Annotated in this window: 37 protein-coding genes (1 of these 37 only partly in view); 13 read left to right on the top strand and 24 right to left on the bottom strand. The window is 62.0% G+C overall.

Translation table 11 applies throughout. The features are described 5' to 3' along the window. The 3 genes from PAF17_RS13285 to PAF17_RS13275 all read right to left on the bottom strand — a co-directional run. Positions 1–180, bottom strand: a 180-nt coding sequence (locus PAF17_RS13285) for a transposase (protein WP_271889593.1), incomplete at its 3' end; no start/stop codon positions are given. Positions 181–365: 185 nt separating this feature from the next. Next, positions 366–1,268, bottom strand: a complete 903-nt coding sequence (locus tag PAF17_RS13280) for a GntR family transcriptional regulator (RefSeq protein ID WP_271889592.1) — start codon at positions 1,266–1,268, stop codon at positions 366–368. A 138-nt stretch (positions 1,269–1,406) separates the two neighbouring features. Further along, the gene (locus PAF17_RS13275) at positions 1,407–2,066 is read right to left on the bottom strand and encodes a GntR family transcriptional regulator (RefSeq protein ID WP_271889591.1); all 660 of its coding nucleotides are present in this window, start codon (positions 2,064–2,066) and stop codon (positions 1,407–1,409) included. A gap of 329 nt (positions 2,067–2,395) precedes the next feature. Between PAF17_RS13275 and PAF17_RS13270 the strand changes: the two genes are divergently transcribed. The 4 genes from PAF17_RS13270 to PAF17_RS13255 all read left to right on the top strand — a co-directional run bounded on the left by PAF17_RS13270 (position 2,396) and on the right by PAF17_RS13255 (position 7,642). Further along, positions 2,396–3,334 carry a malonyl-CoA decarboxylase domain-containing protein gene (locus PAF17_RS13270; RefSeq protein WP_271889590.1) on the top strand — a complete coding sequence of 313 codons (939 nt, stop codon included), beginning with the start codon at positions 2,396–2,398 and terminating at the stop codon, positions 3,332–3,334. 4 nt (positions 3,335–3,338) lie between these two features. Beyond that, positions 3,339–4,850, top strand: a complete 1,512-nt coding sequence (locus tag PAF17_RS13265; protein WP_271889589.1) for a malonate--CoA ligase — start codon at positions 3,339–3,341, stop codon at positions 4,848–4,850. A 61-nt stretch (positions 4,851–4,911) separates the two neighbouring features. Beyond that, positions 4,912–6,102 carry a TIGR00366 family protein gene (locus PAF17_RS13260; protein WP_271889588.1) on the top strand — a complete coding sequence of 397 codons (1,191 nt, stop codon included), beginning with the start codon at positions 4,912–4,914 and terminating at the stop codon, positions 6,100–6,102. Between the two features lie 58 nt (positions 6,103–6,160). Then, positions 6,161–7,642, top strand: coding sequence for an amidase (locus PAF17_RS13255; protein WP_271889587.1), 1,482 nt, complete (start codon positions 6,161–6,163; stop codon positions 7,640–7,642). Positions 7,643–7,748: 106 nt separating this feature from the next. On the opposite strand, the gene PAF17_RS13250 is transcribed toward PAF17_RS13255, so the two are convergent. Next, on the bottom strand, positions 7,749–8,498 hold the full coding sequence (locus PAF17_RS13250; RefSeq protein ID WP_271889586.1) for an SDR family NAD(P)-dependent oxidoreductase: 750 nt from the start codon (positions 8,496–8,498) through the stop codon (positions 7,749–7,751). Positions 8,499–8,683: 185 nt separating this feature from the next. On the opposite strand from PAF17_RS13250, the gene PAF17_RS13245 reads away from it, so the two are divergent. The 3 genes from PAF17_RS13245 to ltnD are packed head-to-tail and all read left to right on the top strand — an operon-like array spanning position 8,684 to position 12,222. Next, a complete protein-coding gene (locus PAF17_RS13245) occupies positions 8,684–9,499 on the top strand; it encodes a sugar phosphate isomerase/epimerase family protein (protein WP_271889585.1) in 816 nt (271 codons plus the stop codon). Between the two features lie 25 nt (positions 9,500–9,524). Further along, on the top strand, positions 9,525–11,288 hold the full coding sequence (gene dhaL / locus PAF17_RS13240; RefSeq protein WP_271889584.1) for a dihydroxyacetone kinase subunit DhaL: 1,764 nt from the start codon (positions 9,525–9,527) through the stop codon (positions 11,286–11,288). Positions 11,289–11,292: 4 nt separating this feature from the next. After that, on the top strand, positions 11,293–12,222 hold the full coding sequence (gene ltnD / locus PAF17_RS13235; protein WP_271889583.1) for an L-threonate dehydrogenase: 930 nt from the start codon (positions 11,293–11,295) through the stop codon (positions 12,220–12,222). A gap of 2 nt (positions 12,223–12,224) precedes the next feature. Here ltnD and PAF17_RS13230 read toward each other — a convergent pair whose 3' ends face one another. After that, positions 12,225–13,199: a LysR substrate-binding domain-containing protein gene (locus PAF17_RS13230; protein ID WP_271889582.1), complete on the bottom strand. Its 975-nt coding sequence runs from the start codon at positions 13,197–13,199 to the stop codon at positions 12,225–12,227. 136 nt (positions 13,200–13,335) lie between these two features. Between PAF17_RS13230 and PAF17_RS13225 the strand changes: the two genes are divergently transcribed. The 3 genes from PAF17_RS13225 to PAF17_RS13215 are packed head-to-tail and all read left to right on the top strand — an operon-like array spanning position 13,336 to position 16,348. Then, on the top strand, positions 13,336–14,313 hold the full coding sequence (locus PAF17_RS13225) for a TRAP transporter substrate-binding protein (RefSeq protein WP_271889581.1): 978 nt from the start codon (positions 13,336–13,338) through the stop codon (positions 14,311–14,313). 15 nt (positions 14,314–14,328) lie between these two features. Beyond that, the gene (locus PAF17_RS13220; protein ID WP_271889580.1) at positions 14,329–14,883 is read left to right on the top strand and encodes a TRAP transporter small permease; all 555 of its coding nucleotides are present in this window, start codon (positions 14,329–14,331) and stop codon (positions 14,881–14,883) included. A gap of 22 nt (positions 14,884–14,905) precedes the next feature. Continuing rightward, positions 14,906–16,348: a TRAP transporter large permease gene (locus PAF17_RS13215; protein WP_271889579.1), complete on the top strand. Its 1,443-nt coding sequence runs from the start codon at positions 14,906–14,908 to the stop codon at positions 16,346–16,348. 93 nt (positions 16,349–16,441) lie between these two features. On the opposite strand, the gene PAF17_RS13210 is transcribed toward PAF17_RS13215, so the two are convergent. Beyond that, the gene (locus PAF17_RS13210) at positions 16,442–17,359 is read right to left on the bottom strand and encodes a LysR family transcriptional regulator (protein ID WP_271889578.1); all 918 of its coding nucleotides are present in this window, start codon (positions 17,357–17,359) and stop codon (positions 16,442–16,444) included. A gap of 122 nt (positions 17,360–17,481) precedes the next feature. On the opposite strand from PAF17_RS13210, the gene PAF17_RS13205 reads away from it, so the two are divergent. Beyond that, positions 17,482–18,204 carry an SDR family oxidoreductase gene (locus tag PAF17_RS13205; protein WP_271889577.1) on the top strand — a complete coding sequence of 241 codons (723 nt, stop codon included), beginning with the start codon at positions 17,482–17,484 and terminating at the stop codon, positions 18,202–18,204. 88 nt (positions 18,205–18,292) lie between these two features. Here PAF17_RS13205 and PAF17_RS13200 read toward each other — a convergent pair whose 3' ends face one another. Genes PAF17_RS13200 through PAF17_RS13160 form a run of 9 tightly spaced genes read right to left on the bottom strand, consistent with a single transcriptional unit; the run spans position 18,293 to position 27,425 of the window. Beyond that, a complete protein-coding gene (locus PAF17_RS13200) occupies positions 18,293–19,264 on the bottom strand; it encodes an ABC transporter ATP-binding protein (RefSeq protein ID WP_271889576.1) in 972 nt (323 codons plus the stop codon). Next, the gene (locus tag PAF17_RS13195) at positions 19,261–20,217 is read right to left on the bottom strand and encodes an ABC transporter ATP-binding protein (RefSeq protein WP_271889575.1); all 957 of its coding nucleotides are present in this window, start codon (positions 20,215–20,217) and stop codon (positions 19,261–19,263) included. Before PAF17_RS13195 ends, PAF17_RS13200 begins: the two co-directional genes overlap by 4 nt. Beyond that, a complete protein-coding gene (locus PAF17_RS13190; RefSeq protein ID WP_271889574.1) occupies positions 20,214–21,782 on the bottom strand; it encodes a gamma-glutamyltransferase family protein in 1,569 nt (522 codons plus the stop codon). The genes PAF17_RS13195 and PAF17_RS13190 overlap by 4 nt, the downstream gene beginning before the upstream one ends. Beyond that, positions 21,779–22,648: a polysaccharide deacetylase family protein gene (locus PAF17_RS13185; protein ID WP_271889573.1), complete on the bottom strand. Its 870-nt coding sequence runs from the start codon at positions 22,646–22,648 to the stop codon at positions 21,779–21,781. The genes PAF17_RS13190 and PAF17_RS13185 overlap by 4 nt, the downstream gene beginning before the upstream one ends. Beyond that, complete coding sequence (locus tag PAF17_RS13180) at positions 22,645–23,403, bottom strand: SDR family NAD(P)-dependent oxidoreductase (protein WP_271889572.1); 759 nt, start codon at positions 23,401–23,403, stop codon at positions 22,645–22,647. Before PAF17_RS13180 ends, PAF17_RS13185 begins: the two co-directional genes overlap by 4 nt. Positions 23,404–23,405: 2 nt before the next feature. After that, a complete protein-coding gene (locus PAF17_RS13175) occupies positions 23,406–24,245 on the bottom strand; it encodes an ABC transporter permease (protein WP_022708312.1) in 840 nt (279 codons plus the stop codon). Beyond that, the gene (locus tag PAF17_RS13170; RefSeq protein ID WP_022708311.1) at positions 24,245–25,168 is read right to left on the bottom strand and encodes an ABC transporter permease; all 924 of its coding nucleotides are present in this window, start codon (positions 25,166–25,168) and stop codon (positions 24,245–24,247) included. Before PAF17_RS13170 ends, PAF17_RS13175 begins: the two co-directional genes overlap by 1 nt. Beyond that, positions 25,168–26,658, bottom strand: coding sequence for an ABC transporter substrate-binding protein (locus PAF17_RS13165; RefSeq protein ID WP_271889571.1), 1,491 nt, complete (start codon positions 26,656–26,658; stop codon positions 25,168–25,170). Before PAF17_RS13165 ends, PAF17_RS13170 begins: the two co-directional genes overlap by 1 nt. Continuing rightward, positions 26,655–27,425 (bottom strand): GntR family transcriptional regulator, encoded by a 771-nt coding sequence (locus tag PAF17_RS13160; RefSeq protein WP_271889569.1) that lies wholly within the window; start codon positions 27,423–27,425, stop codon positions 26,655–26,657. The genes PAF17_RS13165 and PAF17_RS13160 overlap by 4 nt, the downstream gene beginning before the upstream one ends. An 87-nt stretch (positions 27,426–27,512) precedes the next feature. On the opposite strand from PAF17_RS13160, the gene PAF17_RS13155 reads away from it, so the two are divergent. Then, positions 27,513–28,436 (top strand): hypothetical protein, encoded by a 924-nt coding sequence (locus tag PAF17_RS13155; protein WP_271889568.1) that lies wholly within the window; start codon positions 27,513–27,515, stop codon positions 28,434–28,436. A 62-nt stretch (positions 28,437–28,498) separates the two neighbouring features. On the opposite strand, the gene PAF17_RS13150 is transcribed toward PAF17_RS13155, so the two are convergent. Genes PAF17_RS13150 through hglS form a run of 4 tightly spaced genes read right to left on the bottom strand, consistent with a single transcriptional unit; the run spans position 28,499 to position 35,581 of the window. Further along, complete coding sequence (locus tag PAF17_RS13150) at positions 28,499–31,402, bottom strand: FAD-binding and (Fe-S)-binding domain-containing protein (RefSeq protein WP_271889567.1); 2,904 nt, start codon at positions 31,400–31,402, stop codon at positions 28,499–28,501. Further along, positions 31,395–32,630, bottom strand: a complete 1,236-nt coding sequence (locus PAF17_RS13145; RefSeq protein WP_271889566.1) for a pyridoxal phosphate-dependent aminotransferase — start codon at positions 32,628–32,630, stop codon at positions 31,395–31,397. Before PAF17_RS13145 ends, PAF17_RS13150 begins: the two co-directional genes overlap by 8 nt. A gap of 7 nt (positions 32,631–32,637) precedes the next feature. Then, on the bottom strand, positions 32,638–34,167 hold the full coding sequence (amaB, locus tag PAF17_RS13140; protein ID WP_271889565.1) for an L-piperidine-6-carboxylate dehydrogenase: 1,530 nt from the start codon (positions 34,165–34,167) through the stop codon (positions 32,638–32,640). 25 nt (positions 34,168–34,192) lie between these two features. After that, positions 34,193–35,581, bottom strand: a complete 1,389-nt coding sequence (hglS, locus tag PAF17_RS13135; protein ID WP_271889564.1) for a 2-oxoadipate dioxygenase/decarboxylase HglS — start codon at positions 35,579–35,581, stop codon at positions 34,193–34,195. Between the two features lie 106 nt (positions 35,582–35,687). Here hglS and PAF17_RS13130 point away from each other — a divergent pair, with 106 nt between their 5' ends. Beyond that, entirely contained in the window at positions 35,688–36,566 is an 879-nt protein-coding gene (locus tag PAF17_RS13130) for a LysR family transcriptional regulator (RefSeq protein WP_271889563.1), read from the top strand. A 58-nt stretch (positions 36,567–36,624) separates the two neighbouring features. On the opposite strand, the gene PAF17_RS13125 is transcribed toward PAF17_RS13130, so the two are convergent. From PAF17_RS13125 to PAF17_RS13105, 5 genes are all read right to left on the bottom strand, one after another. Further along, positions 36,625–38,376 (bottom strand): thiamine pyrophosphate-binding protein, encoded by a 1,752-nt coding sequence (locus tag PAF17_RS13125; protein WP_271889562.1) that lies wholly within the window; start codon positions 38,374–38,376, stop codon positions 36,625–36,627. Next, the gene (locus PAF17_RS13120) at positions 38,373–39,740 is read right to left on the bottom strand and encodes an NAD(P)/FAD-dependent oxidoreductase (protein ID WP_271889561.1); all 1,368 of its coding nucleotides are present in this window, start codon (positions 39,738–39,740) and stop codon (positions 38,373–38,375) included. Before PAF17_RS13120 ends, PAF17_RS13125 begins: the two co-directional genes overlap by 4 nt. Positions 39,741–39,809: 69 nt before the next feature. Continuing rightward, positions 39,810–40,949: an enolase C-terminal domain-like protein gene (locus tag PAF17_RS13115; protein WP_271889560.1), complete on the bottom strand. Its 1,140-nt coding sequence runs from the start codon at positions 40,947–40,949 to the stop codon at positions 39,810–39,812. Positions 40,950–40,958: 9 nt separating this feature from the next. After that, a complete protein-coding gene (locus PAF17_RS13110) occupies positions 40,959–41,726 on the bottom strand; it encodes an amino acid ABC transporter ATP-binding protein (RefSeq protein ID WP_271889559.1) in 768 nt (255 codons plus the stop codon). Beyond that, positions 41,723–41,777, bottom strand: the 3' portion of a protein-coding gene (locus PAF17_RS13105) for an amino acid ABC transporter permease (protein ID WP_271889558.1). It continues 608 nt past the right edge of the window; only the last 55 of its 663 coding nucleotides appear in the window; its start codon lies off the right edge, out of view; its stop codon occupies positions 41,723–41,725. Before PAF17_RS13105 ends, PAF17_RS13110 begins: the two co-directional genes overlap by 4 nt.

The raw sequence follows: 41,777 nt of genomic DNA, 5'->3' as shown, positions 1-41,777 counted from the left end.
TTCGCGCGCCGGCGTCAGCCGGCGCATCTCGTCGGGCAATGGCCCAGCATACTGCTTCCAGTTGAAACAGGTCGCCTGACTGAGCCCAGCCTTTCGGCAGATCTCGACAACCGGCATTCCGTCTTCGCCTTGTGGCAAGAGGAACGATTTCTGCGTGTCCGTGAACCTCGATGCGTTCATGCGTTTGCGCCCCTTTCCCAGCCAGGAGAATCTACCTGAAAACTCCAGCTCCAAATGAGCCAGTTCTCAGGTGGAAAGGCATTTACACAATCAAAAACCGATCTACGCCGCCTGAAAGACCCGCGCGGGGCTGTGTTCCAGCTCAACGCGGCATTTCCGCCCCGATGCAGTCAAACCCTGCCAAGCTAGCGCGCGTCCGCCGCCCATGACCATGCCAATGGTGATTTGCGCTTTAACGCGCCGCTGAGATGCCTGCGCATCCTGTGCGAGGCATCCAGATTGTCCCCTGCCTCAAGCATGTCCAGAATTTCAAGATGCTCGGTACATTGCTCGACAAGACGCTCGTGGTTCACATCGGCCCGATACTCCATCAGGCGGCGCATCTGGTTGACCCGCTGCAATGCCATCAGAAAAAACGGGTTGCCTGACAGCTTGATCAGTTCTTCATGGAACAGAGACCCGTTCCGCAACAGCGTTTCCGCCGGCATCGTGCTGAAATCCATCTCCAGCATGCTTTCCTGAATCCGGCGCTGTTCGGCAAGCACAGCCCGATTCAATTCAAAGGACGGCTCCAACATTGCGGCCGGTTCGATGGCCATCCGGAAGCGGTAAATTTCATCGAAGGCTTCCGGCGTGTTGGCAACGGGCAGAAATCGCCAGCCATATCCTTCCTTGCGGATCACCCACCCTTCCCGCGCGGCACGGATCAGGATGTCGCCGGTATGTGCCTTGGACCAGCCATAGCGCTGGCGCAGCAGCTGTTCGGTGACCTCTTCGGGCAGGCGCCCTGTCAGCCAGTCATCCGCCAACCGGTGGTAATCATCGCTGGCCGAAGCCGGTTTTTCACCCAGCGTTTCGGCCAGCGACGCGGGATCGATGTCGGCAACGAAGAAGCCCCGATTCTCCTTGCGGATCAGAAAGCCATCATCGGCAAGCAGGTTCAGCGCCTCGCGGATCGGTGTGCGCGACACGCCGTACCGGTCGGCAAGGTTCTGGGCACCCAGATGTTGCCCCGGTTGTAACCCGCCGGTGGCACAGTCTTGCAGGATTCGGCGCGATATGCGTTGAGGAAGGTCACTTGTCCGCATCATCAGGCCCCTGTGGAATATCAGCTTGGGTCGGGTCACTATCCTGCAACATCAAAGCAATATCAATGCAGAATAGTGCATTTTACTGCATGTATATCCGATACGAGGCCTGCACGCACGCGCCCGAGATTCGCCTGCTCAGCCCTTCGCGACCGTCAGCGCGGCAATCATGTCCCGAAACCCCTCGCCCTGAACAAGCACGTGATCCTGCATGATCCGCGCAGCGTCGGCGCTGTTGCCTGCTGCAATGGCTTGGAGGATCAGCCGATGCTCCCCCAGGGAATCCCGAACGCGGCCCTGCGCGCGCAGCTGGCGGCGACGATAGGGCTGCAACACGGTCTGCAAGCACAGGGTCTCTGCTTCGAGGAATTCGTTATGGGCCGCGCGATATATGGCCTGATGAAACAATGTGTTCTCGGCGTAATACCGATCGCTTTGCCTGGCTTGGGCCGCATCGTAACATGCCTGAAACGATGCGGTCAGCGCACCGATATCATCCTGGGTCGCACGGCGACATGCCAGCCGCGCGCAAAGCGATTCCAGTTCTGCCATGACTTCGAACCGTTCCATCAACTCGGTCACACTCAGCTGGGTGACGAAGGTGCCCTTCTTTGGCTGAACCCGGACAAGCCCGGATGCCTCCAACGCTTGCAGCGCCTCGCGGACAGGCGTGCGGGAACATTCATAATCCGCTGCAATCCGGATCGGGTTCAACTTGTCACCGGGCGCATAAACCCCGTCGACAATGGCATTTTCCAGAGACAGCCGAATACGTTGGGCGGTTGGTGTCGTTCTCATTTTCGGGCCTTGATCAGCTCATCGCATCATGATCATCAAAGCTTGAAATGTCCATATTCGCCATTGTTATATACAACATATCAGATGACATGTATAACATGTCGCCGGGAGGTGGGCCATGGTCAAACAACGATTCGCGCTTTTGTCGGATTTCGTCGACGCGATCACACGCCGCGATGGGCGGCGCGGTGAAAACCCCACACAAGACGCTTTCTCACGACCCGCCCCCAAACGCCTTGAGGCCGCATGCAACGTCCTGATGACCCGCATCGGTGACGCGGCGCAGATCGCGGTCGCGCAACAGGCACTCGGCGCCTATGCCGTGCTGAATGATACCGGAAAATCCGCGTTCTTTCACCTGTTGCTGGATAAGTTCCGGGGCCGACCCGGAGGAAATCCGCAGCGCCTATCGGCAATGGGATACCCGGCCAGACGGGCCTGGCGCCGCCAGACTGTTCCAGGTGGTCGAATCCAAGCGCCAAACCTTGTTGCGACGCCTGAACCTTGCACCCGGCGCGACGCTTTCGCTGGTTGCAATGCGTGCTGACCTGTTGCGCCTGTTGCCGGCGCATCCGGATCTGGCCGCCGTCGATCAGGATTTCTCGCATCTACTTTCATCCTGGTTCAATCGGGGCTTTTTGCAAATGCGCAGGATCGACTGGAACACGCCGGCGGCAATCCTGACCGCGCCAAAGCCCACAACTCCTGTCGCGTCGGATACGGCCGCTTTCTATTCGATCAACAACAGTCTGCCCGGATTGAAAGAGGTCTCGCTCGGTAACTTTCTGATCAAGCAGGTTGCACATGACCTGTCTGCTGAATTTCCCGATCGGCACCGATTTGTAACCTTGTCACCGGCTCCGGGGTTTGCCCGTTGGCTGAGCACCGAGAAATCCGATCGGGCCCGACAGCTTGATGCCGCCCTGACGGGTCGCGAATGGGTCACGGACTCGAATATCGCAACGCGGCTGGCACCCGAGGTCGAAGCATTTGCCGCACGCTATTTCCTGACCGCGCGCCATCGCAACGGCACGCCCTACGATCCTGTCGCGCGCTTTCACCTGGGCAATGGCGCATCTGCCTGGCGCGTCAATTGGCCTGCCGACACATCCGACCATGCCTTGAAGGCCGCACACGGCCTGATGATCAACTATCTGTACGAGCTTGGCGCGATCGAAGACCAGAACGAAAAATTCATGCGTGACGGAACCGTTGCTCACGGCCAGCAACTTGCCCAAGCGATGCAGCACCTGAACGAGGAGTACTGAGCAGATGCAAAACATTTACGAACAATTCCTGTCATCCGCCCAGGCCCTGCAGGGCAAGACCCTCTTCGAACGCCCCGGTCGGCCCGATCTCAGCTATGCCCAGATCCGCAATCTGGTCGAAAGACTGGCTGCCGTTCTGACTGATCTTGGCGTTACCCCCGGGGACCGTGTGGCGGCGCAGGTTCCCAAAAGCCCCGAGGCCATCGCCCTGTATCTGGCCACACTGCATCGTGGGGCTATCTTCCTGCCCTTGAACACGGCCTATACCAGCGCCGAGATCGATTATTTCATCGACGATGCCGCCCCCCGACTGTTCATCTGTGCCCCCGACATGCTGTCACAGCATGAAAGCAGGCGCTGCAGGGAACTGGCCATCGAAACGCTTGGCGCGGATGGCGATGGTTCGATCATGGCACGCAGCGCGAATGTCATTCCCTGCGAAGCGCCCCACCCTTGTCAGCCACAGGATCGGGCCGCAATCCTTTATACCTCGGGCACGACGGGGCGGTCCAAGGGCGCAGTGCTGACACATCGCAATCTGGCCTCGAATTGCGAAGCGCTTATCGATTGCTGGCGCTTCACCGCGGATGACCGGCTGATCCATGCGCTGCCGATCTTTCACACGCACGGGCTGTTCGTCGCCGCGAACATGGCGATCTGTTCCGGTGCGACGATGGTCTTTCTGACAGGTTTCGATGCGGATGATGTGATCGATCTCATGGCGCGGGGAACCGTTCTGATGGGTGTGCCCACCTTCTACACGAGACTGCTGAAATCGCCGCGACTCGATTGTGAAAACACGGCGGCGATGCGGTTGTTCGTATCAGGATCGGCCCCGTTGCTGGCCGAGGATCACCGCGCCTTCACCAACAGAACCGGTCATGCGATCCTGGAACGATATGGCCTGACCGAAACCTGCATGATCGCATCCAATCCCTATGACGGCGAGCGTATCGCGGGGGCGGTCGGCATGCCTTTGCCCGGCATTGACCTGCGCATCGCTGATCCGGATACCGGCGACCTGCTTGCACAAGGCGATATAGGACTGATCGAGGTCGCGGGCCCGAATGTCTTTGAGGGCTATTGGAACATGCCCGAGAAAACTGCCGCCGAGTTTCGCCCGGACGGTTATTTCATCACCGGAGATCTGGGGCTGATCGACGAGGCCGGCTATCTGCAAATTGTCGGGCGCAGCAAGGATCTGGTGCTTTCAGGGGGGTACAATGTCTATCCCAAGGAAATCGAAACACTGATCGACGATGTGCCCGGCGTTCAGGAAAGTGCGGTCATCGGTGTGCCCCATGCAGATTTCGGCGAAGCGGTCGTTGCCGTAATTGTTCCGCAACAGGGTGCCGGGCTGACAGAAGCCGGGGTTCTGTCGGCGATCGCGCCGAAACTGGCGCGCTACAAGCAACCCAAACACATCATCCTGATCGATGAACTGCCGCGCAACGTAATGGGCAAGGTGCAAAAGGCCGAACTTCGATCCCGCTACGGCGATCTTGCAAAGGACTGACGAACAGGCCCCGGCGCTGCGTTGGGGAAAGACAAGAAAAATCCAGGGGAGGAAACATGCAATGCCGGTCCAGCGCCACGATCATGGCGCATCCCCACGCCAGAGCAAGGGCGTCCAACAAGCCATGCAAAAGGTCGAAGAGTGCGTCGCCACGTTCAGCACCCGCTGGATCCCCGACGCATTCCCGATCGCGGCCGGCCTGACATTCATCGTCTTCGTGGCGGCGCTGGCACTGACCGACAGCACAGCGGTTCAGTTGATCGACGCGCGGTATGATGGTTTCTGGAACCTGCTGTCATTTGCGATGCAGATGGTCTTGATCGTGATCACCGGCTATGGTCTGGCGACGGCGACGGCGACGGTGGTCCAGCGTGGCCTGCGCTGGCTGGCCGACCGCCCACAAACCGCGTCCGGCGCGATCATCACGTGTTTTCTGACCACGGGTATGCTGGCATTTCTGCATTGGGGGGTGGCACTGGTTATTGGCGCCTTTCTGGCCGGTGCCGTGGCCTATTCCTCGCGCCGACGAAAACTGGGTGCGCATTTCCCGCTGATCGTTGCGGCGGCATATGGCGGTTTGGCGATTTCTCAGACCGGGTTGTCCAGCTCTGCCGCACTCCTGGTCAATACTCCGGGCCATTTTCTTGAGGACAGCATCGGGCTGTTGCCCCTCTCACAGACAATCTTCCAGCCATATGCCCTGATCTTTGTCGTCCTCGTCCTGATCACGGGACCGCTTCTGATGGCCTCGTTGCATCCGCCGAAAGATCAGATCATCGAAATCTCGGGCGATGACATGGCCAAGCCCTCCGAACCGTCGGTCACGACCCCGGCCGAGGGTTTCGCCAACAGCCGGATTCTGGCGGGCCTCATTGTCGCAGGCGGCCTTTTCTATGTCGCGCGTTATGTGTCCGCCAGCGGCTTCACCGCAATATCGACTCCGATGACATTTCCCGTCTGGTCGATGATCAGCGCCGCGATTGTCCATATGGCGGTGCCTTCGGCCGGCGGGCAATGGGCCGTGCAAGGCCCCATCGCAACCGAGGCCGTGCAGCAGCTTGGCCTGCGCGATCATATCGCGGGAATGACCGCTATGATGGGTGATCAGTTGACCAATCTGATCCAGCCCTTCTGGCTGCTTCCGCTTCTGGGGATCACGGGACTAAAGGTCGGACAGGTGTTGGGCTATACGGCGATCCTGATGGTTCTGGCATTCACGCTTTGCGCGGGATGCCTGCTGGTTCTGATCTGATCCGTTTCCGGCCCGCCGGTTCCACGCAATCGCGCAGCAGGCGCAAAAAGGAGAATTTATGTCTGACAACCAGCGCGCCGAAATCGCTAGCGGCCATCAGCCATCCGAAATCGTGATCTGGAACGCGTTGGAGCTGTCGCGTCACATCCATGACCGCGCTGTGTCCTGCCACGAGGTAATGGCCGCCTATCTGGATCATATCGAAGCCTGCAACCCTTCGGTCAATGCGATCATCTCGCTTCGCGATCGCGCGGCCCTGTTCGGGGACGCGGATCGATGCGATGACGAGCTTGGTCGCGGGATGTCGCGCGGCTGGCTGCACGGGGTGCCGCAGGCGATCAAGGACCTGTCGGCCACGGCCGGATTGAAGACAACCCTGGGTTCCCCGATTTTCGCAGAGCAGGTTCCCGAACACGACAGCATCGTGGCATCGCGCATGAAGCGCGACGGCGCCATTGTGATCGGCAAGACGAACGTGCCTGAATTCGGCCTTGGCTCTCATACCTACAACCCGGTTTTCGGGATCACCCGGAATCCTTACGACACCCGCCTCAGTGCCGGCGGTTCCAGCGGCGGGGCCGCGGCTGCCTTGGCGATGCGGATGTTGCCGGTCGCGGATGGCAGCGACATGATGGGGTCGTTGCGCAATCCCGCGGCATGGAACAATGTCTATGGCCTGCGGCCGTCCTTTGGCCGGGTGCCGTTTGGCGTCGCCCCCGAAGTCTTTGGCCATCAGCTGGCAACCGAAGGGCCGATGGCGCGCACGGTCGGGGATCTGGCCAGATTGCTGGCGACACAGGCCGGTCCGGACCCGCGCGTTCCCCTGTCCAACAATCAGGATCCGGCGATATTCGCATCTGGTCTGGAACGCGACATGAAGGGTATTCGCATTGCCTGGATGGGTGACTGGCACGGATATCTACCAATGGAAAACAGTGTTTTGTCGCTATGCGAACAAGCCCTGGAAAGTTTTCGGACCATCGGTTGCGACGTGGAGGAAGCCCTTCCCGCCTTTGACCCGTCAGAGCTGTGGCAATGCTGGCTGGATTTGCGGCATTGGGGTGTGGCCGGCCTGTTGGCGCCTCTCTATGAAGATCCCGAAAAGCGAAAACTGCTCAAGCCCGAAGCCCGCTGGGAAATCGAGGGTGGGCTGAGGCTGAGCGCGTTGGACATCCATCGGGCAAACACGACCCGCAGCGCATGGTATGCGGCTTTGGGAACGCTGCTGCAAGAATATGACGCCGTGGCCTTGCCATCGGCACAACTCTTCCCGTTTGCGGCCGAGGAATGCTGGCCCCGCGAGATCGCCGGACGCCGCATGGACAGCTATCACCGCTGGATGGAGGTGGTGATCCCCGGTTCGCTTTCCGGTAATCCCGTCATCAGCCTTCCCGCCGGTTTCAACCATACCGGACTGCCCATGGGCATTCAACTGATCGGCAGGCACCAGGCTGATCTGGAAATCCTGCAGATTGCGCATGCCTATGAACAGGCGGCGCCTGAAAGCACCAGACGCACCCCCCGTTTCAGCGGAAACTAGGCGCTGCAAAAGCTGGGATTTCCGCTTTTCATCCCATCCCACGTTCGCGGCATTCATCATGACAACGGCGGGGGCATCGCTGCCCCCGCCGCCCTCCAAACCACGATCAGTGGATCAGGGAACCGCCATTCACATCGATTTCGGTTCCCGTGCAATAAGCCGACAGATCCGATCCAAGGAACACGGCGCAGCCGGCAACATCCACTGCCGTGCCGGCCCGACCCATCGGAATACCCCTGAGTATGTCTGCCTTCATCTCATCGGTCAGCTTGCCAGCGGTGATATCGGTCGCAATAAAGCCGGGGCAGATCGCATTGATGCGGATACCCTGGGGCGCGAATTCGCGGGCCATGGCCTTTGTCAAACCAAGGATCCCGGCCTTGGCGGCCGAATAATGCGGCCCACCGAAGATGCCGCCACCGCGCTGCGCCGAAACCGATGACATGTTCACGATCGCCCCGCCTTGCGTCATGTGCGGAACGGCGGCCTGCGACATATACAGCGTTCCACGCAGGTTCACATCGAGGACCGCATCATAGTGATCTGGCGCGATATCAAGCGACTTCAGGGGTTGGGTAATGCCGGCATTGTTCACCAATATATCCAGCCAGCCCCAGGCCGCGATCACCTGCGACACCGCCTCTTCGCATGCATTCCGATCCGTCACATCACAGGCAATGCCCGTATGCTGCGCCCCGATCTCAGTGGCAGTCCGGCTGGCAGTTTCAGCGTCCAGATCCAGAATGGCAACGCGCGCACCCTGATCCGCATAGCTTTGCGCGATGGCGCGACCGATCCCGCGCGGCGAGGCGCCCCCGGTGATGATCGCAGTTTTCCCGTCCAGCAACAGTGCCATTGTCTTCCTCGTTCCTTGGCCAGAATTATTCCGGCTTTCCAATAGCAAGGTCATTTTTATGCGCAGGAAGGGCAATCAAGCATTGGTTAATCCATGTTTAGAAATTCCAGAATGCCAGATGTCGAGGACCGGTCTAACCCTATGGTCAGGAAATCTCTGGCAACGGGTGGGAAAGGCGGTCGTCGGTGAAACTGGGATTAGGCAGCTATGCGTTTCGCTGGAACATCGGAATCGGTGGGTTTCGGCCTTCGGTGCCGATGACGCCGATGGACGTGCTGGACAAGGCGCAGGCGCTTGGACTGGGGTTGGTGCAATATGCGGACAACATCCCCCTGCATCTTCGTGACAAGGCCGAGATCGCAGAACTGGCCAGCGAGGCCCGGCAGCGCGGAATCACGCTCGAGCTGGGCATGCAGAGCTTTGACGCCGAGGGCATCCGCCAGTATCTGGACCTGTGCGAAATTCTGGATGCGCGTCTTCTGCGTATTGCATTTGATGCCGCCGACGCGGGCTTGCCGATTGAACAGCTTGCCACACAGTTCGGACCCATTCTCGACGCCGCCGAGGCTCGGGATGTGCGGCTGGCGATTGAAAACCACTTCAACTACCCCTCGCCCCGGCTTGTCCGGTTGCTGGATGCAGTTGACCGGCCTTCGCTTGGAATATGCCTGGATGTCGCGAACTCGATCTGCGCGCGCGAATGGCCCGAGCACACGATCGCGATGCTGGCGCCCTACGCAATCAATCTGCATCTCAAGGATTACGTCATCCGACCCGACGAAAACGGCGTGGGTTTTCATATCGAGGGCGTGCAGCTGGGCCGCGGCTTGACGGATATCGACTGGGTGCTTGGGCAACTGGATCATATGCCGCAGGACGCAGGTGTCATTCTGGAACATTGGCTGCCCATGCAGGACAGCGTCAATGCCACCCTGCAGGCCGAACATGACTGGCTGGACGAAACGGTTGGCACGGCACGAAAATACTTGCCCGCTGCATGAGGGCACATGACCATAAGGGGGGAGCATGACCGACAAGATAGCCAAATACCTGATCAACGACCCGGCTGCGATTATTGACGAAGCGATCGCGGGGATGGTGTCCGCCCATCCCGGCATGCTGGAGGTCATTGGCGCCACAGGACGCGCCGTCGTCGCCAAGGACGGCCCGCGCGAGGGCAAGGTCGGAATCGTGATTGGCGGCGGCTCGGGGCATGAACCGGCCTTTGCGGGATATGTCGGACGAGGATTGGCGGATGCCGCAGCGGTCGGCAATGTCTTTGCCTCACCCTCGCCCGAACAGATCGCGGATGCGGCGCGCGCCGTGGATGGAGGGGCCGGGGTGCTGTTCCTTTACGGCAATTATACCGGTGACGTCCTCAATTTCGACATGGCGGCAGAGCTGGTTGCAAAGCAGGGCATCGAAACCCGTTCTTTCGCCGTTGCCGATGACGTGGCCTCGGCACCGAAGGGCCGCGAAAACGAACGCCGGGGGGTGGCGGGGGACTTTTTCGTCTTCAAGATTGCCGGGGCGGCCGCCGAGCGCGGTGATGATCTGGACGCGTGCCACCGCCTGGCCTGTAAGGCAAATGACCTGACCCGATCCATGGGTGTCGCGCTCAGCGCCTGCGCCCTGCCCCAAACCGGCAAACCCAACTTTGCCATCGGCGATCGGGACATGGAAATCGGCATGGGGCTGCATGGCGAACCCGGAATCCGCCGCGAAGAATTGGCAAATGCCGATAGCGTGACGGATATTCTGATGCAGGGCTGCGTCGAGGAACTGGGTCTGACCGCAGGCGACCGGGTTGCGGTTCTAGTCAATGGGCTTGGAGCCACGGGACTACTTGAACTTTACGTGCTGCACCGGCGTCTGGCCGAAAACCTGGCAGCCATGAGTGTCGGGATTCACCATTCCTGGGTTGGTGAATACGCAACATCGCTGGACATGTCGGGTGCCTCGATCACGCTCATGAAGCTGGATGAAGAGATGACAACGCTTCTGGACGCGCCCTGCCGCACACCGGCGCTGACGGTGGCCGGAGATCTGGCACCCGCAGCAAATGCTGCGCGCGTAAGGCGCGATCACGCGGCGATCTCTCAGGCCCGACGGCAGAACCGCACGACACTTGCCCGTGGGGGTGCCGTAGATCCGGGCCTGTTTCGCAAGATGATGCTGGCCTGCGCAGACTCGATTGCCGCGCATGAAGGCTATCTGTCCAAGCTGGATGGTGTCATTGGTGACGGCGATCACGGCGTGACGATGAATATCGGCTGGACGGCCATCCGGGAGTTTCTTGCCGACACCGCGTCCGACCTGACCATCTCTGAACTTTGTGACGGCATGGCGGATGCGTTCCTCAACGCGGTTGGGGCATCTTCGGGGCCGCTTTATGCCAGCGCGTTCCGGGCGGCAGCTGATCGCGTGCGCGACCGGCTGAATCTGGACGCGGCGGCGATGGCGCGACTGATCGACGGGATGCGTGCCGGAATCGCTGAACGCGGGGGGGCGAAACAAGGCGACAAGACCATGATGGATGCCTGGATCCCCGCGGCCAAAGCGGCAGGCGATGCCCACGCCGCCGGCGCAAGCGAACTGAGCATCCTGCGCGCGGCAACGGACGGTGCCGCACGGGGACGCGATGCGACGGCTGACATGGAAAGCCGACGTGGCCGTTCAGCCAAGCTGGGCACGCGTTCATTGGGACATATCGATCCCGGCGCGGCCTCAACCCACCTGATACTCGACGCAATGGCCGAGGCATTGTCCGAAGTCGTGACAGGAGAATGACGACATGAGCAATCCTGACAACGAAGGTGACGGCAACCGGCCCCGTATCGGCATCATCGGTCTGGGGTCGATGGGGATGGGCATGGCGCGCAACCTGCTGAAAGCGGGTTTCAAGGTGACGGGCTTCGACCTGTCTGATGGCGCCTGCCGGCAATTGGCCGAGGATGGCGGTCTCATTGCTGCCAGCGCGTCCGAAACCGCAGGTGCGGCGGACATCCTGTTCGTCATGGTGGTGAATGCCACACAGCTGCGCGCCATCCTCACCGATCGCGCAGTGCTGGACAAGCTGACCAAGGATGCCGTCGTGGTCGGCTGTTCAACCATCGCCCCCAATGACGCCCGAGCAATCGGTGAACATGTCGAGAGCGCTGGTTTCCACTATATCGATGCGCCGGTATCCGGCGGGAAGATCGGTGCCGAGGCCGGCACCCTGACCTTGATGGCCTCTGGCCCGGATGCCGCCTTCGATATTGCCGCCGAGGCGTTGGATGCGATCTCGAAGAAGGTCTATCGTCTGGGCGACCGGCCCGGTCAGGGTGCCACGTACAAGGTCGTTCATCAACTGGCCGCAGGCGTGCATCTGGCGGTTGCCGCCGAATTGATGGCCTTGGGCGAACAGGCTGGCTGCGAGTCGGCGCAGCTGTTCGAGGTTGTCAGCCAATCCGCTGGAAACAGCTGGATGTTTTCCGATCGTGTCCCGCATATGTTGGATGGGGACTTCACGCCCCGGTCGATGGTGGATATTTTCATCAAGGATCTTGGACTGGTGCTGGACACCGGCGAGGATAATCGCATGCCCCTGCCACTGACGGCGGCGGCCCGCCAGATGTTCCTGTCGGCATCGGCGCTTGGATGGGGTCAGGCCGATGATTCCTCGGTCATCAAGGCTTATCAGGCACTGGCGGGGGCGAAGGCGGCCGACAACAGCACTTAGGTCTAGCCGGATTGGATCCGGCGCACCTGATCATAGGATTCAAAGTGCTGGCAGTTCAGGGCCGACATCAGGTCGGCGTTGCGCCGTCGTTGGGTGTCGGCCTCGGCCAGAAGCCAATCCCTGAACAATCTGACAACCCGGCGATTCAGGTGGCGGCTTGGATAGTTCAGCCAATATCCGTCCAGAAGATACCCCCCCAATTCCGGGGCCAAGGGAACCAGGCTGCCCGCTTCCAGTTCCTCGGCGGCCAGTACTGCGGATTCGATCACGATACCAAATCCGTTGCGGGCAGCCGACAGTGACATGAAAGATCTGTCAAACCTTAGTCCGGGTGTCGTGGTCACATCGTTGAACCCATGCCGCTCAAGCCATGTTTCCCAAGGGATCTCGGCCTTGACCGTCTGAATGAACCGGGTTTGTCGAAACAGTTCCGCAAGCCCGATCTGACGCGCCTTTGCGGCGATTTCGGGCGTGGCAAGCGGCAGGACATGATCGGTTATCAGCAATTCGCTGACAATGTCCGCCTGTCGCTTGGCGCCGTATCTGATTTCAATATCAACGCTTTCCTTGTTGAAGTCGGTCAGTTCGGAAGTGGCATCGATATGCAGGTCTATGGCAGGGTTGGTATCCGCGAAGCTGTGAATCCCGGGGGCAAGCCAGCGCGCACCAATCGAAGGAGAGCTGCGGATGTTTATGGAATCATGACGCTTGGACAGCGCAACCCTTTCGACAGAGTTCTGCAACGATCGCAGCGATGTCGCCGTCAGGGAATGCAACCGCTCTCCTTCTTCCGTCAGGACCAGCCGGTTCTTGACCCGGCGATACAGCGTGACCCCAAGCTGTTCTTCCAACAGCTTGACCTGTTGGCTGACAGCCGAAGGCGACACGTTCAGTTCCTCGGCAGCCAGGTTGACGCGCATCAGACGCGCGACAGCCTCGAAATAGAGAAGCGAATTCAGATTGCTGATACGTGCCACGCCCTGCCCCCTTTTGCCGGCGCATTGCACGCGGCGATTAATCTGTCCTTCATGTATCGTTAATCATTCGCATTTGTATAGCTTCGCCCCTGCGGTATTTACTTTCGGTGAACCATCAGATTTTGGGAGGATAACGATGGGCTTTAGAATTTCCGCGATGGCCGCGCTGTTGATGGGGGCGACCGCCCTGCCCGCAATGGCCGATGAAATCGTTATCGGCATGAACGCGAAGCCAGGGAACCCCCGCGTCGAAGCCGGAGAGCTGTTTGCCGCAAAACTGACCGAGGCATCGGGGGGCGACATGACGGTGAATGTGGCCCATTCCGCAACCCTCGGCGACGACCGCCAGATGCTGAAATCGGTCAAGCTGGGCACCATGCAGATCACCGCCAATTCCGACGGCCCGGTCGCAGAAATCGTGCCAGACCTGAACGCCTTCGGGCTTCCCTATCTGTTTTCCTCTTTGCCGCAGGCCTGGGAAGTTCTGGACGGGCCGATTGGCGACGGGATCGCCACCCAGCTTGATGAACAGGGGTATGTCGTTTTGGGTTGGTGGGACAACGGGATCCGCAAGATCACCCATGTTTCCAAACCCATCGCCACGCCCGCCGATATCAATGGCATGAAAATCCGGACGCCTCAGTCGCAGGTGACGATGGATGCCTTCCAGGCGCTTGGGGCGAACCCGGCCCCGCTGGCTTTTTCCGAACTGCCGGCGGCGCTGCAATCCGGTGTGTTCGAGGGGCAGGAAAATCCGCTTGCCAATATCTATTCGTCCAAGCTGCACGAACTGACCCCTTTTATCGCGCGTTCCAACCACAAATATGAAATGACGCCGGTTCTGGCTTCGAAGCGTTGGTGGGACAAGCTGTCGGATGACGACAAGGCCATGGTTCAGGCCGCGATGGATGAGGCGACCCAACTCAATCGAGAGCTGAACTTCAACGCCGATGTGGAGCTGGAGCAAAAGCTGATCGAGGAAGGCGCGAAATTCAACGATGTCGATACCGAGGCCTTCAAGCAGGCCACGGCCAGCGTCTATGAAAAATGGGAAGCCGAGCTGGGCGAGATCGTCCCGAATATCCGTGCGGCGGCCGATGCGGCGGCCCAGTAAACCATGATGCGCCACATGCTGATCGCACAGAACGCCCGCGGACCACTGGGTCCGCTGGTTGCACTGATCGACAGCGCGATCCGCCTTGTTTCGGCGGTGGTTCTGTTGGTCACGTTCTGCGCGATATTTCTGCCGACCCTCGCCAATGCTATCCTGCGCTACAGCACCAGTGCCAGTATCTCATGGTCGGTCGAGATCGTCGAACTGACCTTTCCCTGGTTCATCATGGCCGGGGCGGCGCTTGCGGCCCAGCACAGCCAGCATATCGGCGTCGAACTGTTGTCATCCATGCTGACGGGCCGCCTTCGGCTGTGGCTTGAACTGGTTGTCCAGACAATTGTCATCCTGTGCTGCGGGGCCGTGGTCTATGTGTTTCTGGGTTTCGGGATCTTCGAGGGCGGAATGCAGTTCGCGGCCGGGAACGTGCAGTTCACGTCGCTTGGGGTGCCCCAAAGCTACAGTTATCTGGCCCTGCTGTTTGGCTATGGCGCGCTTGGCGTGACGGCCGTGACAACGGTGATCCGCCTTCTGGCGGGAGCCGAGATCCAGCATTCATCAAACAGCATGTAAGCCCAAGCTTACGAGGTATCTGATGTCCATCATCGCGGCTGTCGCCTTCATCGTCCTGTTGATCCTGTCCGTTCCAATCGCACATGCTTTGTTGATGGCTTCGGGCGTGGCGATGCTGCAGGAAGAACCAATGTTCCTGTTCGAGGCGATCCTGAACCTGTATCAGCCCACCTCCAGCTTCCCGATGCTGGCGATACCGTTCTTCATTCTTGCCGGTGACATCATGATGTCCGGCAGGTTCGGAGAATATCTGGTGAATTTTTCGAAGATGCTGGTCGGGTGGATGAAGGGCGGCCTTGCGCAGGTCAGCGTTCTGGGGTCGCTGTTCTTTGGCGGCGTGTCAGGCTCTGCGGTTGCAGATGCGTCGGCCCTTGGAAACGCCCTTATCCCGGTTCAGAAACGACAAGGTTATCCTGATGGATTTCCGTCGGCGGTCAATGCGGCGACCTCGACCATTTCAGTCCTGATACCGCCGTCGATTCCGCTGATCCTCTATGGGCTGATCACGGAAACATCGATCCCGAAGCTGTTCATCGCGGGGATCGTTCCGGGGATCATCCTGACCGTTCTGTTCTTCCTGTGCTGCTATGTCATCGCGCAGATCCGCGACCTGCCGCGATCTCCGGTCGAGCCGGAGTCGTCATTCGAATTGTCGGCACTGTTTGACGCGCGTGATCTGGCGATCATAATTGCCGCCAACATCCTGCTTGGGCTGCTTTATTTCGGCGATATTCTGGGGGGATTACAGATATTCGCGGCGGCGCTTGCCATGATGGCGATACATCTGCGGCTCCTGTCACGACGGTTTGCCCTGCGCAAGGTGCCGGCACAGCTTTGGCGGGCGATCCCTGCATTGTTGATGCCACTTCTGGTGGTCATTCTTGCACGGGGCGGTGTCGTCACCCCGACTGAGATCAGCGTGTTCGCCGTGGCCTATGCCATCATCGTCGGGGCGTTCGTCTATCGTGATCTGACCTTGCCGCGATTTCTTGGATGCGTGCTGTCCGCAGGCATGATGACCGGCGTCATCATGCTGGTCATCATGTCGTCATCGGTGCTGCAATGGATCTTGACCTTTGAAAGCGTTCCCGAAAACCTTGCCAACTGGATGCTGGACACCCTGCAAGAGCCATGGGCGATCATCCTTGGGATGAACCTGCTGATGATCGTGATCGGCACCTTTCTGGATCTGCCGGCCGCAGTCTTGTTGCTGGCCCCGATCTTCGCCGGGGTCGCACCGCATGTCGGAATCGATCAGGTCCAGCTGGGCGTGATGATGGTCGTCAATCTGGCCATAGGACTGTATACGCCGCCGGTCGGCACCACGCTTTTTGTCTCCCTTGCCATCGAGCGGGTGCCAATGAGCAAGATCGTTTTCCAGCTCTGGCCCTTCTATCTGGTTGCGATCACGCTTCTGGCCCTGGTCAGTTTCTATCCCGCGTTTTCAACCTTTCTGATTGGCTGATCGATCCACCTTGCGGGCGGACCCAACCCGCGACGATTTTCCGACCGATTTACGGGCACCCGGCGAAGGCCCTTGCCATCCGCGGCTTTTTGATCACATGGCATCCGGCCCCAGATCCAGCACTTTGCGGTGCTGTCCGTCAAAGCGCTCGGCCAGCCAGGTCATCAACGCCCGAACGCGGGCAAGCTGATACCTGACCGGTGGACAGACCAGAGAAATCGCCGTGTCTTCGGACCAGTCCGGCAGGACCTCGACCAGTCTTCCCTGACTGATGTCAGCCTGACAGTTCACATCCCCCAAACGTGTGACACCCAGCCCGCTCAGGGCGGCTTTTCGCATGATCCGTCCGCTTGCTGCCTTGATGCCGCCTTCGACATGGATGATCTGCTGTTCTGTTCCGCGCTTCATGATCCAATGGTCCACCGAGCCGTAGATCAACGGCACCTTTTTCAGATCCTGCGGGTTTTCAAGCGACCCGTGTTTTTTCACGAAGGCAGGGCTGGCCACATATCGGGTGGTGATCGATTTGAGGGTTCTGGCAATCAGTGTCGAATCCGGCAGCCGACCCATTCGCAAGACCAGATCATAGTGATCTTCGATGATATCGACACGCATGCTTGAAAAGGACAACATGACATTCACGTCCGGATAGCGCTGTTGAAAACCAAGGACCAAGGGGGCCACGACTTCCTCGCCCAGCAGGCCGCCGACCGAGTTCATGCGGATCTCTCCGCGCAGATCATGTGTCGCCTCTGCGGCCCATTCCGCCGCTGAATCAAGCTGGATCATCGCCTGCTTGCAGCGTTCATAATAGCCTTGGCCGATATCGGTCATTCTGAGCTTCCGGGTGGTCCGGTGCAAAAGCTGCACACCCAACGCGGCCTCAAGTTCGGACACAAGCTGACTGAGATTGCTTTTGGATGCGCCCGACGCGGCGGCCGCGGCCGTAAAGCTTTTATGTTCCGCCACATGCAGGAATGCGCGGATGCCCCGCCAGGATATATCGTTCATTTTTACCGAACAGTCATTTCATATTGCGGCTATTTTTCAAGCTAATCAAAAGATCTATCTGCTGTCCATCGCTGAAACCAATGGCTCGGATGCGCGCCATCAAATCAAACCTGGAGTATTCCATGACCAAGCCGCTCGTTGTGATCACCGGGGCCAGTTCCGGCATCGGGGCCGCCATTGCAAAGCAGTTCTCGGATGCAGGGCATGCATTGCTTCTGATCGCGCGCCGTATCGAAAAGCTAGAGGCGCTTGATCTGCCAAACACCGTCTGCCGCAAGGTCGATGTCACGGACACCGCCGCCCTTCGCGCCGCCATCGTCGAGGCCGAAGGTCAATATGGACCGGCCGATTGCCTGATCAACAATGCGGGGCTGATGCAGCTTGGGCAAATCGATACGCAAGACCCGGCAGAGTGGCGCAACATGTATGATGTGAACGTTGTGGCCTTGCTGAACGGTATGCAAGCCGTGCTTGGCGACATGAAGCGCCGCAACCATGGCACGATCATCAATATCAGCTCGATTGCCGGCAAGAAGTCCTTTCCCAATCACGCGGCTTATGTGGGCACGAAATTCGCCGTCTCGGCGATCAGCGAGAATGTCCGGGAAGAGGTCGCCGATACCGGAGTGCGCGTGATGACCATTTGCCCTGGCGCGGTCGAGACCGAGCTTCTGGACCATACGACCAATCCCGACATCATCAATGGGTATCAGGACTGGAAAGACAGCATCGGTGGCGCCATTCACGCGGATGATGTCGCCCGCATCGCGGTCTTCATGTATACGCAGCCGCAATCGGTGAATATCCGCGACGTCGTGGTCGCCCCGACACGGCAAACTGCGTAAGGCCCTGCCCGAAGGTTCCAGTGGTGGGACCATCGCGCAGGCCAACGGACGGCGCCCGAAGATCGGCGCCGTCTTTGCCTGCAGATGTTCAACCCGTGCTGCCCTCGGGTGCCAAACAGCGGACCCATCGTTTCGCACCAATCTGTTCCAACGGCGGGCGTGCTCGGGAACATTCGGGCATCACCTTCGGACAGCGCGTCGCAAAGGGGCAGCCCGGAGGCGGATTCGTGGGGCTGGGCAGATCGCCCTTCAGCAGGATGCGCGACCCGCGATCCCTGCGCGACACGTCGGGGCGCGGGATCGCGCTGATCAGCGCGCGGGTATAGGGGTGATGCGGCCGGGCGAAGACCTCGGTCACGGGGCCTTCCTCGACCACAATGCCCAGATACATCACGCAGACGCGGTCCGCGATATGCCGCACCACGCTGAGGTCATGCGAGATGAACAGATAGCTCAGCCCCAGATCGCGCTGCAGCCGCAGCAGCAGGTTCAGGATCTGGCTCTGGATGGATACGTCCAGCGCGCTGACAGGCTCGTCGCAGATCACCAGCTTCGGGGACAGGGCCAGCGCCCGCGCGATCACGACGCGCTGCCGCTGACCGCCCGACAGCGCGGTGGGGCGGCGGTCGCGCTGGTCGGGGTTCAGGCCGACCAGATCCATCAGCTCATCCACGCGGGCGCGCACCTTGTCGGCGGGCCAGCCGTTGATGACCAGCGGTTCGGCGATGGAACGGGCGATCGACATGCGCGGGTTCAGCGCCGAGACCGGGTCCTGGAAAACCACCTGCATCCGCTGCCACAGGGCGCGACGCTCGGCCGGGCGCAGGGTGGCAAGGTCGCGCCCCTCGAACAGGATGCGACCGTCCGTGACGGGGGCCAGCCCAAGCGCGGCGTTGCCGGTCGTGGACTTGCCGCAGCCGGATTCGCCCACGACGGCGACGGTCTCGCCCTGGTGGATGGTCAGGCTGACCCCGTCCACGGCGCGGGTGACGGGGGCGGAACGCCCGCCCCTGCCCGGAAAATGCACCTTGAGATCCTGCAATTCCAGAAGCGCGGTCATGACATGCCCTCGGACAGGGGGTGGAAGCAGGCCACGCGATGCGCGCCTTCGGACAGGGCGGGCGTGGCGTCGCATTGCGCCGTCGCGCGGTCGCAGCGGGTCTTGAAGCGGCAGCCCTGCGGCCAGTTCCGGGGGCTGGGGACATTGCCCGGAATGGCGAACAGTTCCTGCTTCGGCGGGTGATCCAGACGCGGAATGGTACGCAGCAGCATCGCGGTATAGGGGTGGCGCGGCTGGCGGAAGATGTCGTGCACATCGCCCTGCTCCACCACGCGCCCGCCATACATCACGCAGACGCGGTCGGCCATTTCCGCGACGATCCCCATGTCGTGGGTGATCATCAGGACGGCGGTGCCCTCTTCCTCGGCCAGGTCGCGGATCAGGTCCAGGATCTGCGCCTGGATGGTCACGTCCAGCGCGGTCGTCGGCTCGTCCGCGATCAGCAGACGGGGCCTGGATATCAGCGCCGCCGCGATCATCACCCGCTGGCACATGCCGCCCGACAGTTCCGCCGGCAGTTGATGCGCCCGGCGTTCGGGGTCGGGAATGCCCACGCGGCCCAGCATGCGCACCGCCTGCTGCGCGGCATCCGCGGGCGAGGCGCGGCCATGGACGATCAGGCTTTCCGCGACCTGCGCGCCGATGGGCATCAGCGGGTTCAACGAGGACACGGGTTCCTGGAAGATCATCGCCAGCCCGTTGCCGCGCAGGTCGGCCATGTCCTGCCCGCCCGCGCCATGAACCGGCACCCCGTCAAAGCGGATGCTGCCGCGCGTGATGCGCAGGCTGTCGGCCAGCAGCCCGATCACTGACAGCGCCGTCAGCGATTTCCCCGAGCCGCTTTCGCCGACCAGCGCGACGACCTCGCCGGGGCGGACATCCAGCGTGACGCCATCGACCAGTTGCAGCGATCCGGCTGCGACCGCAAGATCCGTGACCTCCAGCAGGCTCATGGCGCGGCCACCGCTGCGGCCCAGGGGCTGACCGGATGCGCGGCGCCCGCCGCCATGCCGTCGCCCTGCCCCGCCTGCACCAGCGAGGGGATCGCGAACTGCACCGGATAGACCGTGTCGTCGGTCAGCTGCACCGGGTGATGTTCGCTGATCGCGGTCGCCACATCCGCCGCCGCGCGCCGGTCCACGAGGATCGTCGCCGTGCTGGCATCGATGCGCGGGCGGGCCATCGCGGTTTCGGGCGTATCGCCCCGGTCGATCAGATGCGACAGGATCTGCAGCACCGCCGGGAAGATCTGCCGCCCGCCCGCCGCGCCAAGCGCGATCTCGGGGCGGCCATCGCGCAGCGCGATCACCGGCGACATGTTGGCCAGCGGCTTGACCCCCGGCGCGATCGAGTTCGGCTGCCCGTGGCGCGGATCGAACCACATCATGCCGTTGTTCATCACGATATCGGTCTGCGGCAGCACCACCTTGGACCCGAAGCGCGACAGCAGCGTGTTGGTCAGCGACACCATGTTCCCCTGCGCGTCGATCACCGACAGGTGGCTGGTGCAATCCTCGGTCGCGGCGGCGTGGCCCAACGTCTTCAGGCGGTCTTCATAGGCCTCGCGGCAGGCGACCGCATGGGCCGCCGACTGTTCTGCATCGGACAGCGTGCCAAGCTGGCGGTCCTGCAGATGCGACAGCGCACGCAGCAGGCTGGGCCCGCCGGACAGGCCGGGGATGACGCAGATCTGCCGATCGCGGTAATCCTGCACCTGAGGTTTCTGCCAGACCACGTTGTAATCACGCAGATCCTTGGCGCTGATGCAGGAACCGACCTGCGCCAGATCCTGCAGCATCAGATCGGCGGTTTCCCCCTCGTAGAACTCGCGGGGGCCGTTCTGGGCCAATCGGCGCAGGGCTGCGGCCTTGTTGGGCATGGGCAGCACCGTGGCCGAGGCCGTATCGGGATGCGGAAGACGCAGATCGGGGTTCAGAAACAGCATCGTCGCCGCCGAATTGCCCAGAAGGTTCGTGCGATCCACGGCAAAGGCCAGGTCCGCGAACCAGTCGACCGTCATGCCACGGACCGCGATCTGGGCTGCGGGGGCCACGATATCAGCCCAGGACATGGTGCCGAAACGTTCCAGCGCAGCGGCAAAGCCCGCCACCGCCCCCGGCGTGCAGATGGACGAGCCGCCCGTGATGTTGCGGTTGTCGCGCACGGCGGGCCAGTCGAACCAGTCGCCGTCCGACCCGCCCGCAAGCGGGTAATCGGCGGGGTCCAGCCCCTGCGGCGACATCAGGTTGAAATCCAGCGCATCGACCGTGCCGTCGGCGGCCGCATGCAGCAGGAAGCCGCCGCCGCCGATGCCCGACAGCCAGGGCTCGACTACCGACAGGACCAGCGCGGTGGCGATGGCGGCGTCCATCGCGTTGCCGCCCTGCGACAGGATATTCGCGCCGATCTGGGCGGCCTCGCGGTGCTGGGCCACGACGATGCCCCGGGCGCCTGCGACCTGCGGCTTGCTCAGCGACCAGGCCTGCGCGCCGCCGCGAATGACTGGTTGTTCGTTCATTGCGGTGATCCCTTGGTGGTATGGACGGGAAGCTGCGGCAGCGGGAAATCGGGCTGATCGGTCAGACCGCGATGATGCTGGGCCAGCTCTCCGCAGGTGGGGCGCCAGATGTCGTCGCTGTGGGCGATCATGCGCCACAGATCCTCCAGCATGTCGATGCGGGCGGGGCGGCCGCTGATCCAGTCATGGACGGTCAGCATGAACAGGCTGCCGTGCCGGCGGGCGGACCGGGCCTCGGACTGCCAACGCTCGCCGATCTCGATATGGGAACGCGGCGCGCGGTCGCCCGCGCCCAGGAACTTGAAGAAAATCGCGTCGTCAATATCCCACCGCACCGGCAGCTCGGTCACGCCGCCGATGGTATAGGGCACGTCCTCGCCCATCAGCGAGGAATCCCACAGGTCCAGACGCCGCAGCTCGCGCAGCATGTGGGGCGTCATCTCCCATGCGGGCGACCGGAAGCCTTCGGGGCGCTGGCCGGTCTGCGCGACGAACAGCTGGATCGAGCCCTCCAGCGCATCGGAGAACTGCTGGTCCGAGATGTCGCCGACCAGTTCATGCCAGTCGCCATGCAGCGCGATCTCGTGGCCGCGTTCCACAAGGCCGGGCAGCAGGTCGGGGTTTTCACGCGCGACGACCGCCGGCACGAAGAAGCTGCCGCGCAGGTCCAGCCGCGCCAGCATGTCGGTCATCCGCGACAGCCCGCGCCGCATCCCCGCCATGCGATGTTCGGGCACGGCGATGGTTTCGGGCCGTGCGTCCCGCGTGGCCCACAGATAGGGCGAGACCGCGTCCACATCGACGCTGAAACACGCGGCGGCGCGCTTGCCCTCGGGCCAGGGATATGGCGCAGGCGACCAGATCATAGCGGCGACTTCTTGTCCTGATAGACATCGAGGCTGCCCGCCGAATTGCCGCCATCGACCGACAGGGTCGCGCCGGTCACGTTGCGGGCCGCGTCGGATGCAAGATACAGCGCGGCATTGCCCACATCCTCGGCGGTGGTCTCGTGGCCAAGGGGGATGTTCGCCATCACGCGGTCGACATGTTCCTTGGGCAGGCTGGACACGGCGCTGCCCGCCGCAAAGCCCGGTTCCAGCGCATTCACGCGGATGCCGAATTCGGCCAGTTCCAGCGCGAAACCCTTGGTCAGGCGGTCCAGCGCGGTCTTGGACATGCAATAGGTCACCATCGTGCGCCGCATCTTGCGCGCCGCCCCAGACGAGATGTTGATGACATTGCCCCTGACGCCCGCCTCGATCATCTGCAGCGCGAAGCCGCGCGTCAGCACGAAGGGCGCGCGCAGGTTCACGGACATGATCCGGTCCCAATCCGCGACCTCCATGTCCAACATGAACGCGGACGGATAAAGCGCGGCATTGTTGATCACCACGTCCGGCGCGCCCCATTCGGCGGCGACGGTGGCCAGCAGGTGATCCAGCCCAGCATCCTCGGTCAGATCGGCGGCGACGGCAAAGCCCGGCATCCCGTCCACGTTCAGATCCGTCCGGCAGACGATCGCGCCATTTGCCTCGAACTGGTCGGCCAGGGCGCGGCCCATGATGCCGCTGGCACCGGTGACGACCACGCGCTTGCCCTCGAAGGCGGTTCCGAAATGCATTCTCAGCGTCCTTTTCCAATGATGTCGCTCAGGCGGTCGCCAATCAGGTTGGCCGACAGCACCAGCATGAACAGGGCAAGCCCCGGGAAGGTGGCGATCCACCAGGCCGTCGCGACATAGTTGCGGCCCGTGGACAGCATCGCGCCCCAGCTTGCGGTGGGCGGCTGCACGCCAAGGCCCAGGAATGACAGGCCCGCCTCGAACAGGACCATCAGCCCGAATTCAAGCGTGGCCACGACCAGGATCGGCCCGATGATGTTGGGCAGGATGTGGCGCAGCAGCGCGCGCGGGACCGAACAGCCCATCGACCGCGCCAGCGTCACGAAGGGCTGGCGGGCGACCGACAGGGTCTGGCCATAGGCCACGCGGGCATAGCGCGGCCACCGCGTCAGCGCGAGGACCAGGATCACGTTGAAGAAGCCCGGCCCCAGCACCGCCACGGTGATGATCGCCAGCAGGATCGCGGGGATCGACAGGAAGATGTCGACCAGTCGCATCAGCACGGTCTCGGTCCAGCCGCGCAGGTATCCGGCCAGCATGCCGACGGTGATGCCCACCACGCCCGACAGCAGCACCGACAGAACGGCCACGGAAATCGACACCCGCGCACCGTGGATCAGGCGGCTGAGGATGTCGCGGCCCAGCTCGTCCGTGCCCAGCCAGTTGGTGGCGCCCCGGCTCTCGAAGCCCGGCACTTTCAGGCGGGCCAGCAGGTTCTGGCGGTCGGGGTCCATCGGCGCCAGCAAGGGCGCGAAGATCGCGACCAGCACCATCGCCCCCAGCAGGATCGCGGGCCACCAGGGCAGGATGCGGGCGGGCAGACGGGTTGCGGCAACGCTCATCACTGCCCCCCCAGACGCACTCGCGGGTCGATCACGGAATAGAGGATGTCGGCGGCGAGGTTGGCGAAGATGGTGGCGAAGGCCCCCAGCAGCACGACCGCCTGCACCACCGCGAAATCGCGCGAGGCGACGGATTGCACGGTCAGTTGCCCCAGACCCGGCCAGGCGAACACAGTCTCGACGATCACCGCACCCGCCAGCAGCTGAGAGATTTCAAGCGCCGTGATCGACACGACCGGAATGGCCGAATTGCGCAGAAGGTGCCGCCGGACCAGCCGGGGCGTGCGGACCCCCCGCGCACGGGCCGAGCGGACATAGTCGCGGCCAAGCTCGTCGATGACGGCGGAACGCGTGATCCGCGCATAGGTCGCCAGCGACAGAAGCCCAAGCGCGATCGAGGGCATCACCAGATGCGCCAGCGTGCCGGTGCCCGAAGGCGGCAGCCATTTCAGCCAGACCCCGAAGACGAGGATCATCATGATCCCGCTCCAGAAAGTGGGCATCGACTGGCAGGCCAGCACGACGCCCATGATCCAGCGAGAGATCGCCCGCCCCCGCGTCAGCGCCATGACGACACCCGCGGGCAGACCGATGGCGAATGCCACCAGCAGCGCGCCCCCCGCCAGTTGCAGCGTCTGGGGGATGCGGCTGGCCAATATCTCGGCCACGGGGGCGTTCTGGATATAGGACCGGCCCAGATCGAACCGCAGCATGTCGCCAAGAAAGGCAATGTACTGTTCGATCAGGGGCCGGTCGAAGCCAAGCGCGCTGCGCATGGCCTCGAAATCCTCCTGCGTCGCCGTTTCGGGCAGCAGCAGGGCGGTCGGATCGCCGGTCAGGCGCTGGATGAAGAACACCAGCGTGATGACGCCGAACGCCGTGACCATTGCCTGAAGCAAGCGTTTCAGAAGGAAGGCGGACATCACTCGGACCAGCTCATGCGGTTGAGGAACATGCTCTCATTCGCGGTCGGCGTGAATTCCAGCTCGGACGCCGCGCCATACAGCACCGCCGCCTGGTACATCGGCAGCAGATAGTAGTTGTCGCGCACGATCTGGTGGACCTGGGCATAGGCGTCCTGACGGACCTCGGGGTCCAGCGACACGCGGGCCTCGTCCAGCAGCTTGTCCAGTTCGGGGTCGTTCACGCGGCTCCAGTTGCTGTCGGAATGCAGCAGCGGATAGGCGATGCCGTCCGCGTCCTGGCAGGCGCAGGACCAGCGACCGAAGCTGAGTTCCGCGTTGTCCGCAGGCTCGGACCGCACGATGTTCAGATAGGTCGGCATGTCCGTCACGCTGATCGAGACGTTGAAGCCCACATCGTTCAGCATCTGCTGAAGCGCCTGCACGATGCGCTGGTCGAAGACCGGCGCGGTGGCGAAGGTCGCGGGCGTCGCGGCGATATCGGCCTTGGCCGACACGATTTCCTTGGCGGCATCGGGGTCGAAAACCCAGGGCTCGATCCCCTCGGCATAGCCGAAATGCGCGGGCGAGGACAGCTGCGCCATCGGCACCTCGCCTGCGCCCAGCAGACCCTCGGTGATGCCCAGATTGTCGATAGCCATGCTGGCGGCCTTGCGCAGTTCGGGATCGTTGAAGGGCGGCTTGTCCAGGTTCATGCCCAGATAGGCCACACGCTCGGTCGGGGCGGACAGCGCCTTTACGTCGCCCTGCCCTTCCAGCTGCGCGGCGCCGTCGCTGTCCAGACCCACGACCAGATCGGCGGTGCCCGCCTGAAGGTTTGCAAGGCGCGTCGCGGCATCGGGCACGGCGCGGAAGGTCGCGCCCTCGAACGGACCAGCCTCGCCCCAGTAGTCGTCGTTGCGGGTCAGCGTGACGGACACGCCGCGATCCCAACCCTCGAACCTGTAGGGGCCGGACCCCACGGGGGCCGCGTTGAACGCCTCGGCACCGACTTCCTCGACCACGTGCTTGGGCACGACCGACAGCTTGACCAGCTGCGCCATCAGCGCCGGATAGGGGCCGTCGGTGGTCAGCTTGACGGTCACGTCGTCCACCGCCTCGGCGGATGCGATCTGGTTGAACTGGCCCAGCTGCGGCGAGGCGAATTCCGGGTCGGTGATGCGCTGGACGGAAAAGACCACATCCTCGGCCGTCAGTTTCTGGCCGTCATGGAAGGTCACGTCGTCGCGCAGAGTCAGCAGCATCTCGGTATCGCTGACCTGTTCCCACGCGATCGCGATCTGCGGCACGATATTGCCGTCATTGTCGCGCGTGACCAGGTTGTCGAAGATGTTGCGATAGACATAGTAGCTGTCGGGGTTCCACTGCACCTGCGGGTCCAGCGAGGACGGCTCGCCCGACAGATCGACGGTCAGGTCCTTGGCCATCGCGGGCAGGGCAAGGGTGGCGGCTGCGACACTGGCCAGCAGCAGGTTGAGCTTGGGGGTCATTGAGGTCTCCTGTTGGTCGCAGCGTTGTCGTGGTTGTTGCGCGCCGCCAGCCCGCTGCCCGGCATCAGCGGCGCGTCGTTCTTCAGAAGTTGGCGAAGGAAATAGCGTTCCTGCGCATCGATCAGCGCCAGTCGCGCGCGCTCGATGCCGGCGGCGTCGCGTTGCAGCACCGCCCCCACCAGGTCTGACACGTCGTCCCGGCGGAACAGCGTGCCGCTGTCGCCTTCCAGGAAATGGGTGATCCGCGCGGAATGGTGCCACAGCTTGCGCAGGTGGCGCGCGGTAAAGGGGTTGATCGCCCCCAGAAGCAGCCCGTCGATCCGGTCCACATGCAGGCGCACCGCGCTGACCGCGGCATTGTCGCCACCGCGCGACAGGGCCTTCAGGATGTCGTGGATCTGCTCCATCTCGGTCAGGGCGGCGTCGGTCAGGCGCACATGGGCAAGGCCGGGTTCGACGATGCGGCGGGCCGACAGCACGTCGCCGATCAGCTGGCCGGTGATCGGCAGCACCTCCCACCCCATCCGCGCCTTGGGCGATGCCCAGCCGTCAAAGCCCAGCCGCATCAGCCCCGCACGGGCCGCGGCGCGCGACAGGCCGAAACGCTCCATCGCGTCGGCCTCGGTGATGACCTCGCCGGGCGCGATCTCGCACCAGATGGTGGCGGCAAGCATCCGGTCCTCGGCAAAGCGGGACTTGGCGTCAGGGCTGGGAAGGCCGCCATCCGACAGGCCCGAGCGCAACATGGGAGAGCTTGGATCATACATGAAATGTCATATCGCTCGATTTAACATGTCAGCTATGGTGTTATGACATTTCTTATATGGCAAGAAAAATCTGAAGCGGAGGTTGTCGTGACCAAAAAACTGTCTGTTCTTGGGGCATTGGGCCTGCTGGGTCAGCATCTGATCGCGCGACTGCTGCGCGAATCATCCGTCGAAATCGTCAGCCTGCATGACCACCGCCACGGCGAATCCGCCCGTCATGTCCCGTGGTTCGCCAACCCCGACGCCCGAGACTTTGCCCTTCGACAGCCCATTCTTGCACCCGAGGCCAAGGCCACCGGTGATCTGATCCTGTCCTTCCTGCCCGATGACGGCGCCGAGGCGATCGAGCGCCAGCACTTGCAGCGCGGCGCACGGATCGTCTCGCATTGCGAATATGCGCGTCAGGCCGGACTGCTGCTGGCGCCGGGATTGCCGCTGCCCGACACACGGGGGCATCAGCTTGTGTCCACGCCCAACTGCACCACGGCAATGTGCGCTGCCCCCCTTGCACAACTGCATCAAAGCTTCGGGATCGAGGCGGTGCATGTGACTACCCTGCAAGCCGTCAGCGGCACCGACCTGCCCGGAATGCCGGCCTATCTGGCGCATGACAATGTGGTGTCATCTCTGCCGGGCGAGGCATTGGCGCTGGAAACCGAGCTGAATACCCTGTTCGACGCTGCCTTCCCGGTCACCTGCATCGCCACCCGCGTGCCCGTCTGGCGCGGCCACACCCTGTCGCTGATGGTGCAGCTGCGCAACGAGGCAAGGCGCGATGAAATTGCCCGGCTTCTTGCCGAAACTTCAGGGATTGGCATACGCGATGCGCGGGAAAACATGCCGCTCCGGAAACCTGAAAACGTCGACGGCGACACGCTTGGCGTCATTGACACATGGGATCTGACCGATACCGGCTGGTTGAAAATATCCCTGCGCGGGGACAATCTGGGCATGGCGACAACCGGGCTTATGTCGCAACTGGCCAAGGACATTCCTTTGGCCGGCACCTAACTCGAGCGATACGCCCCGGTCACGCGCAGATGTCCACGCCTGCCGACAACCTGACGACGACATTACGACAAGTGGCGGGCGATCAGCCCCAAAGGGTGCGACGGGGTGCGTCCGGACAAACGCTTGCCCTGACACCGGCAGGAAAATCCCGTTGCAGCGATGTCTGCGTCCGATTCCAGATATGAGCGCCATGACATATCGAACAGCTTGCGGGACATGTCCTGATGACGCGCCTGATGACCAAACAGCCCTGCCATCCCGCAGCAGCCCGCTTGCGGGGTATCGACCTCCAGTCCAATCGCTGCAAAGACCTGACGCCAGGCATCCGTAGAATGCGGCAAAGCCGTTGCTTCGGTGCAATGCGACATCAGCAACAGCCTGTCCTTGGCCGACGCTTGCGGGAATTGGCGTGTTTGCAGCTCTTCCAACAGGAATTCCTGCACCATCCGGACCCGAGGCACGTCAATGCCCGCCTTGGGGTATTCCTGTCGCAGCATCATGCCGAAAGCGGGTTCAAAAGCCACCAGCGGGGCACGAATCTCGGCACGACGCAACAGATCGGCCAGACGCTCGGCCATCTGACGGAACCCGGCCAGATCTCCGGCGGCATGCGCCGCCTTGCCCGCCGGGCGCATCCGCAGAAGCCGGGGGTGATAGCCAAGCGCGGTCAGCCCCACAATGACATCACGCTGCGCCTCGGCATCGAACAATGCAGTGAACCAGTCCTGCACCAGAATGACCGTTCCCGTCGGCAGAGAGCCCGCCAGATCATCCTCGTCCAGCCATATATCACCGGGCAGCCGCGCAAGCCGGCGAGGCAGATCGACACTTGCCGTCATCCATTCACCGATACGGGCGGCAATCGGCCAGAAAGGGGCGATGACCGGTGCCAATCGCAGTGTCGCCGGACTGAAACGTTCCGCCCAGAGCACCAACCGATCACCAAGCGAGCGCGAATGACGCTGGAAATAATCCGCGAGAAAAGCGGACCGCATCGCCGGAATGTCAACCTGCACAGGACAACTGGATGCGCAGGCCTTACAACCCAGGCAGGTGTCAAGCGCGGCCAACAGCTCGGCCTCGCGCTGCGGAGAAACGCAGCCAGACAATCGCGACCGGTGCCAGTCCCGCAAGGCATCTGCGCGACCCTTGGGGCTTTGCCGCAGATCGGCGGTCGCCTTGAAGCTGGGGCACATCGGCGTGGTCGCGGCATAGCTGAGGCATTGCGCGTTTCCATTGCACCGAAAGGCATTGGACAGCGCATCACCGGGCGGCGCGTTGAAGCGCCGGAAAGGGGTCGAGCCAATTCCCATGATCGACCCGCCATTCGTCACCAGCTTGCCGGGGTTGAAACGGTTCTGCGGATCAAATGCCGCCTTGACCCCTTGCAAGGCCCGATAAGCCTCTGGTCCGATCCAATCGCGCAAATACGCACCGCGCACGCCTTTGCCATGTTCGCCCCAAAAGATGCCGCCATGCTTGCGCGTCAGATCGAATACTGCGTCCGAAACCGTGACAAGCCGCTGGCGATCGGTCGTCTCATCAAGGTTCAACACCGGGCGAATATGCAGGCAACCGACATCGACGTGACCATAGATGCCAAACCCCAGGTGGTTGCGGGTCAGCACGTCCAGAAAGTCATCCAGAAAAGCAGGCAAGTTTTCTGGCGGCACCACGGTATCTTCGACAAAGGCGACGGGGCGCGCGCCACCGTCAACCCTGCCCAACAAACCCACCGCGGCCGATCTTACCGCCCATAGCCCACGGATCTCGGTCAGATCGCAAGACAGATGGTCGGCCAGTATACCGGGCAGATGCCTCAGAATTTCTTTGCAAGATGAGACCCGGGCATCCAGCAGTTCCGCATCATTGCCATTCATCTCGACAAAGACATAGGCGATACGCTGCCCCGCGCGCGCGCGCAGCGCAGGTGGAAGGCGGTCCAGAATGCCGGCATCATCGGCCAATGCCTGCACCGTTTCATCCATGACCTCGACGGCTGTCGGGTCGGCCGCAAGCAAAGGGGTCGCGGCGGCCAGCGCCTCGCGGAACGAACCAAAGCCCGCGACGACAAGACGCTTTTCCTTTTCGATCCGCCGCAGCTTCACCCGAATGCGGCTTAACAGACCAAGCGTTCCTTCGGCGCCCAGGAACAGGCGCCACCATTCGAAACCGTCATGCCCGGAACAGGCCCGCTCGATATCATATCCGGTATATCGCCGGTTCAGGCGGGGGGTGTTGTCCATGAAGGCTTGTCGCCCTTGGCGGGCTGCCAGTTCGGCCTGCGCCAACATGGGCCGGGCCCAGTCGGGGGGCGATGAAAGACTATTCAACAGCCCTTGCGACTGGGCAATTTCCAGCCCCAGAATATTGTCAGAGGTCTTTCCGTAGATCCGCGACCCCTTCCCCGACGCATCGGTGCTGACCATTCCGCCAATGGTGCAGCGCGTCGAGGTCGAGGTTTCCGGCGCGAAGAACCAGCCGGAATGACGGATCTGCGCGTTCAGATCGTCCAGCACCATGCCCGGCTCGACCTCGGCCCAACCGTCCTGTGCGTTCAGGGCCACAAGCCGGTTCATGAAACGGCGCATATCGACGATGATACCCCGATTGAGCGCCTGCCCATTGGTCCCGGTTCCGCCACCCCTTGCCGTCACCGCCAGACCAGAGAACCGTGGCTGGTCCAGAACGCGCAGCAGCAGCACAAGATCATCCGCACTGCGCGGAGCGACCACCAGATCCGGGGTGATCTGGTAAACCGAATTATCCGTGGACATCGCCGCGAGAAGCGCCCCGTCATCGTCAATTTCACCGCCGAAACCGGCTCGGGACAAGGCAGACGCAAGTTCGGCCACTCGATTGGCGAGACTGTTCGGCATGATCAGGGAATCCTCGCAATGCTGGGGTGCCGACGCCGGGGGAACACGGCTGGTCTTGCCGCCGTGTTCCGGTGATGTGTCAAGCATCGGATCGGTGCTGCAACATGCCGCAGGCTTTGGCGATGCGGGCAAGCGCCTGACTTAGTTCGGCCTGCGATGTCGCGTAGCTGATGCGAAAATACCCCGGCAGGCCAAAACAGGCCCCCGGCACAACGGCGACATCTGCAACCTCAAGCAGCCAGGCGCAAAAGTCGCGGTCGCTGTCCAGTCGGGCACCCTGGGGGGTGACGCACCCCAACAGTCCTTCGCAGCTTGCGAACGTGTAGAACGCGCCCTCGGGTGTGCGACAGGTGATACCGTCAATCGCGTTCAGCCCTTCCACGACAAGGTTGCGCCGCGCCGCAAAGCTGGCGGCACGATCGGCCAGGAACCCTTGCGGGCCATCCAACGCAGCGATGGCCGCAGCTTGCGTCACGGATGAAGGACAAGAGGTCGACTGACTTTGAACCACGGCCATGGCCGCGATCAGCCCGGCCGGTCCGCCTGCATACCCAAGCCGCCAACCTGTCATCGCATAGGCTTTGGAAACACCGTTGACGGTCAGGCAGCGATCGCGAATGGCGACATCCAGAGCGGCCGGTGTCACGAAACGGAACCCGTCATAAACGATATGCTCATACATGTCGTCGACCATCAGCCAGACTTGCGGATGACGATGCAATACGTCGATCAGCTTGCGGTAATCGGCTTCATGATATGCGCTCCCCGTCGGATTGGACGGTGAGTTCAGCATAAGCCAGCGGGTTTTCGGGGTTATCGCCGCCTCCAGCGCCTCGGCCGTCAGGCGAAAGCCCGTGCTGTCATCACAGGCGACCGGCACCGGAACGCCACCTGCAATACGAATAATGTCGAAATAACTGGTCCAGCACGGTGTCGGGACGATCACTTCATCGCCATCATTCAGGCTGGCCATCATCGCGTTGTAAAGGATCTGCTTGGCGCCAGCGGCGGCCGTCACCTCGTCGGCACCGAATTCGAGGCCATTCTCGCGCTGGAACTTGTCGCGGATCGCGCGTTTCAGTTCGGGGCTTCCGTCGAGGGCGGTATATTTTGTCTCGCCCCTTCCGATGGCCGCAATCGCAGCTTCCTTGATGTGATCGGGTGTGTCGAAATCCGGTTCGCCGGCACCCAGAATGATGACGGGTCGCCCCGCCCGCCGTAACTCGTTGGCCCGCGCGGTTATGGCGAGGATCTCGGAGACGCCGAGATCCTCTATCCTCTTGGCCGGACGAAACATGCTGGTTCTGATGTCCATCCCGCCCTCAGATATCGAACACCACACCCTGCGCCAGCGGCAGCTCGCGAGAGTAGTTGATCGTGTTGGTGGCGCGGCGCATATAGGCCTTCCAGGCGTCCGAACCACTTTCACGTCCGCCGCCGGTTTCCTTTTCACCGCCGAAAGCACCGCCGATCTCGGCCCCTGACGTACCGATATTGACATTGGCGATCCCGCAATCCGACCCTGCCGCCGACAGGAACATCTCGCTTTCGCGCAGATCAGTTGTAAAGATCGAGGACGACAGCCCCGCCCCAACCGCATTGTGCAGTTCGATCACATCGTCAAAATCGCTATAGCGCATGACATACAAGATCGGTGCGAAGGTCTCTTGCAGAACCGGACCGGTTTGCGCAGGCATCTCGACCAGGGCTGGCTGGACATAGAAGGCGGAATCCGGGGCGACATCAGTCACACGGCTGCCACCATGAACCTTGCCGCCCTCTGCCGCGGCAGCTGCAAGCGCGGCCTGCATCGCCTCGAAGGCCTGCTGGTCCACCAAAGGACCAACCAGGGCTTGCGTGGTCAGCGGATTGCCGACCGAAACCGAGCCATATGCCTTGATCAGCCCCGGCACCAATTGATCATAGACGCTGTCATGCACGAACAGGCGGCGCATCGTGGTGCACCGTTGGCCGGCCGTGCCCATGGCGCCAAATGCAATGGCCCGCAGCGCCATATCCATGTCGGCCGAGGGGCAGACGATGCCGGCATTGTTCCCGCCAAGTTCCAGGACCGAACGCCCAAAGCGCGCCGCCACACGCGGCCCGACCTGTTGCCCCATACGGGTCGACCCGGTGGCCGAAACCAGCGCGACACGCGGATCGTCGACCAGTGCCTCGCCGGTTTCGCGCCCACCGATAATAACCTGGCTCAGGGCTTCGGGGGCATCGCCGAACCGGGTCAGCGCACGATCCAGGATCGCCTGACAGGCCAGCGCGGTCAGAGGGGTCTTTTCCGACGGTTTCCAGACCACCGGATTTCCGCAAACCAGCGCCAATGCCGTGTTCCACGACCAAACCGCAACGGGAAAGTTGAACGCCGAGATAACCCCGACAACACCAAGCGGATGCCAGGTTTCCATCATCCGATGACCCGGCCTTTCGGTCGCGATGGTCAGCCCGTAAAGTTGGCGTGACAGGCCGACGGCAAAATCGCAGATATCAATCATCTCCTGCACTTCGCCCGCACCTTCCGACGGGCTTTTGCCGGCCTCGATCGAAACCAGACGGCCCAGATCATCCTTTGCCATGCGCAGTTCCTCGCCCAGCAGGCGGACCAATTCCCCGCGACGCGGTGCGGGGACCTTGCGCCAGACACGGAACGCCTGGGCCGCACGGTCGATGACCGACGCCACCTCGGCGGCATCCTGCACCGGCAGCGCGGCAATCTGTTCGCCCGTCACAGGCGAAAAGCTGGCCATCTCACCCGCTTCCAATACGGCGGTATCGGCACCAAGCTTGGCCAGAATGGCATGTGCGCTGGTCTTCAGATCCATCTCAGAGGCGTCTTTCATCATGTCGTTCCTTCTGTTTCGTGGCTTACTGTGCTGTGGCATTGACGCGACGCAGTTCACTCAGGCAGCGTGCCAATGAGGCGTCTTGCAAGGATTGATAAAGTTCGAATTCATCCTGGACCTCGGCGCCCAGATCCGCTTCGAAGCGGCTGCGATTTGGGCTGGCTGCAAAGCCCTGCCCACCTTCATCGCCCAGGTTGGACTGGAATATCCCTGCCGCGCTGACCGGCAGAAAATCCTCGTAAGTGATCGGGTCGGCGCGAAGATAGCCCCGGGCAAGCAAGGTTTCGACATCACCATCACCGGACCAATCCCCGGATTGCGCCCGGCCGGTCAGCGAATATTCGAAATATCCCAACCCTTCCTTGCGGATACGATCCAGATCGTCAGGAAAATCGACGAAGCTTTCGGCAAGCGCGGCAACATATTCCTGCGCATTGCTGCCATCGGGATTTGGCCGCACCCTGTCACGGGTCCGGGTCAACAAGTGATCGTAAAGTGCGCGACCCTTGGGCGTAAGCGCCTGTCCCCGGGCTTCGATTTCGCCAAAACGTGCGGTGTGACGGCCTTGTTCACCCTTGAAGCTGACCTCTTCGTCCAACGCCTTGAAGGATGTCTGACGCAGCAGGATCGGGCATTGTCGCCTTGGCGGCCCCTCGACCACGGCCTTGGGGCTGATGCCGCGCTGTGGCATCATCTCCTGGGCGGCATCAATATTCAGCGTGCGTGGCGTCAGATGGTTGATATGCGGACCGCGGAAGGACACGACATCCGCGATCAATCGGTGCGCATCATGCAGCATCTGATACAGGTCAAGCGTCACCAGCGCATCTGAATGCCAACGGAATGTCTCAAGCGCCTGTTCGACGAATTGCTCGGCCTCGGCCTCGTCCAGCCCGCCATTCGCCTCGCAGCGGTCGATCAGCGACAGGCAAAGATCGGTAAAGATCCGCCGCTCGGCCAACAGATCGCGGGCCTTTTCGCGCAACGCCTCGTCTTCGATCAGGTCCAGCCGCAACAACGATGTAAAGACACGGAACGGATTGCGGCGCAGGGCGCTTTCGGTCACGGGTCGGAACGCCGTCGAATGAACCGGAACCCCCGCTTCGGTCAGGTCGTAATACCCAACCGGAAACATGCCCATGACCGCGAACAGCCGCCGCATGTTGAACAATTCTTGCGCCGTCCCGAGACGAATCGCGCCGTGCCGTTCCTCGGAGACACGCGCCAATTCGCCAACCCAGCGCAGTCTTTCTTCCAATGCGGGGTCCGTTTCCAGGACCTGACGGTTCACATCGGCAACCAGCGACATCAACGTGCCATAAGCAGGCACCTCGTCGCGATACATGGCCGACATCGCGGCCGAGAAACGCGCCCGGATTGCATCCGGTGTCACATGTTTAACTTGGCTCACGGTCAACACTCCTCGCTTGCCTGAATATGCTTTGATCTTCATAAAGCATTAAATCGGCGCTGAAACGCGCTGAATGAAACTGACTTCATGCGAGAACGGAATGATGTTGAGCCGCAGCCAAATGCCGGACCTTGCCGGTTTACAAGCTTTCGAAGCCGCCGCCCGCCATGGCAGCTTTACCCGCGCCGCTGTCGAACTGAACCTGACGCAAAGCGCGGTCAGCAGGCAGATCAAGGATCTTGAAAGCCAGTTGGGGGTCGCACTTTTCGAACGCATCCGGCAACGCATCGTCTTGTCGGGCGCCGGTCAGCGTCTGCGGCCCGAAATCGAACGCCTGCTCGCCGATATCGAACATCTGGCCCTGCGCGCCGCCAGCACCCGTGACGTGACCGGGCAATTGACGGTGGCGACCCTGCCAACTTTTGGCAGCCGTTGGTTGATGCCACGCCTGCCTGATTTCCTGGCCCAGCATGCTGGTGTCCAGATCACCGTCCAGTCACATACCGGCCATTTCGACCTGATCGAAGCAGGGGTCGATATCGCCTTCCATTATGGCAAGCCGGCCTGGCCGGGGGCGAGTTGCACCTATCTTTGCGGCGAAACTGTGCTGCCCGTGGCTGCGCCATCGCTGATCCGGGGGCCGGATACCTTCCCTGATCACACGCCCCTTCTGCACCTTGTTTCGCGCCCGATGCTTTGGCCGGAATGGCTGTCCGCAAATCAGGGGGATATCGGGCGCGGCTTTCAGGGGCATCGGTTCGACCAGTTCTCATTGCTGATCGAGGCGGCAGCGGCGGGCATGGGGGTCGCCCTTCTGCCCAGCTATCTGATCGAGCGGGAAGTGCAACAGGGGTTCTTGCAGGTGATCCCATCCGCGCCGATGAAAACCGACACGGCCTATTTCGTGGTCACCCCGGATGACCGGGTGTCGGATCCTTTGCTCACGGCGTTCCGGTCATGGGTCAGGGACCAGGTTCGCGCCTGAGGCCAAAGGTCGACCGTTGCGACGGGGCACGCCCGGAAGGCACGCGCCCCGCGCAGGATCAGAAATAGCTGTGATCGGCGGCTTCCAGTTCCATTGGATCCTGACCGCGCTTTGTCAGCCACGAATAAACCGGCGGCACACGATCAGCCAGGGATTCCACATGGACGTCGATCAGGCATGGCCCCGATTTGAAGGCAAAGGCCGCTGCCAGCGCCTCATCCAGCTCGGTTGGTGATTTCGCCGTCCATGCCCGCACCCCGAACGCTTCCGCGATGGCGGCCCCCTCGGGCGGCATGAAGTCGACGCCGAAGCATTGGTTATGTCCCTTCAAACGATGCAGGCCCTTGATCCAGCCAAAGGTGCCGTTGTTGAACAGGATCAGAATGGCAGGCACCTGCAATCTCACCAGGGTTTCCAGTTCACCGACGGTCATCCCGAAGGAACCGTCGCCAAACAACGCGATCGGCCGCTTGCCCTCATCGGCACGCCACGCGCCAACCGCCGCCGGCAACGCCGATCCCAGGCCGCCGAATGCGCGCGGAATGCAAAAGCGGGTGCGCCGATCATTGATCCGCAGATACCGGGTCATATAGGGCGTCGGCGTGCCGGCATCCGAATAGATCAACGCCGGCTCCCCCGAAGCTTCCAATGCGGTATTGAATGCACGCACGGCACGTTCAGGGCGCATCGGAACCGTATCCGCATCAAGTTTCGGCCTGGCATGTTCCCAGAACGTCCGGCGATGTTCGTTCAGCTCTTGCACCCAGGGTTCGTGCCGGGCGCCGTCGATCTTCAAATCCAGCTGAAGCAAATCTTCGAAGGTCAGCGTCGCATCCCCCAGAATCGACAGCAGGTTCTGATAATTATTGCCCATGATTTCGGGTGAAATGTCGATCTGGACCAGCCGCCGGTTCAGCGTCATCTTGGGGAAGGTCCAGCCGATGGTCACCACCGACCCAATCCGCGAGCCTACGAAAATGGCCAGGTCGGAATGTTCCAGCGCCCAGTTCGCATGGGGATGATACCCGTTGTCCCCGATCACACCAATCGCCAGACGGTGATCGTCATCAATGGTCCCCTGACCCGTCATCGTGGTGCAGATCGGAATGTTGCATGCCTCGGCAAAGCGGGTGATGGCGTCCCCCGCATCCGCGCGACTGACACCGCCACCGGCCACCAGAAGCGGGCGTGAAGACTGACGGATCGCCTCCAGCAGGCTTTCCAGCTTATGCGTTTCGGGCCGGGTCGGATAGGCGGGAAAGGTTCTGCATTCTTCCTCGGCATGCAAGGAAATCGTGGTCGGATCGACATCTTCCATCAACAGGTCTTCAGGAATCTGTAAATGCACCGCGCCTGGTTTGCCGGAACAGGCCGTGCGGAATGCGCGGCGAATGATTTCCGGCAGTTTCTGCGCCGACTTTACCTGAACCGACATCTTGGTCACCGGCTCGAACAGCTTGGCGCAGTCAAGTTCAGTCAAAACCCCGCGCCCCTCGCCGGGCAAGGGAATGTCAATTGTCAGCAAAATGACCGGCACGGATGACCCGTTGGATTCGGCCACCGGTGGCAGTGAATACATCGCCCCTGCCCCCGACGGACATTCGAACACGCCTGGCTTGTTCGTGAACCGCCCATAGGCATCCGCCATATACCCGGCCGAGCGTTCATCGCGCGCCATGACATGACGGATCTTTTCTTCGCGTTCCTGCAACGCCTCGTACAAAGGAACATTTGTATCCCCCGGCACGCCGAAGATCGTTTCAACGCCATAGCCGATCAGCATTTCTACGAGGATGTCGGCACCCTTCATGTTCTGGCCTTTCCTTGAGGTTTCGTGTGGATCCCCGCCGCTATCGCCGATGCTTCGACAACCGGGTCAGAGGAATTTGTTGGGGTTGTCCGCCCAGTTCGCGCAAAGCGATGGGGCGAAAACGGGGCAAGATCGATGTCACTTCCGCGACCCGAGATCATATCGGCAACCATGCAGGCGGTATGTGGGGCCGCATTCAGCCCCAGATGCCCATGGCCGAACGCGTACCAGAGACCGGGAACCGACGCGGCGCCGATCACGGGCAGCCCATCTGGCGTCGAGGGGCGGTTACCTTGCCAGCGCCGCACCCCGTTCCGGTCGACCGAGGCAAGCGCGGGATAGGTGCTGGCCAGATGCGCTAGCAAGATGTCGGCGCGCCGCCAGTCTGGCCGGGCATCTGCGCGCGACAGCTCGACCTGCCCCGCCGCACGCAAGCCGCCGGCGGTCATGGTATTGGCCATCTTGCCATCACTTGGCATGACCGGCCGGCGCAGCTGAATCGGCGGGTTGCACAGCTCGACATGGTATCCGCGCTCGGCTTCGAGCGGGATGTGATCCCCGATCGCGGCGGCAAGGCGCGCCGCCCCCATCCCCGCCGCAAGAACAGCGCCATCGCAGTCCAGATGACCCTGGTCCGTCCTGATTGCGGAAATGCCCCCGGCGCCCCGCATCAGCCCCGTGACAGTCGCCTGCACAAGACCGGCCCCGGAAGCTGCAAGGATCGCCCGAACATATTCGCCGGGATCCACGCAATGCGCCCCGCTTTCAACCAGAGCGCCAAATTCATAGCGCGTGGAAAGGGCCGGCTCTTCCCGCCGCAATGCGTCCGCGTCAAGCTCCCTCCAGGACAACCCGGCGGCGCGACGCAACGCCCACAGATGCGCCTCGGCCAGATAAGCATCGCGATTGGGATAGGCATATAGCAGCCCGTCACGGCGTATCAGGTCATCGCGCCCGATCCTGGCCGCCAGCGACAGGTGACGATCGGGGCCGTCCGTCAGCAAGCTGGTCAGGGCGGTGCTGGTCTTGCGCAACCGATCCTCTGTCCAGCCGGCAACCAGAAAGCGCAAAAGCCAGGGGGTCAGGCGCGGAAGGCTTCGCCAGCCGATGGTCAGCGGCCCCGTTCGATCCAACAGATAACCCGGAATCTTGCGCCACAATCCCGGCACCGACATCGGAATGATCGAAGCCGGGGATATGAACGCCCCGTTGCCATAGCTTGCAGCCTGTTCGCCACCCGGTCGCTCCGCATCGATCACGGTCACGTCAAATCCTTCACGGGTCAGCGCCAGGGCCGTACAGGCCCCGATAATGCCCGCCCCGATCACCGCGATACGGCGCGGTTGTGTCGATTGCGCAATCATCAGGTCAATCCTTTCCCGTCGGCCGCAGGCGAAACCCGTGGCCGTATTCCTTCTGTTGATCAGGCAAGTTCAGGCCTGTGCGAGCCGCAGCGCGCCCTGGCTCAGTGAATGTTCGGTAATGCTGATCCCCAGCCCTGGCCCTTTCGGCACGATCACGTGGCCATCGCAATTTTCAATCCTGTCCTCCAGGACATCTTCGGTCAGGACGTGATGGGGCATATAGAACTCGCATCCCAAGGAAATTCCGGGGGTCGCGGCAATGAATTGCGTGCCCGCCGCCAACGCGATGCCGCCTTCCCAAAGCGTTCCCCCATAGCCGGGGATCCGGGCCGCGTCGGCCAGGGCCATCAGACCCTGTGCCTTTTGCAGACCGCCAACCTTCATAAGCTTGACCGAGATTGCATCAGCGGCCCCCATCTCGACGATCTTTTGCAAATCATTGAGATCAAAACAGCTTTCATCAGCCAGGATCGGTGTGTCCAGTTTTTGGCGAAACTCGGCCATGGCGGCCAATGCGTCGCGGGGGACCGGTTGTTCGATGAATGTCGGGGCGAAGGCTTCTGCATCCCGCAGCACCCGCAGCGCCCCAAAGGGCCGCAATGCCTGATTGTAATCCAGACGCAGATCGACCGTCATGTCAAAGGCATCGCGGATCGCCTTGAGATGGGCAAGATCATCGGCATGCGGCTTGACCCCGGTTTTGACCTTGAAGATGCGGTTGCCTTTGGGAACCATGTCGCGCATCCGGTCGAGATCGGCATCAAAATCGGGATCGGCGATTGAAAACGAAAGCGGAATCCGATCACGCACCCGACCGCCCAAAAGCTCGGCGACCGAAAGGCCCGCGCGCTTGCCCAGAATGTCGTACATGGCCATCTCGACAGCCAGCTTCGCCTCTGCGTGCCCAACCAGCACACGATCCATTGCCAGCGTCAGGCCGCGGATATTCGAAAGCGGCCAGCCGATCACCAATGACCGCAGATAGACATCCAATGCGGCAAAGGCTGCCTCCGGGGTGCCGGTGAAAACCTCCCATGGGGCGGCTTCGCCCCAACCCGTCAGGCCATCCCGGCTGGTCAGTTCAAGCAGCACCCGCTTGACGGTGCCCTTTATGTGGCCCACGCCCTGCTGGCGGGCCATCTTGATCGGGCTTTCGATCAGGAAGACGCGCAATGCGGCGATGCTGTCGGAAGTGGTGTCGGTCGTCATCGTCTGGCCTCATGCCGGCGTTGCGTGGAAATGGGACAGAAAGCTGCGCGTCGCTTCCTGCTGAGGATTGTCGATCACGTCCCTTGCAGGACCATCCTCGACAACCAGACCGTCGCGCATAAATACAATCCGGTCTGCGACCTCGCGGGCAAAGGCGATCTCATGCGTGACGATCACCATTGTCATGCCGGCAGTGGCAAGCGCGCGCATCGTTGCCAGCACCTCGCCCACCAGTTCGGGATCCAGCGCCGATGTCGCCTCGTCAAACAGCATCACTTGCGGTTCCATCGCCAGTGCCCGTGCAATCGCGACGCGCTGCTTCTGGCCACCCGACAAGGTGTGCGGCATCTGATCGGCGCGGTCGGCCAGACCGACCTTGGACAACTGCGCCATCGCAAGATCGCGCGCAGCGCCTGCCGGCATCCGTCGCACCCGCAACGGCGCCTCCATGACATTACCAAGGACCGTCAAATGACCGAAAAGGTTGAAGCTTTGGAACACCATGCCGGTGCGCGCGCGGAACGCGGCCAGGGCTCTGGTTCGGGGTCGTGGCGATCGCGAACCGAAGTCAAATTCCATATCGCCGACACTGATCCGCCCGGAATCCGGCGTCACCAACAGGTTCATGCATCGCAGCAACGTAGATTTGCCAGAGCCCGAGGGCCCGATCAAAGCAACCACGCCACCCTGTGCCACGCTGAAATTGATGTTTCGCAGAACCTCCAACGTGCCAAAGCTTTTGCGAAGGCCCTGAATTTCAATCATTGCCCTGTTCATCGGGCCCCTCCGAATTTGGCGTCCTGATGGCGCACGAACAAGGTCAGCGGC

Origin of the sequence: Paracoccus onchidii (assembly GCF_028294535.1) — a bacterium.
Lineage (GTDB): Bacteria > Pseudomonadota > Alphaproteobacteria > Rhodobacterales > Rhodobacteraceae > Paracoccus > Paracoccus onchidii.
The sequence above is the reverse complement of the archived record's forward strand: the minus strand, read 5'-3'. Positions and strand labels throughout refer to the sequence as shown.

Bases quoted from the DNA above. Each gene is read 5' to 3' on its own strand.
- PAF17_RS13280 (WP_271889592.1), bottom strand. From the start codon at position 1,268: ATGCGGACAAGTGACCTTCCTCAACGCATATCGCGCCGAATCCTGCAA.
- PAF17_RS13275 (WP_271889591.1), bottom strand. From the start codon at position 2,066: ATGAGAACGACACCAACCGCCCAACGTATTCGGCTGTCTCTGGAAAAT.
- PAF17_RS13270 (WP_271889590.1), top strand. From the start codon at position 2,396: ATGATACCGGAAAATCCGCGTTCTTTCACCTGTTGCTGGATAAGTTCC.
- PAF17_RS13265 (WP_271889589.1), top strand. From the start codon at position 3,339: ATGCAAAACATTTACGAACAATTCCTGTCATCCGCCCAGGCCCTGCAG.
- PAF17_RS13260 (WP_271889588.1), top strand. From the start codon at position 4,912: ATGCCGGTCCAGCGCCACGATCATGGCGCATCCCCACGCCAGAGCAAG.
- PAF17_RS13255 (WP_271889587.1), top strand. From the start codon at position 6,161: ATGTCTGACAACCAGCGCGCCGAAATCGCTAGCGGCCATCAGCCATCC.
- PAF17_RS13250 (WP_271889586.1), bottom strand. From the start codon at position 8,498: ATGGCACTGTTGCTGGACGGGAAAACTGCGATCATCACCGGGGGCGCC.
- dhaL (WP_271889584.1), top strand. From the start codon at position 9,525: ATGACCGACAAGATAGCCAAATACCTGATCAACGACCCGGCTGCGATT.
- ltnD (WP_271889583.1), top strand. From the start codon at position 11,293: ATGAGCAATCCTGACAACGAAGGTGACGGCAACCGGCCCCGTATCGGC.
- PAF17_RS13225 (WP_271889581.1), top strand. From the start codon at position 13,336: ATGGGCTTTAGAATTTCCGCGATGGCCGCGCTGTTGATGGGGGCGACC.
- PAF17_RS13220 (WP_271889580.1), top strand. From the start codon at position 14,329: ATGCTGATCGCACAGAACGCCCGCGGACCACTGGGTCCGCTGGTTGCA.
- PAF17_RS13215 (WP_271889579.1), top strand. From the start codon at position 14,906: ATGTCCATCATCGCGGCTGTCGCCTTCATCGTCCTGTTGATCCTGTCC.
- PAF17_RS13210 (WP_271889578.1), bottom strand. From the start codon at position 17,359: ATGAACGATATATCCTGGCGGGGCATCCGCGCATTCCTGCATGTGGCG.
- PAF17_RS13205 (WP_271889577.1), top strand. From the start codon at position 17,482: ATGACCAAGCCGCTCGTTGTGATCACCGGGGCCAGTTCCGGCATCGGG.
- PAF17_RS13200 (WP_271889576.1), bottom strand. From the start codon at position 19,264: ATGACCGCGCTTCTGGAATTGCAGGATCTCAAGGTGCATTTTCCGGGC.
- PAF17_RS13195 (WP_271889575.1), bottom strand. From the start codon at position 20,217: ATGAGCCTGCTGGAGGTCACGGATCTTGCGGTCGCAGCCGGATCGCTG.
- PAF17_RS13190 (WP_271889574.1), bottom strand. From the start codon at position 21,782: ATGAACGAACAACCAGTCATTCGCGGCGGCGCGCAGGCCTGGTCGCTG.
- PAF17_RS13185 (WP_271889573.1), bottom strand. From the start codon at position 22,648: ATGATCTGGTCGCCTGCGCCATATCCCTGGCCCGAGGGCAAGCGCGCC.
- PAF17_RS13180 (WP_271889572.1), bottom strand. From the start codon at position 23,403: ATGCATTTCGGAACCGCCTTCGAGGGCAAGCGCGTGGTCGTCACCGGT.
- PAF17_RS13175 (WP_022708312.1), bottom strand. From the start codon at position 24,245: ATGAGCGTTGCCGCAACCCGTCTGCCCGCCCGCATCCTGCCCTGGTGG.
- PAF17_RS13170 (WP_022708311.1), bottom strand. From the start codon at position 25,168: ATGTCCGCCTTCCTTCTGAAACGCTTGCTTCAGGCAATGGTCACGGCG.
- PAF17_RS13165 (WP_271889571.1), bottom strand. From the start codon at position 26,658: ATGACCCCCAAGCTCAACCTGCTGCTGGCCAGTGTCGCAGCCGCCACC.
- PAF17_RS13160 (WP_271889569.1), bottom strand. From the start codon at position 27,425: ATGTATGATCCAAGCTCTCCCATGTTGCGCTCGGGCCTGTCGGATGGC.
- PAF17_RS13150 (WP_271889567.1), bottom strand. From the start codon at position 31,402: ATGCTTGACACATCACCGGAACACGGCGGCAAGACCAGCCGTGTTCCC.
- PAF17_RS13145 (WP_271889566.1), bottom strand. From the start codon at position 32,630: ATGGACATCAGAACCAGCATGTTTCGTCCGGCCAAGAGGATAGAGGAT.
- amaB (WP_271889565.1), bottom strand. From the start codon at position 34,167: ATGAAAGACGCCTCTGAGATGGATCTGAAGACCAGCGCACATGCCATT.
- PAF17_RS13125 (WP_271889562.1), bottom strand. From the start codon at position 38,376: ATGAAGGGTGCCGACATCCTCGTAGAAATGCTGATCGGCTATGGCGTT.
- PAF17_RS13120 (WP_271889561.1), bottom strand. From the start codon at position 39,740: ATGATTGCGCAATCGACACAACCGCGCCGTATCGCGGTGATCGGGGCG.
- PAF17_RS13115 (WP_271889560.1), bottom strand. From the start codon at position 40,949: ATGACGACCGACACCACTTCCGACAGCATCGCCGCATTGCGCGTCTTC.
- PAF17_RS13110 (WP_271889559.1), bottom strand. From the start codon at position 41,726: ATGAACAGGGCAATGATTGAAATTCAGGGCCTTCGCAAAAGCTTTGGC.